This window comes from Mesorhizobium waimense (genome assembly GCF_003601975.1).
Lineage (GTDB): Bacteria > Pseudomonadota > Alphaproteobacteria > Rhizobiales > Rhizobiaceae > Mesorhizobium > Mesorhizobium waimense.
Window position 1 is genome coordinate 1 of the sequence record NZ_QZWZ01000051.1, and the last position, 42,089, is coordinate 42,089.

Below are 42,089 nucleotides of genomic sequence, written 5' to 3' on the forward strand. Positions count from 1 at the left end.
TCTCCGATTGCTGCTGGGCCCGGGTCCGACTCGGGAGCCCGTTTTCATCATATCGGGGAACAACCGCCGCCTATGCGCAAGGGCTACAAAGCGGCACGTGGACGCGGCTCCCGCGATTACCCCATGTAATTACCTACAAACTGCGTCGCAGCGTCATCGTCACCTCCAATCGGGTCGTACAGGACTGGGGGACATATCTGCGAGACAACACCATGAGCACGACGATACTCGATCGGCTGATGCATCATTGCCATCTGCTTGAGTTCGATGGACGCAGCTATCGTCTCAAAGAAGCCGCTGAGGCCCTTGCTCGGGAAACAAAGTCAAACTAACAAATACACCCTCTGTCCTGTCTTGCGGGTGGGGGAGTTTGACTGACCCCCCCCGGGGGAATTTGAAGTGACCCGCGGGGTGTGTTCCGCGACTTCCAGATCCGAACAAGGCCTTGCCCAAGCAGCTGGTAGACTACTGTACCCGAGTGGAAAGGAGGTATGTTCGAAACTCGACAACTCGGTTTTGGTAGCTGAAGAAGTTGAGTAATGCGAGATCAGCGTTCGCCAGCGGCAGACGCTGCATGGTATAGCGACAGCGCCAGCCACCCTTGGCTCGTCCGCGCAAAAAGAAGCCCGCATGGGCAGGACTTTGCCGCAACCCGGCAACTTGCCCGATAAGGCTCGATTTGGCCCGCGAAATCGCCTCTCGCGGGCCTTATGAGATCCCACCAGCCACGAGGCCGGACTTTGCTTCTGCCTAGCCACTCTCGGCGAGAGAAGGAAGGCGAAATTTGACTTCCAGGCTTATCCTTTCGTGTCCAGCCGCGGGCCAACGACCATGATGGCGGGCTCGACGGAAAGCAGCTTCTTCGCCATCGCCTTGACCTTATCGCGGGTCACTTCCTCGATAAGCGCGGAACGGCGCTGGATGTAGTCGATGCCGCGCTTGTCGATCTGCAAGCCGAGGAGCGTTGCGCGGCGACAATTACGGTGTCCGGTTGAGCGACAACTATGATGGCCGGTAGGAGCGCTTGTCAGGTCCGGCTGCGTCGAGGACGAAGTGGCCTTTCTGGGCCGCATGATCGAGCAGGCGGACCACAGCCGCGAGCTGCGAGGTCTTGACCGCCAAACTGTGTGCATGGACTGCAGCACGCCATGGGGCGCGTCGCAGGGCGCCACCGTCTACGCGGACGGGATCGTATGCCATACCACGGCCGGACATGGCGGCTTCAAGCTCTCCGCCGCGCGCAATGCGACGGTCCACCCTATGCTGCGGGCGGAAGACGCCTGTTACGAAGAGGACGCGGAATGGGCGATCGTCGCGCTCACCTTTCCGGACCTGTTCACGACCTACGAGCGCGCAGCCGCCGACAAAGCAGTCCGCGACTCCTGGCCCGATGCCTGGGAAGCGATCTCCGGTCGTTCTCTCGCTCCCGGCGAGTCCCACGAGAAGGATGCCCAAGAGTTCGCGCGGGTGCATGCCGACGACTGGATCGCTCTCACCGCCTCCGTTCAGATCATGCCGGGATGACCGAGGTGATCGCCACCATCGGCGGCAAGCGCGAGGAAGGGGTTGAACAGCGTCGCTTTCTCGTGCCGAGCGACGACTACGCTGTCGGCCGCTTCGGCTTCGTCATCGATGAGACGAAGCATGCCGCCTATGATGGTCCCTCGAGCTTTCCCAGCTGGCGCGGGAGGGTCCCGTAATGTCGGGTCCGCCAGAACAAGCCGCGCAGCTCTTGCGCATGGAAGCGGCGCGGCGGCAGACGCAGCACCAGCTCGATCTGATCGACCGGCAGATCACGCGGCGCATGACAGCGATCATTCCGCTGCTTGGCCGGCGACAGGCCACCCTTCGCCGCGGTAAGGCGCCGGAGCCGGGCGCCTTTCTGGAACGGTATCGCGCGACGCTGGCGGCGCTGACCGCCGAGCGTCAGCCGGAAGTTGACGCGCTCACCCGAAAGCTTGCCCGACAGGACGTTGCCATCGCGGCCGTTCGGGCGCGCCACCTGCTTCCCCTTGATCCGGCAAAAGGTCCAAATGACGCCTCAAGCGAAGGGGAACGCTCATGAGCACGATTGGCGAACTGGCGCGAAGCGCCGGGATCGGCTCGTCGCCCCAAGAGCGCACAGCATTCCGGTTTCGGTTCCACCGTCTGCCAAGGGTCGAATGCCGGAAGGCCGGTGTGACTTTAGCATTGGATTATATGAGAACGTCCAACGGACGTATCAGGAACGAGTATGGCTATCGACCCTCAGGCCAGTTTCGGCCTGATTACACTGATGGCATCAACTATGGCGTCGGCGGCCTGTCCGTCGAGCACGATTTCTAACAGGCCCATTGTTGTGCTGATGGATAGGATGCCGAGCGCGCCTTTCTGATCTTCGACCGTGCTGACATGGATTTCGGTCGGCACGAAAGGGGCAGCCTTCTTCGTCGGGTTCATGGTTGCTCGCGTCACTCGGGCGACCTCGACAATCGCGCAACTCGGTGACAGGTGCAAGCAGCCTTGGGCGGCCACGGGCTTTTGGTACAGCCGCGCTCGATCTCTCATTATGTGCGCCAGTGCGTTCGGCAGGACTGTAGCGATCCTTGGCGCTTTCCGCAGAGTTGCCATAGAGCTTTACCAGCATGGCGTCATCGATCTCGGCACAATACGCGCCCTCGACGGCTTCCAGGTATGTCCTGTGCCTGTCGCTGGTCAGCTGGACGCGGTTGGCGAGCCGTATCCGCAAGACCATGCCCGTGCTCATCTCATGCCGCAAACGGTCTTCTGAGAGTTGGGCGGAGAGCCGGCCCGACCCGTTAGGTCCCATCGAACGAGTGCACGCTTCCGGCAGGCTGAAATTATGCTGCGGCGCTGTTGGTGGCGCCCTGTTCCCTGGCTTCCGTTGTCGGACCAGGCCCTTGGCCGATCTGTCCTTCGGTTTTGCTGCGGTCTGAACCGGCGGCCGTTCGTTTCAAGGCCGCTTCGCGCCGCGGGGCGGCCGGACCGCGCCGTCCTCGGCAAAGCAGGTTTGCGCGCCGCGCGAGGTCAGGAGACCTGCTTGCGCGCATACCGGCTCCGCTCGTCCTGGCGGGCCCGGACCCTGAAACGCCCGTCTTCCGCCGGTTCCTTTCGAGCGCACCGAAGGACAGATCGGCCAAGGGCCGGACCGCTTCGGAGGAAACCACGAAAGGAAGACCCCATGGCCAAGCCCGCAACCCAATCCCGCCAGTCCGCCCGCCTCCAGCGCATCGTCGGCGCCTATGTCGGGTCCGCGCACGGCGCCGGCCAGTTCTACTCCCGCGCCGTCACCGAAGCACGCGATGCCACCGCCAAGGCCGCCAATGACGCGCGCGACGAGGACCTCGACGGTCCGGTCGGTTACGACAGCGCCGCCCAGCGCAAGCGCGAATTCGCAGCCGACATGGGTATCCAGGCCCATTCGCTCCGCATGGCCGCGCAAGGCGCCGTTGCCGCCTACGAGCATGTCGTCGGCGAGGTCTGGAAGCCGTTCGAGCGTCCCGTCGAGAATCCCGGCCAGAACCTCGACCGCAAGGCGGCCGAGCAGCAGATGGCGGCACTCGGTTGAGCCGCCCATCGGGCAAGGCCTAGGCCTTGCCCGTCACACCGTCTTATGGGGCCGGTCCTGCCGCGACCGGCCTTTTCCGTGTCGCGCCGCGCCGAACAAGGGAAGAAGAAAGGAGAACGGAAGGGAGCCGCGCCCATCGCGTCCCGTCCCGGATGGCGGTCCTGCCCGGCCCGGTGGGTCGCGCAACGGCTTCGCCGTCCTCCTCTTCGTTCCGGTCCTGTGGATGCGCGTCCCCCTGATAGCCCAGGCGACGGACGCCCGTGACGGGCCGCGATGGGCGCGGCTCCCAAATGGAGGTTCAGGACATGAAAGCCAGGGCAAACGGATCACGCACCGACATCTATGCGCGGATCACCGACAAGATCGTTGCCGATCTGGAGAAGGGCGTTCGCCCATGGGTCCAGCCATGGAGTAAGCGCAACACCGTCGGTCGGATCACCCGACCGCTGCGCCACAATGGCGAGGGCTACACAGGCGTGAATGTGCTCCTTCTCTGGTCCGAGGGGATCGCACGCGGCTTTTCTTCGCCAATGTGGATGACGTTACGGCAGGCGAACGAACTGGGCGCGCATATTCGCAAGGGTGAGAGTGGCGCGACCATTGTCTATGCAAGCCGCTTCACCAAGACCGAAAAGGACGCCGGGGGCGCCGAAGTCGAGCGCGAGATCCCGTTCCTGAAGGCGTACACCGTCTTCAACTGTGACCAGATCGAGGGTCTGCCTGATCATTGCTGCAGGCATGCGGACCCGGTCCCCAATCCGGTCGAACCGATCGAACACGCCGAGCGGTTCTTCGGTAATACAGGAGCGACGGTGCGCTATGGCGGCGACAAGGCCTATTATTCGCCGGCTAGCGACCATGTGCAGTTACCTTTTCCCGAACAGTTCAAGGACGCCGCGTCGCTAGTCGCTACGAAAGCCCATGAGATTCTGCATTGGACCTCCGCCGCTCCTCGACTGAACCGGGACCTTAGCCGATATCATCACGACAAGACCGACCGGGCGCGAGAAGAACTTCGCCGAAATTGGCGCCAGTTTCATTTGCGCCGATCTGGGCATTGTGCCGGAGATGGAGCCGCGGCCGGACCACGCCAGCTACCTACAGTCCTGGTTGCGCGTCCTTCAGGAAGACCGCCGGGCGATCTTTTCGGCCGCCGCCCATGCGCAGCGGGCGGTCGCCTATCTGCATGGCCTACAGCCGCGGACGGAAACGGAGCGGAAGGCAGCCTGATGCTTCACGCTCCGCTGGTTGCCGGGCGGACCCCGGTTTTCTCCGAACCGCCCTGCGAGCGCGCTTGCTCGGCACCGGCGCGAAATCCGGTCGCCGAACCACGCGGCAGTCGAATCCTGGATCGGCATCTCCACCGCCAAAATGTTGCGGGCAAAACCCACCATGCCCGCAACCTGTTCCTCCTCGCTCCACACCGCAACGAACCGCAAGGTTGGCTCTGGGCCGCTTCGCAGATCCGCTCCCGCCTCAGCCGTATCGTTCTTCTGGCGCTTGCCGACAGGCTTCGCCCAGCCCGGAGCGATCAATGACGCCATGTCCAAGCTTGGTGAACTCCCGAGCCCAGGAGTGGGTGCTGCCGGCAAACACTAAATGCACTTATCCCCACGGCGCGCATCATTAGCATTTGATAATATGAGAACATCCAGCGGACGTTTCCGGAACGGGGAGAGGTTCAGCGGTTCTCGTTCAAATCAAGCTCGGCCCCGATTCGCGGCGCGGTGTTCCTTCGGCGTGCAGCAAGGGTCGACCTGTCGACGGTCGCCGATCGCGGGGCAGCTGGATTGTGGCCGAGTGAAGGTGAGGACATGCACGGCGTATAGAGGACTGGCAATCGTCATTCAATTGCATTACATTTTCTGCAGAAATGGAGGCGCTGATGGCCGCGAACGCCCTTGTCCAGACCCGTATCGATGCCGACGTCCGGGATCGGGCGTCCGCCGTGCTCGAAAGCATGGGGCTGACGGTCTCCGATGCCGTTCGGATCCTGCTCACCCGTACCGCCAATGAGGGCGCGCTGCCGCTCGAACTTGTGACCAGCAGCGAGGCGCATGATGCCTGGTTCAGGGGCAAAGTGCTGGAGGCGCTCACCGATACCAGGCCCGACATGCCGGACGATGAGGTCGAGGCGCATTTCGCGAACCGGCGTGCGGCGGCACGGCGGAGGCGCGGCGACCTGGCATCGTGAAGCTCGTATGGTCTGCCTTGGCGCTTTCCGATCGCGACGGCATATTTACCCACATCGAGGCTGATAATCCGGCGGCCGCCATAACGGTCGATGAACGGATCGAGGCTGCGGCCCGCCGTCTTCGGGATTTCCCGGAAAGCGGCCGTCCGGGCCGGATTGCCGGGACACGCGAACTGGTCGTCACCGGCACGCCCTATGTGGCGGCCTATCTAGTGACGGAGACCACGGTCCGCATTCTGCGTGTCCTGCACGGCGCGCAGCAATGGCCGGGCGCTCCGCCCGAATGCTGATGTTTCATCAGCCCCGCTTTCCAACCTGGTGATCGGCACCCGGCTGTACCCGCAAAAAAGCCCCGCCCCGGCGGCCGGTTTCCATGTGGGGAGACAGTGACACGCCGCAGGCCTGTTCGGCGGAAGTGGCCGTCTCTGTCTCGCCCGGCCTGCAGGAGACGATGCCGGGAAAAGTCGGATCGCCCAGCTTGACCGAGAGCCTTGCCACTTGCGGGAGCGATCACTCAATCGGCTTCGACCAGCGCGCCATCATCAAGGCGAGGCGGACGTGGCGCCGGCAGAGGCGTCGACGCGGTGGCGAGCATCGATGTCGCGGGGCGAGCGGTGCTGATGACGCGGTATCCCTGTTTTCTGTGGGTAATGGCGCCGACGACGCATGATCCAGGTTCCTTCCCGTCTCACACCTGGGCGCACCCACGCAGACCTCGATGGATCTGGTGTGACCGCAGGACGCCTCTCGTCTCGGTCGCCATCCCGCAACGGCTGGCCGCGGCTATTTTCCGCCGGCGGGGCGCAGCCCGCCTTTGCATCGCGAGGCAAAATAGCCGCTTGCGCCCGCCCTCCACTTCGTTGCGGCCTTGTCAGGTGCGGGGTCGACCGCCTCCGGTCCTTACACCGCCATCGAGGTCGCGATAGGCGCGGCCCGAGAAAACCCGAAAGGAACAGATCATGGCAGTCATCGGCGATTTCTCCACCAACGGCAACAACGGGATTGTCGGCAATGTGCGCACCCTCACTGTCAGCATGCGTGCCCGCCTGAACCCCATCGAACGTGTCTCGCGCGACGCCCCCGACTTCCGCATCACCGCCGGCAACGGCGTCGAGGTCGGCGCAGGCTGGAAGGCGGTCTCCGGCGACGGCGAGGAATATATCTCGGTCAAACTGGATGACCCGAGCTTCAATGCCCCGATCACCGCAGCACTTTGGCCGGGCGAGAAGGAAGGAGAATACGCCCTCATCTGGAACCGGCCGAAGCGCGAGGTCTGAAACTCTTCCACGAAGGAGGCCCCGCCGCCGAGGCGGGGCTCATCTCTTGCGCGTGTGGAAGCCGGAAGCAGGCATCGAGCCTGCTTCCGGCTTTTCGGGTGCCATACGCAACGAGGAAATCTGGTCAGATCGTCCAAGGCGTCCGGCGCACCGAAGGCTTGCTCCGGATCGAGATGATCGTGGCACATCGAGGTGGTGAAATACGGTCGCATCCCCTGGCCTGGGCTGCGGCTTTCTTTCTTCTGTCGTCCCATTCTACGGCTGCTCAGCCCGCGTCAAGGACGAGCGTGGGCCCCCGATTTTATCTCCGCTTCGGTTCCCTACGCTCCGACAAAACCGGCACCCCACTCGCCGGCTCCGCCGGTCGCGTTCCGCGATCCCTGACCCGCGCTTCGTGCGCACGTGGCCCGTTGACGTCATCAAAAGGAGACGTTTCGACATGACCACCATCGATCACATCAATGAACTGCGGGCCGAGCTTCGGAGCTGCTGCTTCACCAGGAAGGAACGCATCGCGGCTGAAGCCGAACTGGCGGCCCTGATTGCACAGGAGCAGGCAGACGCCGAGCAGTTCGCGCGTAACATCGAAGCCTTCGCCGCTGACCTCGAATGAGATCGGCGACGAAACGAGGGGGGTAAGCCCTCTCGTTTTATCGCCCGTGGGCTCTCAATGACCACGGAAGCGGGGCGCCCATTTTCGCGCGCTCATTCCATGAAAAAATCACGGCGCGCGCATTGCCGAGGAAAGCCGCGCTCGTATTCTCCATGAGATGCCAGCGGTCGGCGACCTGAACCGCATTCGGTAATGCCTTGGCGGTGGCTTCGCCGTAACCGCCGCCGCGGTCGCGCGAGACGGTTTCGATCTCAGGGTGATCGGCAAGCCAAGCCTCGACGGTGGCAACTTCTCGGTCGGGCAACAACGTCACGATCCGCCGTCGCTCCAGATCGCAGACGATCGTGCCGTAGCGATGGTTACGGCGATAGGCCCAGTCATCGATGCCGACAATCTTGATAGGGGTCTGTTCGTAGACAGGCCGTCGCCGCACCACCCGTAGCAATGTGTCATTGCTGAGCTTTGCAAAACTAACCGTCGGCCGGCCGCCGAGCGCCAGTCCAAGATGATGAACGATACACTCCAATCGCGAGGTCCGGCGCGATCGCTCGGTGACAAGACTGTCGTCAAAGCGCTCGGTGAAGATTCGTCGACGGCACAATGTAGCATCGCAGTCGAAGCGCCGCGCGCCGAGGGGGAGCTCTACCTTCGTCCCACTACAGGGAAGATCGGACACGCGTCGAACATAGCGGCTGTGGACCCGGCTCGACACTCTGCGGCAAAGAGGGCAAGGCCGCGCCGGCGTACCTGACCGCGCGGTAATGACGATCACTTCTTCGTTCTCAGCGATGGCCTCGACGACCAATCCCGCCGGGATCAAGGACGACAAACGCAAATTTCTCACCGTGGTGCTGATTCCCCTCAGAAAACGGCAACCACGCCGCCATCAAATGTGAGTCAGACCCCTATGTCGGCCGATTGACATCGGGTAGGTGGATCGCGGCTGATAGCCGCGCATCCGCTTGGCGCGCAGCAGCTGGAGGAAAAGCTCGACAGCTTCGCCCTCGGTATCGAAAGAGTGCTGTACCGTGCGGCCGGTGGTTCCGATCCGACCCCAACGGCGGACCAGGCAGGTCTGGCCGAACAGGGTCTCCTCGATCGACAGCGCATAGAAGCGCGCCATGTTCCGATCCGCGTCGCGGCGTTCGATACAGAGGCGATAGAGCTGCGCGATCATTGCGGACAGAATCGCGCAGCCGGACGCGCGCGTCCAATGAATGGTTTGAATCAGCGGACGCGGATCGATTCACTCTCGTGATGGATGGAACCGAACATCAGTCGTTCAGCAGCGTCTTTGATGGCCTTCCCCGAAGAGATGTAGCCAATCCTCGTTGGGCCGGAGTCATGGGCGGTCGGTCATAACGAAAATCGACGCGATTGGCGCATCTGGCTACTTTGGCTGCCGAGCAAGGAATTCCGTTATCAGGCCCTGCACCACCTCCTGCATGGTTGTTCTATTGCGCGCGCAATGGACCTGCAGCTCGATCATCTGCGAGACCGGAATGCGTGTGTGCAGCCGGGCTGTCCCGCCGTCTGCCTTTGGCCTTTCGAGCTCCGCCTTCGCCTTTCTGGCAGACTGGGTTCTCGTCTGCTGCTCCAGGTTGTCCGTTTCGCTGATGCTGGATTTCACGATGGCAGCCATGTTGCGCGAGAACGGATCATCCGAACGGGCACGCGGTTTCAAGGCAGGCAGCGGCAATTGGTTTGCGGTCCGATCGCTTTTCTCGTTCATTGCGGGGTGGCTCCGTTCAGTTTGAGGATGATCTCGGCGGTCAGGGCATTCGTCTGGTCGCGAGCGTCCTGCACCGCCTTGTTCACGGGCTGGACTTCGTAAAGCGTCCCGGCGGTTGCGATTGAGGCGAAGGTCGGCCGTTGCGACAAAAACGTCTCAAGCACGCTGGCGTCGGCCTGCCGCAGCAGCTGGATCGCCGTGCGAAAGGCCATCGTGTTGTGCTCGATCCCCGAAACCATGTTGAGCATCACCGCGTAGGGAATTTCGCGATGGCGTCCGCCAAGCGAACGGATGTGCCGGATCAGACCCAGGCATTGCTTGACATCGAAGACGTGCGCTTTCGTCGGGATCAGCACGAAGTCGGCGTTGGCGACGGCCGGTCCGAGGGCGGCCACGGCCGTGCCCTGGACGTCGACCAGCAGCAGGTCCTCGGCGTCGGATTGCGCCAGGCGATCGATCAGTTCGTCGGTCGAGTTGATGGGGATGACGTCGATGTTTGAAAGAGCGTACCCGGCGCGGCGACTGTTTTTGCTCCACTCCAGGGCCGACAGTTGCGGATCGGTGTCGAGCACCGTCACCCGATGACCGGCGGCGGCGAACTCGCCAGCGAGCAGGATGGTGGTCATGGTCTTGCCGACCCCGCCTTTGGGAGAGGCCACTGTGATTTGCACCGCGCGTTGTTCCGGCATTGTTTTTTCCCAATGTTGCGTCACCTTGGCGTCAAGGCGCATAGGCGATTTGGCGCCAAAGTGACTTTCTTGCATTATGCCTATGCGTCGATGCTACAAAGTGCGAAGGCACATAAGTGCCCAGGTGATAACACGAATTTGCGCATTTGGTGCAATGTTCCGGGGTGCATAGTTGGTTATGGACTATCAAAACATCCGATCAGTATAATGTTGCATAGTGAATTGACAAGATACGCAATTTGGGTCCAAATTGGCTGAGCAGGTCGTCGCTTCGCTTCGACCTGGACCGTCTTCGACGTGAGGCCCATCCGCCATAGCGAGGGAATTTTGGACACCAGCGCCGCCCACAAGGACACCCGAAAGCGCTCCCGGATCGATATTGGGCCGGACGCGGGCGCGCTCCTGGATGAGGCCTGCAAGGTGTTCCAGCTTGACCGAGCGGAGACGTTGCGGCGCATTATCCGGGCCAGCCTGGATGTCGGTCCCGCTCTGTCAGCTGAGAATTCACGCACTGTCGCGGCGTTGGCCTCGCAAGTCCGGATGGTCGGCCGAAACCTCAGCCAGCTTCTCCATGCCATTCATTCCGGCCACGCTGCCCCCATGGAGGCGGCGTTGCCGATATGGGAAGCGCTGGATGAGCGGGTGAAAGCTGTCGACGCCGAATTGACGGCGATGACGATCGCGCATGGCCTGAAACTTCGGAAGGCGGCGCATCTGCTGGATGGTGAGGGCGCGTGAACCTCGACCAGTCGTCCATACAGGCCATAGCCGATCGGATTCGCGCGAGCGCGGCTTTTGAAGAAGAGAACCGCAAACGCCGGCATCGGGCCATGTTGTCCTTTGCTGGAAATGACGATGATTGGTTGTTCAAGACGGTTCGCGGCCGGACGGGGGAGGGCGGTCTCGGGGGAAGCCAGACAACGGAACCGGCCGTGCCGCGCACGTCTGCGCGGGAGCTGGAGCCGCCGCGCGGTAAAGCCGGGCGACTAAACCTCGCCCTGCCAACCAAGCGGCGGAAGCTCGCCGGCGGACCTCGGTCGAGGGCTGCTGCCGACAGGCTGGCGGCCGGGTATCAGCCGGCCGTTCTGAAGGTGATTTCCTACGGGCATGGCGTCACTAGGGCAGCCGCGATCGGTCAATATATCCAGAAGGAGGGCGTCGCGCTCGAGACGTATGACGCGCGTATCCTGGCAACGCGGGAAGCCGTCGCCGAGGAAATGAAACAGTGGGGCGAGCGTTTCGACAAGCGGCGGGAGAGCGAGGATGTGGCGACGTTTCGGCTTTCGCTGGCAGGGCAGGAGAATGCCGAGCGCCTTTCACAGGCAGTTCAGGCAGGTTTCGCCGGCCACGGTTTCGCCTATCGTATCGACACACTGCAGGACGGATCGAGCGTCGCGCGCGTCGTCGCGACCATGGCCGGACAGAGCGTCGTGCGGGGTGAGAACGGGGACGACAAGGTGAAGCATCGGTTTCACTTTTCCGATCGACGCCAGCAGGATCGCCAGTTCTCGGCACCAACCCGGGCCATGATCGCCTCGCGGATCTCCGATGCGCTTGGGGTCAAGGAGAATACCGTTTCGGTGAAGCCAATTGGGGAGCCCAGCCACGGCCAAGCCGGTGTCGTGTTCCAGCTCGCGCGCCTTACCCATGACGGAGCGGCGATCGGCGCCGACGGCGCCGCGATCGCGTCTGAGGAGGCGGTTCGGCAGACCGCGCAGTCCTGGGACAAGACCCTGAATTCCTACAAGCCTCGCGACACCATGCACATGATCCTGTCGGCCAAGGCGGGCGAGGACAGGCAAGCCCTGGTGAGGGCCGCACGTGGGTTCCTGCATGAGCAGTTCCCCAATCACAAATTCGCCTTCGGCATGCATGCCGATATGGCGGAGGAGGGCGGCCATATTCATGTCCATGCCATCGTCGCCGTGAAAGGTGAGGACGGTGAGCGATTGCGACCAGGTCCGGCCCAGCTTCGCGAATGGCGCGCGCTCTATGCCCAGCACGCACAAGCGCAGGGCATGAAAATCGTCGCGACTTCCGCAGCCTATCGAGCGTCATCACAAAGCTATGGTCCGCGCGACAAGGCGATTGTGGCCACGGCCGAAAAGCCGCGGCCGGGCAGGGAGGCGCTGGACCGCGCCTATGCCCGTGCAAACCCGCACGTCATCGAGAAAGCCCGCCAGCGGATCAATCACGCAAAGGCCAACCCGGTAAAGATTCCGATTTCGGCGCGCCAGCTGCAGGCCAGCCAGGCAAGCCTTCGGGACTGGCACTCGGTTGCTGCTGCTCAGCCGGATAACGCGATAGCGAGTCAATTCATTGATCGGATGACGCAAGCTTTTCGATCCGGTACTGTTGTCGTCGCTATTCGAGATGGAAAGGGTGTTCAAATGAGTTCAGATGCCACCGCGGACCAGATGCGGGAAAACCTAAAACAGATCAACGAGACCGTTAACAAGACAGCGGCCATGATGAACGGCCAGACGAAATCGGAGTTCTTACGGCGCGCAGCGCCCACCATGGAGCTGCTTGCGATCCGGACGGATCTCAAATCCCTGCAGGAAGGTGGCGTCACCCATGTCAGTGAAGACCAGGCCCATCGGATTGCCGGCGCGCGCGCCGAAGCTTTGATCCACCGCGCCCAGGAGATCGAGGCCGCTGAGCGGCTTGAGGCCGATCGCGCTCGCGAGATCCGTAATCGCGCCATCGAGCAGGAGATTCGTGACGAACGAGCCGGATCGGCTGATCCGACCTCGCTTGAGCAGGCTGCGCAAGACCGCGAAATGGTGCGCAATGCCGAAAGCATCGCTGCGAAGGAAGCCCGCGAGGCACAAGCCGCAAGCGAAGCCGCGCGTTCATTGGCGCAGAATCCTAACGAGCGGCTTGATCCCGAGATCGTCAAAGGCGAACGGCTCGAAGAACTGCAGCGCCTGCAGTCGAGGAGCATCAACACCGCTCCGGTCGAAGGCGAAGAGCCGGATTCACAGAAGCCGCAAAAGCAGTAGTTGCCTCGCCATGCAGCACTGAGTGAGCTCGTTGTTCCCTAAGCCGGGCTCGCTTCGTTCGGCACTCGCTCGCGCCAAAACGCAAAATGTGCTCATTTGACACTTCGTGATTATGCAGCCACTTTTACCCGGATTTCTATTTCCAGGTGTGCGGAGGCGGCGATGTTGACAAGTGCGTCAAGCGAGAATTTGGCGAGCTTACCGCGCAGCAGATCATTGGTGCGAGGGCGCGTCAGACCGAGCCGCTTGGCGGCTTCCTCCTGAGGAATGTCCCAACGCTGGACTGCCTTACGGATTTCGTAGAGCAGCGCCGAGCGCGCCTTGAGATTTGCTGCCTCTTGTTCGGTGTCCGCCAGGGCGTCCCAGACGTTCTCATAGATTTCTACGTTCATCGTTCTGCCTTCCATCGTTTTAGCCGTTGAGCCGCCAGATCGAGGTCTTTCTTGGACGTGGCCTGTGTCTTCTTGTGGAACGCATGAAGCACCAAAACGCGGTCCTCCAGGGTTGCCAGATAGATGACGCGGACCGCTCCCGATGCCTCCCGGACTCTGATTTCCCTGACGCCGGCCCCCACGATCTGCAAAGGCTTCCAGTCGTCGGGATCGTCGCCGCGCTGGACAAGTTCGAGCTGCCAGCCGGCCTCTATCCGCGCATCGTCAGGAAACGCTCGAACATCCGCCCTACTGCTTCCAAGCCATTCAATCACCTTCATCGAGGTGCACTGTATCGGTTTTGATACAGGTTGGCTAGAGTGAAAGTCAATCGCATTTTACGGACCAGCAATCAGCTCACGTCCCACAAAGAACCGGGAGGCGCAACGAAACGGTTCGATGCGCCCGCCATCGGATTAGGGACCCTTCGTCTTGTTCTCACACTCGACATGGGCACCGAAGGCACAAACCGCTCATTTGTATTCAACTGAATTTCACGTCCTAGCGATCGCCGTGACGTCTAATTTGATCCTGCAGCGCCTCAAGAGCGGCTGACGGTACCCCTTCGACATCTCCGCTATCCACTGACGGTGACAGAAAACGAGCGCCCGCCTCCACTTCCTGATCGAGCGATGCGAGCAGCGCGGCGATCGACGTGGACTTGTTTCCCGGCCGGACTTGGAATTGCAAGACATTCGCCTTGCCTTCTGACGCACTCGGGTCGGACGTCTTTGATGCTGCCGGCGCCGATCGCTGGCCAAGGGTGGGAAGCGGCCGCGGCGCATCATCGGCCGTCTGATCGGTCCGCTTCGGCTTCAACTCCGGAACTTCAGCGGCGACCTCGCTCTTTGCTTCAGCCTCACCGCCCGTTGCAAGGCCTGAGCTTGGCAGCACCTGTGGTGCGTCCGCGCTGTCGCTCTTTACTTTCGGCTTTAACGCGACGGGATCAACCCTTTCAGCCGCCGCACAAGTCGAAGGCGGCACCGCATCGGCATGGGCTGTATCGCCTGAAACCGGCGCTTCGACGGTATCGGGTTCCCCCAACTCGAAAGGTGCCGCTGGCGCGGGGTTAGCCGCCGCTTCGACGTCCGCCATCGAGCGCAGCGGAAGATCCTGCCATCGTGAGAGAGGCGGAACCTTCAAGCGCCGGTGCCGAAATTCCCGGTAGGTCGCCTTATAGGGAGCGTCCTTATAATAGGTGATCTTGCGCACCAGGAAACCAGGGGAGCTTGAGACCAGAACCACGGCCTGATTCGCCGGCATTTGCCGCAGCTCCGCCGCCGTCCGGAATGGCCTTTCCTGATAACTTAAACTCTTGTCTCGGCCCCCAAATATGCCTTGACCAGCCCTGATGATCGGTGTGGCCACCTCGATCGTGGTCGGTCCCAGCATTACAGAGACATGTTCCGAGGTCTCCACGTCGTTCATGCGGATGAAAAGCTTCACCTGACACGCGGACACCGTGGTCTGCCGCGTCGCTTTTCCATAGACTTCGTCAAGCTGGGCAAGATCCTGCAGGATCAGGACCATGCGAAAGCCATAGCCCGCGTTGATCGCCAGCTTGGAAACGATAGACTCCATTTTGCCGAGCTGGCGAAACTCGTCGATCATCACCAGGACCTGATAGGGCTCGTCCGGGCCTGGCGAGGAAGCCATCAGCACATCATGGATTTGCTGAACCAGGAGTTTGATGATGGGCCGGAACACGTCGAGCTGCGCCACCGAGCAGCCGATGAAGAGAGCCGTCGGGTCCTTGCGAAACTTCGAGATATCGAAATCGGTCGACGCCGTAGCGGCTGCAACGAGATCGTTGGTCCAGGGGCTGAGAGCCGCCGTCATGTTGAAGTAGGCCGAGTTTCGCGTTTCCTTTTCCAGCGCAATGAACTGGTTGAGCCCGTGCACGACCCACGAAGGCAGATATTTTTCCTCGTCATTGCGGATATTCGTCAGCACCCTGAGAAAATCCACGCCGGTCGAAAGAAGCATCGCGACGGCGCGCAAATGACGCTGCCCCTCATAGCGTGGTGACGTCAGCACATAGCCGATCATGGCCGAAAGCAGCTGCCGGCCGGCGCGCGCCCAGATCTCGGAACTTCCTGTCGCCTCGGGGATGATGAAGGAGGAGACCACCGCGCAGTCCGTCGGCATGCGCGCATCGCGCCGGATGAAATCCAGCGGATTATAGCGATGCGAATCCTGCTCGCCGGGCGAAAAGAAAAATACCTTGTCGCCGAGAGCCTGCCGGTGTGCACCGAACGCCTCGAAGTTCTCCCGCTTCGGATCGAACCACACCGAGGATCCTCGCCACATATAACCGTTCGGAATGACAAAGGAGACGCCCTTGCCGGATCGGGTCGGCCCGACTACCAAGACGTGCGCGGGATCGTCCGAGCGGATCGTCGCCCCACCCATCTTGCCGAGGATCAAGCCTTGCTTTGCCAGCAGGTTTTTCCTTTCGGCATCCATGATCGTGCCGAACCGCGCATCGCCGTAGTGCTTTGGCTTGCGGTTGATAAGGCTTGCAAAGATCAGGCCGACGCCGATCGCCACGACAACCGAGACCGCGATCGCGCCCCGGATGATCGTCTCGCCCTGCGTGGGATGATAGGCTAGGCGCTGGCTGAAATGCTGCCAGGCAACGAACAGGCCGCTTAGGCTGCGTTGCGCGTTCTGGTATTTTAGAAGCCCCCAGCGCGAGGCGCCTTCAGAGGGGAGGGCGGGATTCCACCGCCATGTCGCCACCAGCTCGTAGGCTAGGCTCCAAAGGGCAAAGAAGGCGGCGAGGCCGATGAGGCCGAGGAGAAGCCTATAAGTGAATACGCGAGACATTCTGGGGAACCTTTCTGGCGGCTCTCCATTCGGTCATGCGGTTGAACCAGATCGCCGAAGTTCCGCGCCAGCCGCCCCGGCGCGTTTGTTGGATCACAATCGGCAGGACCGACCGCACGTAATCGATGATCTCTGCCTTGCTCAGCCCGAGCCCAGCCTGCATGACCATCAATGCCAGCTGCTCAAACGCACCGGTCGGGCTGTCCGCATGGATCGTCGTGATCGATCCGGGATGACCTGTGTTGACGGCGCGCAAGAACGAATAGGCTTCCGCTCCCCGGATCTCGCCCAGGAAGATTCGATCCGGCCGCAACCGCATGGCGGCTTGCAGCAGCGTTTCAACGGTCACGTGCGCCAGGCCCTGGTCGCCCTTTGATGCAACGAGGGGCAGATAGTTGGGCTGGTGTGGTTTAACCTCCCGCGTATCCTCAATGGTGAGGATCCGCTCATCCGAAGGCACCTCGTGCAAAATCGCGTTCAAAAACGTCGTTTTGCCCGACGATGTGCCTCCTGAAAGCAAGATCGAATACCGTTCCCGCACGGCCAGGCGGAGGAAATCCTCGATCTTGCCGGCGTCGAGATATTCGCAAAGGGCGCTGTCGGTCTCGGTCAATTCGCCGGGATCCTGGACGGAGATCGTATCGAACGACCCCCGCTTCCGGTAATCATCAAGGCGCATATCCTTCACGACCTGCTTGCGGATCGCGAAGGCGCCTCCTGTCGGCGTCGCCGGTGCAAGCACGCCCTGGAAGCGTTCGCCGCCGGGGAGGGCGGCTGAAAGCAATGGATTTTCCTCGCTGATCGATTGCGAGGATGACGCCGCTATACGTTCCATGAGGTAAGTGATCGCGGCGCGGTCGAGCTCGGGGACGTCGAAGGGCTCCATATGTGTCGAGCCAACAATTTCGACCCACACAAGTCCAGGCCCGTTTGCACAGATTTCGACCACGCGATCGTCGTCGAGCCAGCGCCGCACCGGCGCCAGTGCCTTATTTAGGAAGACGGTTCTTTGCTGCCCGCTCACGTCGTATCTCCGTCAACGCCTCGCGTACCGGGTCCGGATAGAACTCCGAAAAATCGAGGTCCCGGCGGACGAACACCATGATGCGCGACCCCTGATCGACATGGATCGTGGGCGCGATATTGATCGAATTGCGAAGCGCCTCTTCGGCAATGCGGTTGAGGCTTTGCGAGACCTGTTGCGCGCCGATCTGACGGGCGCTCTGCAGGTATTGGTTGGGCTGCGTCTGGTTTGTCACCGTCTGTCCGGTCTGCGGGTCCGTGTAGGTCTGGTTGGTGTTCGACCCATTCTGGTCGTTGCCGAGGTTGGCGATGAATTGCGTCGCACCGCCCACGACACTTAGAAGGATCGCCGAGCCGAACCGCTCGAAATAATGGTTGTCGACCTCGCCCGGCATGCCGCTGCGACCGAGCTCGTCGGTGCCCGTCGAACCGAGCTGCACCGACATGCCGTCCGATCGAAGCAGGCGTGTCCACACTATGAACACCCGCGTTTGGCCGGTTGCGATGCCACTGCGATATTCACCGATAAGGCGGGAGCCAGCGGGGATCAAAACCCTGCGACCGTCGAAGGACCACACATCCTCCGATACGACGGCCCGAACCATACCGGCAAGATCGCTCTGGATGGCGGTCTCGAGTACGCCCTTGATCATCGTTCCTTGGGCGACCAGAGCGTCCGTGCGCGGGTTCATCGTGGCCTTCGATGTATCCGCTCCGCTCTGGCTCGCCCTTGCCAAAAAACGCCGATTGGGGTCCTCCTCGCCCTCGCCTGCGTTTCCGGCCGCCGCTGCATCCGTACCATTGCCGCCCAATGCTGACGCACTGCCAGGCGCATCGCCGCTATCGACGACGAGCTGCTTGGCGCGCAAGCGCTCCCATTTGCGGCGCTCCTCCTCTTCTTGCCTGCGCCGTTCTTCCTCAGCCAGGCGACGGGCCTCGGAATCATCCTGCACCTGTGGTGGAGCCGCAGGCGGCTGCAAGGCTGGTGGAGGGGGAGGCGGAGCCTCGACGGTCGCCGGCGGCTCTTCGGGAGCCGTCGGAATTTTCAGGGTGCCGTTATCAAGCTGGGGGCGCGGCGTATCGAGCCCCGGTGCGGGAAACTGTGTGGTGTGAAACTCCTCGCCATCCGACGCTGTCAACAGCGGCTTGTCTGGCGCACGCGTCGCCGCATAGATCATCCAGCCGGCGAAGACCACCGCACCCAGCGGAACCGCGATCTTGAAGAATGTGCTTGCCCCGAATTTTGGCGCGGCGACCGCCGTGCCTTCCTCAGCGAGCATTCTGTACTCATTGGGAGATGGCATCGGGTCCCCTCACTTTCCGAACAGTCCCACCGCCGACACGCTGCGGTTCGTAAGGTTCAAGCCCGGTCGGTTCGTTCACATTGTTCAGTCTCAGATTGAAGACGCAGGTTGCTTCGGTGCCGTTGCGCAGGGTCCATTGGTAATTGACCTTGTCGACGACGATGTACGGGCCCTCGCGGCGATAATTCACAAGGGTCTCATTGCGCTCGCTATCAACGACATGGATCGCCGGCACTTCCCTTGCTGGATCGAAGCGGAACCAGGTCTTCACGCCGTCGTCGTAGATCACGAGCGGCTTATTTGCCGACGACCCCTTATAGGCATAGGACGAGTTGGCGTTTTCGGCCTTGAAACCCTGCCGGTTCGGCTGCGCCGCCCGAGCCCGGGCTTCGTCCATCAGCGCCGCGTCCGACGCCTCTTCGGGATAGCGAAACTTGATCGCATAGACCTGTTGTGCAACCGGCCGAAACTCGCCGTTGAGGAAGAACACATAGCTGCGCTTGTTCGTCAGGACATTGAGATTCCCACCCGCATTCTTCTCGATCGGCTTCACAAAGAGCACATTGCCCTTCTTGTTGGGTTCGATGCTCCAGGCCGGGACGTCGCCAGCGCCGAGGGTTTCGATTTTCTCGTCATCGCCAAATTCGATCATCGTCGAGGCGCCATAGCTGGCCGGCACCGACACCACATCGTCCTTCTGATACCAGACGAAGCGAATGCGACTGTCACGAGATCCCGCCCGAGGGGTCTGTTCGGCAAGGGCCGGCTGAACCGCGCAAACGCCGAGCCCGATTGCCATCAGGATGCCGGCGACCTTCATTGCGGTGTCTCCGCAGTGGGTGCCGGCGCCGTCTCCTGATCGCGCCGATATTCGAGCACCTGGAAGCCGAGCGGATTTTCAAAGCGGATCTCGTTTTTTGCCGGCACGCCGGTGTAGCGGAACCGGATCAACGACACCCAATGCCGCTGCACGGTGTTCGCTTGGCTCTTTTCCTCCGTCATGAACCTGACCAGGGCGGTCCTTTGGTTGGGAAATGTCACGGACTTCACGGTCACAGCCACGACGGTGTTTCGCCCGTAGAGCACGACGGGGTTCGTCACTTTGTTCGCCGGGCTGAAAAGCTCGACGAGCTCCCTCGAGGCATCGCCGGCGCTCAGCAATTGCGCGAGATCGAAGTTGTCCTTCAGCGCCTTCGGATCGTAGGTCTCGCGAGCCTTCACATAACGGACGATATCGAACATCCCCATCGACTCGTCCTGCTGCAAAGGACCGTCGGCGAGCGGCCGCTTGACCTCGACAAACCCGGTGGATTTGTCGACCACCACCATGTAGGGCTCATAAGTCTTGAGCGGCAGCGCAAGGATCAGCGCACCCACTGCTGCAACGGCAATGACCGAGGCGACGCTTGCCACGCACCACGCCAGAGATCGCGACCAGCGATTGCGTCGCGCGATATCTTTTTCCCAGATTGCCGCATCCACATAGTAGGGCAAGGGAGACTCGGATTCCTGCGCCGGTCGCCCAGCGCTTTCCTTCACATCGCTCATTGGTGCCCCAAACCTATCCGGGATCCGTCAGCTTTCGGGAAAGCCGTGCATATTCCGCTGAATTCTCAAACCTTCTCTGTGCGAGGCTCACGCGCGCCCGCTCGCGACCCGCCAGGCGTTCCTGCCGCGTGCTCCAGCCCAAGCGTCCCATCAGCCTGCGCTGACCGGCTTGGCCCATCGCTGCGAAGGCGCCGCCGTAGAAGCGCCCAAACGAAGGTGTTCCAATACCAATTCCGCCTGCGAGCGAGGCGGCAACGTTGGTGATCTGCGACAGCAGCAGCACACCGACGAGGCAGATCAGGATCAGCGGCGCGGCTTCGGTCAAGGTCGTTGTCGCAGCACCATTCGACCGGTTGACCGCGTCGAAATAGGTCTGGGTGATCGAGATGAAGAAGGCACAGAAGGCGTAGACCAGAATCTGCACACACATGTACTGCACGATCGCGGTTACCCAGCCGGCGAAGAACCGGGTCGTGTAGCCGAACAGCATAAGAATGATGAACACTGGGGCGAGTGCCAGCAAAAGCCAAAGAAAGATCTTCGACAGGATGATGAGGAAGATCGCATAGCCGATGAGCAGCGCGCCGACAACAAGGATGATCGCCGCCAGTACGTAGCCGCCGAAGTTCAACACGCCAAGGCTCTTGATAAAGGCGGCGGTGGAATTGGCGAGCGAATCCCAGATGTTTTGCAGGGCCGTCTGCACGGAGTTGACGGAGTTCAGCCCGGCCGATGTCCCGGTCACATTGGCCGAAACGCTCGTGAGAAGGCTGTTCCCGATCGCGGCAGGTGTCTCATTCGCGAACGAATAGGCATATGTTTGAAAGTCCCCCCAGCTCGTCGCCAGAGCGTAGATGACGAAGGCGCGGAACAGGCGCCAGATCATCTCTTTTCCCGATCCCGTCGAGGTTCCCTGCCAGATGCTGATGGCCCAGACTATCACGTACAGCGTCAGCATCAGGCCGGCGACGCCCCCCTGTCCGCCGCCGGTCAGGGCCGACGCCAGGTTCTGGTAGGCTTGCGATACATAGTTATTGCCGAACTTGTCGACCTGTTGCAGAAGCGTGGTGATATTGAAGTTCATTTTTTCGACGTCCCCCCTGGAAACAGAGATGGATCGCTATTGAGTGCCTTCATCGGACCGCACTCGAATGGCTTCTTCGCTTCTGTTCCTTGTTCGGGCGCCGCGAACGCCATCGGCTGCATCGGTCCCTCGTCGCGCGAGCATGGAGCCTTGAGCGGCTTGTGGCCACATCCGGAGGTCGCGACAGCGCCAATGATGGCGGCCGCTGATAGAAGAAAGCGCACCGTCATTGGCCGGACTTGTATTCGAGCCCCCGCGAGGCCTGCGTGATCAGGTTCATACGATCGATGTTTTCCTGATTGGCGGCCGCCGTAGCGGTATTCACCGCGCCGATCAGTTCGTTCACGGTCAGACCCGTTTGCACCATGATCTGGCTGTTCTGATCGATCGAGCCCTTGATGTCCTGCGCCGTGCCGATCCGTTGAGCGCCCGACTGAAAAGCGCTGGAACGGGTCTTCACCCCATTTTGCGAGGAGTCCACCAGCCCGGTAACAGTGGCCGCGACGTTCACCAGGGCGCTGTAGTTCTTATCCATCTGCGTCGTCTGGCCATTGATCAGGCCCGAAATGGTTTTCACCAGCTGCAAGCCATTGATCATGTTCGAAACGATGCCCTGCGATCCATTGCCGAGGCCGGCGAACGACAACGAGCCGCCCGAGATCACGCTAGCAAGCGAAGGCGCGTCCCCCATGGAGAAGCCGCCATTGCCCAAGGCCATCTGCGCGAGCTGGCCGGCCTGGCTCGACCGGTCGCCCGTGACGGCCTGCAGCGTCTTTTGCGTATAGTTCATGATGTTGCGGTCGGTACTGAGGATCTCGCTCGTGGCCGATGCAATCTGCCGAGCCTGTTCCAGATTAGCCTCGTCGATCGTAGGCACTTGCGCAAAGGCGATACCGCCAAGACCAAGCAAGAGTGCCGCTGTTAACGGAATTCCACGCATAGCGCATTCTCCTATTGAGCCTGATATTGCTTGACGGCCGACAACAGTTCGTCGGTCGTCATTGTGACGGGGGCGCTGTTGGCGTCCCTTTGGATTTGCGAAAGCGCGGGCGAGACGTTTTCAACCGTGTCGGTCGTGCGCGGCGCCGTGCATGCGCCGTCCGTCGACGGGCAGCATGGGTTGCCGGCCGTGCCGCCGCCGCTTGTAGCCCCGGGACAGCTTGTCGAGCCACCCGAGCCAGGCGGCGGGGACGCGGGAGTGGGCACCACCAGGCCGGAGGATCCCCGACTTGTCAGTGTGGCAGTGCCGATGTTCCGCACGTTGAAAGCTTGGGCGAAGAACCCTGTCGCCTGGATCACCTCGTTGAAGGTCAGCCCGCCTTGGGCGCGGATTGCGCTGTTGCTGTCGAAGGCTTCCATGACCGTTTTGTCGGTCCCGATATCCTGACCCATGGTCTCGAAGGACTGCTTATTGGGAGCCACCGTTGAGATGCTGCCATTCATGCCCCCTAGAATCTGACTGGTGATATCCAACTGGCCCCTTTCATCGGCATTGCCGCCGACAGCGCCAGATCCCGACCCGGTCGAGGCGAACGCCGAAGAGCCCTTGATGTCCGGATTGGCCTGTTCCAAGGACGCCTGGCCACTCGCCGGATCGACCGAAGCCTTCGGGCTCTTCACGTTCTGCGCCTTTTTGGGCGTCGTCACCGAGCAATTGACGCCCTGCGTGGCGGACTTCGTGTCCTCCTGGATGAGCTTGATCTGAACCTTGTCGGCCTTGTCCTCGCTCCGCTGCGACAAGATCGGGCTGTCAGAAACCGGCACGGCCGCCATCGCCGTCGATCCCGGGAAAATCGTCACAAGGGCGGCCATCGCGCCCATAATGGTCTTCATTCCGGGTCCCTCCCAAGAAAGATTGGCAACCAAACCTGCGGATCGTCGCCGACGCGCGCGCGCAGCGCGTCGAGCTCCTGAACCGTCTCAATTCGACCGGAGAGGATCTTGATCGCGTCAGGCATCGCGCCCAGATTGAGGCGCGCAATGACGCTGTCCTGATCATGCTTGATCAGGAATTTGCGGGCTTCGGGCGGGGTTTCGCGGATCCATTTGATCTCGCGCTCCGACAGCCCGAACGCCCTGTGCGATTCCTCGTCGGCCTTCGGGTTGGGGAAAAAAATATTGGTCGGCGTCTGTTCGATCAGCGTGTTGGCAATCGACGACTTCACAATATCCGCCGCGGACTGCGTGCCGAAGCCGATGATGCCATTCAGCTTGCGAATGGTTTTCAGCTTGTCCTTGATGAAGTAGCTGAAAATATCATTGTCCAGGAGCTTCCAGCCTTCATCGAGGAAGATCATGACCGGTTGCCCGTCAAGCAGCTCCTCGATGCGATGGAAGATATAGAGCAAGGCCGCGGTGCTGGTCGTTGCGTCGCTCAACACGCTCGTCATGTCGAAGCCGAAAATGGACGACATCGAAAACGAGTCTTCCGCGTTGTTGAACAACCAACCGCGCTGATCCGGCCTCATCCATGGCTGCAAGCGCGAATAGAGATCGTCATCGCCGGCGCGCATCGCACCGCGCAACAGCTCGGCGAACTCCTCCATGGTTCGACCTTCGGGCGGCGCGCTCGCCACTTGGGCGATCGCGTTGCGGATGACTTGCTCCTCGCGCGTCGAGTGGGCGTGTCCGTCGGATCGACGCAGCATGAAGCTGAAAAGCTGGAAGAGGAATTCGCGGTTGCGCGGCGTATCGGGCAGGCGCAACGGATTGAAGCCGGAAGGCTCCCCGGCCTTCAGAACCTCATAGCGGCCGCCAAGCGACCGCACGAAGATATCCAGGCCACGATCCTTGTCGATCATCACCAGCTTGGGGCGCGGCGTAATGCGCTGCGCCTGTGCCGCGAGAAAGCCGAGCAGCACCGTCTTGCCCGAGCCCGAGGGACCGTTCAGGGTGAAGTTGCCGAGGTCTCGAACATGGAAGTTGAAGAAGTAGGCCGTTTGCGACGTCGTCTCCAGGACGCTTATCGGCGTTCCCCAATGGACCCCGCCAGTCCGGCCGCTCGGATAGTTATGGAAGGCCGAGAAGCCCGCCATGTTCTTCGATGAGATCATCGACTTGCGCGCCACATAGGCGAAATTGCCAGGCAGGGTGGCCCAGAACGCAGGTTCACAATTCAGGTCCTCGCGAACCCACAGGGCGGACACCTCCGTCAGCGCCGTGCCGACATCGGTCACGCAGCGCGCCACGTCGTCCATGGTTTTCCCGAGGCACAGCACCGTCAGATGATGCAAGCCATAGAGCGCTTCCGAGGACAGAAGCTCATCGCGCGCTTCACCGAGTTGATCGGCCACGATCGAGCCGGCTTCATCCGACATGTCGATCTTGCGCCCGACCCGCTCCATCTGGGTCAGCGCCTGGGGCTTGTCGATGATGGCGAAGGATTGCGTCACGATGAATTCGTGCGGCACCTTCAGCATGGGGTTGAGCATCCCTGGTCCCGTAATGGAGGGGTACTCGCCGACCGAAATGATGGCGCCGTATCGCGTTTCGCCAGGGAACGCCCCGCGAATTTCCAGCGCATTCGGGCCAAAGAACAGCCGCTTCGTCGCTAGCGCCTCCGCGAGTTTCATGCGCGGCAGTGCCATCGGCCGCGGCGATCCGCCATTGACGAGCTGCACCAGGAATTCCAGCGGCTCGGAATGCCAAACGTCACTGCGCTTGACGACGGTGAGAACCCGCGCGCCATACGCCTGCAGGCTCTCTCGGACGGCTTTCATCACGTCCGTGAGTTCGATCAGCGCCCGCTCCTCGCTCGAAGAGCGACCGTCCGCGGCCCTTCGTCCCAAAAGCTTGCGGATCACGAGATCCGCGGTCCCGACCGTGCCTTGCAGCTCGCGCCGCACGATCGTCAGGTAGATGTCGTTCACAAACGTGCGCTGGGTGCGCAGGGCCGCCGTGTAGCGCTGATCCAGCTCTTGGCAGAACTTATTCTCGAAGCTCGACTCGATCGCCGGCTTCACCTCGCGGCGCAGGATATGCGAGTAGATCGCATAGCGGGAGTTCGCCAACCCCCGAATGAGATCGTTGCGGCCGAGCAGGCGCGAATTGATCTCGGCGATATCGATCGTCTCGAAGCACAGTCCGCTCATGTGAACGAAGGACATCAACATGCCGTCCTGCGTCTTGATCACCTCGTCGGACACATGCCGCGAATAGGGTATGTGGGCCGAAACCGGATTCTCCCGACGAGACACGGCCCCGAAACTCAGTTCATCGTGAAGAGCCCGTGCGATCGCCACGTCACACCCGGTAACTGCGCGCCCCCCAGAAGCTGGCGCTCCGGGGCGGCATCTTTCGTGAACGGATGAACATGATCTCGATGAACATGGGATCGCGCATGATCGCGATCCTGGTAACCGCATAGAGCGGCACGCAGATACAGAGCATGATCAGATTATGGGTTGCAAGGAACACGACAGCGGTCAGCACGCCGATGAACCCCGCTAGCTCGTAGGGGATGCCGAGCACCGTCGGCGCTCGGGTCAAGCCCTTGACCAGCGGAGTGATCAACAGTCTGGGCTCGCCAGGGTCGATCCGGCCGTCTGCCATGCCGATCACCTTCCGACCGCGGATTGAAAGAATTCGACGATCTGGGCCGAGCCGAAGACCAGCACGATACCCAAGACCCAGCTTCCGGCCACAAACCATGAAAGGCGTGCCGCCCAGGCCATGAAGCCCATGAAAATGCAGAACAGAACCGCCAAAGCCGTCGCGATCGGCCCGGTCAAGGTCTGCACCAACGTCTGCAGCGTGCTTTGCACCGGCTGGAGATTTCCGCCCCCAGCCATCGCTTGCGTTGCCAAGAGCATGAGCGGCATCGCCACACCAGTGCCGCGTGCAGCAAACATCTTCCACAAGGTCATCAAAGCTTCTCCTCAGTCAAAGTTTTGCACCATCCCGCCTTGCCAGACCGGCGCCGTCGCTTCGCGAGACTTCATTGTGCTGCCATTGCGGGAATTGGTGCGGGATGTCGGATCATTTCGTTGATCCGGTGCAACGGCCGCAGCCGGTTGAACGCCGGCCAGGTCAAGGCTCACCGCCCCGGCGGGCATCACTGCCTCAGACCCGACCGATGGCCATTGGTAGAAATCGTTGATGACGTTGGCGACGTAGCCAACCGTCTCGGGGTAGGGCGGCACGCCCTTATATTTGAGAACCGCGATCTCGCCGGCATTGTAGGCGGCGAGCATGTATATCGGGTTCGGAAATTTGCGATGCAGATCCCGCAGAAAGCCGATCCCACCTTTCACATTGTCCGCTGGATCGCAGATATTGACACCGTAGCTTACCGCCGTGGACGGCAGAAGCTGCATCAGGCCATAGGCCCCTTTGGGCGATAGCGCGCCGGAATTGAAGCGGCTTTCGGCCCGGGCAACCGCGAGGACGAGGGGCGGGGCAAAGCCTTGCTGGCGCGCGACCGCTTCGACGATCCGCTGTCCTTCTTCCTTCGACAGGGCCGCGACGCCGGGGCATGGGTTGTCAGCCAAGGTCGATGTCACCGTAGCGGCCGCGCGGTCAGCACCTCCCGCCGCACCGATCCGCTGCACGGCCTGGCTTTCAACCTGGTAGGCCGGCATCACCCGGCCATTCACGTCGACGGCAGCATTAACGCTGCGCGTGGCAGGTGCTGTAACTCGGTCCTGGAATTTCTGCGCAGCTTCCTGTGCAGACGCCGCTTGGCACGTCGCCAGGATCGCACCCGCTGCAAGTACCGCTTTGCGGGATCGAATCATTAAAATAATCCTGCGCCGTTGCCGATTCTGTAATGCGGAATTAATACAATGAATCGATGAACTGCAATCGCGAAATTGAGGCAGGCACAATGAAAATGAGCAAGGTTCTTCCCGTTGTGGCGTTTTTGCCGACCTTGGCGGCTCTGTCCCCGGCGCCGGCCCATGCTGATGATTTTGGCTGCAAGGTCTTGCTGTGCATCCTCAACCCGCAGGGTTGGGCGAGCGTCGGGGAATGTGTGCCTCCGGTCGAGCGCGCTTTCCGTATGGTCGCGCATGGGGAGGCCTGGCCCCAGTGCCCCGAGGCCGGCAGTTCCGGTCGTATCGGATATGAGAAATTCAAACCCTGCCCAGACGGCACGATCGCCGTCTCGCCCGAGACGGAATCGAGCGGGAGCGACAACAGCTCTCGCTCACAAACTGTCTACAAGCCCGACAATAACGGCGCTTTGTGTGCTGCGCGGAATGCAACGAATGCCTCTTGGGGCACGAACGCGAGAGGTTCGGGTTACGGTGCGCGTCCAACATCGGCCGTGACGCGGCGCGAGCAGAGGACGGAGCCAAACTATCTCGATCTCACGACGACCGACGGCAAACAACGGTTCTGGTTCAATCTGAGCAGGTATCAATAATGAAACCTGGCTTCGCCGCCGCCGGCATTCTCGCGGCCGTCCTCGCCAGTGTTCCGGCACTGGCCGAGGACAAATCCAACCCCTGGTTTCCGATCCCCGCCACAGCATCGTTCAGCACCGGCGACAGCTGGACCTATGCCGGTGAGACCCACCGTCTCTACGGCGTTCAAGCCTGCCTGCGAGGCACATATTTCACAAATAGGGCAGGGGGGCATGTCGATTGCGGGGAGGCAAGCCTTGCAATGCTCGTCTCGCTCATCCGGGATCTCAAACCTCAATGCTACACGGCCGCCTGGCAGGCCGCGACCAAAACGCGCTTCGTCGTTTGCGTCGCGCAGCCTACTTCAGGATCCGCGGCCGGTTCTCGCATCGATCTCGGCACGGCGCTGATCTCGACCGGCTGGGCGTTCGCGGCTGTCACTCCGAACGGCGCTCCGGTCCATGCTCCCTATATCGTCGCGCAGGAGGTCGCTAAAAAGCAGTACCTTGGCCTGTGGCAGTTTGCCGACGTGCCCGATCCGAATGCCATCATCCTCCGCGATATCCGAAACGCATCTAACCAGGCTGGTCAGTCTTCGAATCCGCCTGCAAATCGATAACCGGTCCCCGGCGCGTTGGATCATACTGTACATTCTGCTGAGGCCATTGGAACTCGGGACGTCGCCTTGCGCAAAGGCGTCTAATCATTTGCGTTACCGTATCAGGCAGATCGCAGACCTGATGAAACAGGCGGACGGTCTGTGCGCGGGATTGAGCGGTTGCTGGCGCGTTGGGACTGTTAGAGTTTGAAGCGGCCAAGGCGCCGATCGTTGAGGCGGTACTGCCAGATGAGGTTCGGATCCTTGGGGTTGACGCCGAATGTCGACCAAGGGGAGCGATCGGGCTTTGCAGCGTCATGTAAAGGAAGATCGTCATCACAGCGCGACAGCTGAAACGAGGAGGGAAGACGATAACGTCCGAGTTTGCGCGTCAGAAACGCGATGACACAGACGGCGGCGAGGGACAGGATCAAGAAAGCAGTGGAAAAGCTGAGCATGCGAAGGCCGGCTTCCTGATCGGGCAGGGCGAAGAAAGCGAGCACGCCGCCGGCGAAAATTGCGAACGCGAACCTCATGAACATGAGAGAGAGCCTCCTATTTCGATGTTGATCATTATAATATCACAGATCGGCCGTCATTATAATGATCAATGGAGATAGGCTGGCCCCTCATGGATCAAGCGTCTTTCGACGGCGGGCGGCATGGTGCCGCTTTCGGCGGTACCGGCTTCAGACTGCGGCGGATTACCCGTCGCCTTTTCAGCTCGAACAGGGATAGAGATTGGATCCTCGCCAACTCCGCGGGGCCAAGCCTTGAGGTCCGTTTTGAGCGTAATCGGCAAATGCGAATCGTGAGCTGCGCAGCCGCCTAATATCGTTACATAGCCGGGAAATCATCCACGCTCTTGAAAACAGCGGCGTCGAGGTTTCGCTTATGGTCGACCTGAACCAGGTCATTCAAAATGGTATGGGGCAACAATTGCAGGGCCTGCCTGCCGCGGGGCCAGAGAACAGGGTTGTCCCGGATGATCATTTAATTATTCATTTTCAACAGGGGCATGCAGATCGAAATGCTATCGTGTTTGGAATGATTTTAGCGGCGGCTAAAAGCTATACGACGTCACTTTACGGGAGTATGGGGACGATGCGCGACACTTTGATAGGCCAATGAATCATCGTTTCGGCTAACAGCCTGAGCACTAGACATTTTACAGAAAATGGCCGTCATATTCCGACCGATAAGCAGGAGTGCAACCGTGCCGATATTTAAAAACAAGACAGAAGACAGCGATGGTTGGCTTTCGATCCTGCTCGCGCTGCGACTTCGCCAAATCGAGAACGAGTACCCGGACTATGCGAGTTTTGCCGACGCTACGGGGCTATCGCGCGGCACGCTCTACCAGTTGCGGACGGGGAAGGGGAACCCGACATTCGTCACCCTGGAGCGGCTGGCACGGCATCTGAAGGTGCCGGTGTGGACGCTCGTTGGTCGGACTGGTGACGACGACAGCGTGAAGCGGGACATCGAGACGTTCGGCTTCAACTTCAACGAGATTGCCCGGCATATCGAGGCCACGCGTGCTGTGAAGCGCTCGATGACGGAGTTCAGTGGTGTACCTTCTTTGAAAGAGGCAGTCAGCCCCGCTGGGGCAACCTCCGAGAAGAAGCGGCTGCCTCCGGCCAAAAAGGGACGCAGGACAAGCCAGTAGCATACAAGAAAAGTAGAATCTGCTAAACTACCAGCGTAGATTCATTTGCTACGATAGGCAGAAAATATATTTTATATTTCTTTGACTCGCATCAGGAAATCCGCCAGCGTCGATGTAATGTTATCATTTTGCTGAAGGGTCCACGATGCAAGCGAATATCTGGCAAGTCGCAGGAGACGACGCGCTTTATAGGGAGGCGGCAGCGTTCGTCGATTGCCACCCGAAACCATGGGTGGAAGAGGTTTCGGAATTTCTGCGGAAGAAAGGCAAGCCCGAGGCAATCACTTTGGTGATCGGACAGTTCATCGTGGCGGCTCTGTTCGAAGGACGATACGCGGATCTGCTGTACTGGTCGCTGGTTGCGGCCGAAGTGAACTGCGTTGTGATGGAGCAATGGCCTGATGATGTGCGCCAGGAGCTGGCGAGCCATCTGAAACGGGGATTTGGAAAGCTCTCGTCGCGAAATCTCTCCCATTGAAGGAGGCGTGCCGACGGCGTGGCCTTCAACGGGAAGATGGGGTTACACCTGACCAGAGGCGACATTGATATCGTTGCCGGTCGGGCCTGGAGCGGCAGAGGCGAGTTTTGTGTCGCCTCCTGTATTGAAATCCCCCGGCCCCAGGCACGCGGCCATGTCACCTTCTTGGCAGCTGGCGTCGGCCATGGAGCGTGCGTTCTTCGCCATATCGCAGATGGTTGTCCCGTTGATATCGGAGAATCCGCTACAGCGGCCTGAGCGAACCATCTGCTGGCAATTGCCAGTCCCCAATTGAATACAGGCCGCAATAAATGAGCCATCGACCTTCTGACCGTCGAAGGTCCCCATCTGGATGAGCTGCTTGACGGGCGCGGAGTTATAGCCGTCGTTTGTAAGCTTGGCCCAGGTGTCGACCTGAAACTGGAGGGATTGGCAGCCAAACTCGGAACGCGACATGCCTGCGTAGTTTTTGATGTTGGTGTTGTTCAGCTGGAAAATGCCGGTGCAGCAAGAGCCATTGTAGACGCCTTTGTTGCCGCCGGATTCGAAGCGACCGAGGCCGCCAAGGCTGCACGATGTGGTTTTCAGCTCGTCGTGCAGGGACGAATTCTTCACGGCATCTGTGATGTACTGTGCGGAGTAGTCGGTGCGCTCGCAATATTGTGCGCCGGCTGCATATGCTGCCGTCACCGAATTGCAGACTAGAAGGCCGGCCGCAAGGACGCTGCTGAGTTTGGAATAGAGACGATACATAGGAATGCGCCTCATGGAAGCTTGGCGCTGGTTGTGCATCGAGACCACTCCTTGCCGCCGACGAAGGAACGAAAATCGATCTCTTTGGCGTTCGCTTTGACGTCGATTTCGGTTCGATCGTTACGATTGGCCTGGGGTCGATCGTCGTCGGACAGATCGACGTAGCAGGCTTCCGCGCGTGCAATGATTTTGCCGCTGTCTGGATCAATGATGCGCGCCTCGCATAGGTCAGGCTCTATGGAAGAGCCGGCGTTGTTTGCGCCAGTCTCGCATTTGCGGGTCGAGGCGATCGAGACGATGAAGGTATGCGATCCGACTTTGATGGGCTTCGACAGGATATCGAGTGGCGGTATCTGCCCGGCCGGAATGGTTCTGTGCAGCTCGTCACGCCAATAGGCGGCTTTCGAGGCGATGATATCGGACCATGCGGTCTGTATGGCCGGCTGCGCGTCTGTGGTCGTGAGCGACTGGTAGCCTAGAGGCTCCCATGCGTGTGCGGAGATGGCAGACATGGGGATAATCGCGAGGGCGGCAAGCGTGGACATGGTAAACCTCCTGACACCGCCGTGGCCGCCGCCAGGAGCCCCGGTCAAGGCCGCGCATCGCAGGTCGTGAGGGAAGCCTTGATCCGCTGTCGCTGTCGATGGCCGGTGGCAGGCTGGTGTACTGAATAAGGTCAGGTTTTCCATGTCGATCATGGTTGCGCTCCTTCCGAGTATCGAGGTTGCCGGAAACACACCGGGCATCGCGACTTCCTCTAGGGTTGCGGGACAGGGACCCGGAATTGGCATTCCGGGGCGATTTCACCTTGGAATACGATGCCGGCGCGAATGCTTTTGGCCTGAACATCATATGCACCCATCGCACCATTCCGAGCGAGGTCGGGGCGGACGTTGTTCGGTTGCGCGCCATATTCGATGAAACAGCCGGAGCCGGCGTCAGCGACCGTTGATCGGCCGTTCTGGTAGATCGCCAAGCGCATGGGACATCGTTTCAGCGTGGCATTGCCGACAGGATCGGCGCGGATCGGCGAGCAGCCGGTGAGCGTGTGCAGGACCGAGAGGACGACGGTTTTGGTCGGGCTGCGAACGACGATGTGACTCTCGGAAGCCGGCGCGTTGGCGACCGCAAAGCGCGTATCGCCTTTGGCCGCGTAGGCGTCGTTGTTCTTCTTCAGTCGGTCGGCCCATAGGGACGCGTAGGGCACAGCTTCCGAGTTCGGGAGTTCGAGATCGGCGTAGGCGACGGCGCGCCAGGCGTTCGGATCATGCGTGAGCGACTGAGCCGAAGCGTCGGGTGCCAATGTAAGGGCAGCCGCGACTGCGATAAATGTCAGGCGTCCATGCATTCCTTACCTCGCTTTTATGCCCTATGATTAAATCAATATCGTGATGATTGTCGAGCGTGATATTTGGATGGGACAAGAAGTCCGGCTATCGGGGCTGGATGAATTGCGAGGCCTGGCGATCGGGCTTGTGGTGCTGTCGCATGTCGGGCCGGTCTTCGGAGAAGGCGGGACGGCCGCGGCTCTGCTGTTTGCGCCGGCATGGAGCGTCGGGGTCGACCTGTTCTTTGTGATTTCCGGCCTGGTGGTGGAACGCTCATTGCGAAGCCTGCGCCTCGAGCGGGGAGCGCTCGAGGCGGCCTTCGCCTTCTATGTCAGGCGTGCTATGCGGATCGTGCCGCTGGCCTGGTGCGTCGGCGCCATCCTCTCGATCGGGTTGATCCTGCCGGGAAGCGGCGTTGAGCCTGCAGACGCGAAGGCGGCATTCGCCTTCATCTCGAATGCGCATTGGGCGCCCTGTTTCGGGGGCGCCACAGGATGCGGGAACGCCTTTGCGTTTGGACCATTCTGGTCGATCGCCGCCGAAATGCAATTTTATCTACTGGCTCCGCTCCTGGTGTTCTTGCTACCGCGGTGGGCGCTCGTCGCGCTAGCCGGACTCGTTCTCGTGGTCGGGGCGTACACGCTGCGGCCATGGGGCGGGACGCTTTGGACATTCCGCATCGATGCAATCGCGGTCGGGCTGGCGATCGGAGCAACCATGGGCACAAGCGCATGGCCATGGCTGGCGGAAAACCTGCTGGCGATCGGTAACATGGAAGCGGCGTTCTGGATGACGGTCGGGGCCTTCATGCTGGCGATCTTGCCGCCGGCGACACATGGCGTGGCGACTGCCGCACTGGCGCTGACGTGCGGGTGGATCGTGACAAGGGCGACCTTGCGGAATGGTTCTGTGAACTGGCCAGGGCGGATTCTGCGCCGCCTAGGAGGCATTTCGTATGCGCTCTATCTGATCCATCTGCCGGTGCTGGCGCTGTTCAACTGGTCCGTTGGCCAATTCCTGGGCGCTCCGGCGACGGCAACGTTCTCGATCGCGATCGCGATCGGGCTGTCTCATGTACTGACAGCGGCGATCGGAGATCCGCTCCGCCAGCTTGGCCGCCAATGGTCAAATCGAACAGTCCGGGAGGTGTCGCCGTGACGGAAGAAAATCGTCAGTGGTCGCTTGGTGGTGAAGATGTCGATCAAATTCCGCGAGGAGCGAGGGCGCTGGCGGAGCAGCTATTGACCGAGACCGACGGCGATGCCGTGGCAGCGCTCGTCGCGGCATGCTGCGTCATTGGAGCCATGCGCTCGGCGGTATCGAGGGGTATGGTGCGCAACGGATCGCCGTCAGGGATCAATATCGCGCAAGTGCTGGACGTGTTCGTACGAAACGAGCCCCCAGCAGAAGAGCAGAGCCTAACCGATAGATGACCTCGACCGTGAAGTAGCTGCGATGTTGGGAGGCTGTGCGGCCTGCCGCTCGCTCCCCCAGAATGCTGAACGCACGATACCAGCAGAATCTTCGTGGGCGACCGTCGGCAATGCCGAGCACTAACACTGATTTCGCCAGGAACGAGATTGAACTATTCTAGAGCCTTGCGAAACACTTTGGCCGAACGACAGATCGATCTCGCATAGCGAGTGCCTTTGAAATAGTCGCTCGCCGGGCCTGTTCTTCCTAAAAGAAAGGTGCGGGAAGGCATGATTTTCGGCCGGAGATGAGCGTGCGGCCTCCGTGCTGAAGGTCGCCATGACTGCTGGCGCGACCACACGCAATACGCTCGAAGTCGCCGAAGACGGCCGTCGCCATCTTTGAACTGGGATCTGCACGAAAGAGGCGTGGTGGTGAATCGGCACGCTGCGTGACGACACATCCGGAGCGTCGTAAAAGCCGCTCGTAGCGTACCTCTCATACGCTGCGGACAATCTTGGCGACGCCGGCGCCTTGCCGTTGGTTTGGCCGTCGGCTTCTGTGCGCGTCTGGCCAGCCGACACGCGGCAGTGTGACGGCCGCCGCTTAGTAGCGGTTGCCGAACCAGCCCTTGCTCTTGGGTGGCGAGGGTTCCTGATAAGCCCACGGGACGGATTTGTAGGACGGCCTCGGGTCTTGGACGCGCCAAGCCTTCTGCCAGTAGTAGAAATTGAGGGGTACTCGGGCGAGCACGCGACCATCGGCAGACAGGAGGTCGGAAGCGCAGGCGACGACGGCGCCCTCGTAGTATTGCACGCGGCCGGTATAGCCGTTGAGCGCTCCGGGCCGGCACGCAAAGACACGAACGCCTGCAGCGATCGTGTCCGGGGCTTCCGCAGGGACGGAGATCGTCTTGATGCCTTCCTCGGTGATGAGCGTGCGCACAGGCACTGAGCTCCAATGCGAGCGGCGCAAGGCGTTATTCGCCTGAGCTTCGGTCGGGTAGCCGGTTCGCTGGGTAATGACCGGCGGGAAGCGGCCCCAGTCGGGCGCATATTCTTGCCGGCTGCGACTGACGCGATCCGGTTTCCAATAGGAGTCCGTAACCGAAACGGGGCCGGCCGAATGTGAAGCATCCGGCACTCGCTCGGCGCAACCGGCGAGCAAGGCCGCGGAGGCGACGAGGTGGAGGATGTGACGAAAAGAACGCATGTCGTGCTCGTGGGTCATGGGTTTGCAGGTGAGGATTTCCGGTGGAGCCAAGGCATCTGGAAGGTGCTGGCCCAAATGCCGCGATGGGTTATGCGAGCCTGATGCTCGATCTGGGCGTAGAGGCGGATGCGACGATCGGGATCGTCGGGGAGGGTGACGCCTATACCGGCTTTCAGCATTTGGCCTGCGACGTCGGCCATTTCGCCGGTCGCGCAACGCGCGACGATGACAGCTGCGTCTTTCCGGACCGGCAAGCAGACAAGCCATTTTTTCAAGGTGGCGGTTACGAGCTATGCCATGGCGACAACGCCACAAGGCCACGCCTGCTTTCCCAGCGTCGCGGTCTGGCCCAGGTCGCAGCCGTCGACGCCGCGATAGGTGCACGAAGCAAAAGTTGATTGCCGGCTCCCCATGGGCCACTCCTCTTCAGATTCATTGAGTCAGTAAACTATCTTGCAAATCGCTGTGCAAGTGTCTCTCACTCATATCCCGCGAGGGGAGGAGGGTGCTCGTATCCGGATCCGCGCCCGATGGGCCGGGTAGGGCCTCGGTATCGAGCTGACGCGGGGCCATCAGGCAATCGATACTCTGAATGCGCGCTATGCCGCGGCGGTCGCAGCGGCATCCGCTGGACGAACTCAGCGGCTTCGTGGGCGGCCTTGCCTGATGTCGCTGCGCGCCTCTCGAAGCCGCTGTTCGAGCGCTAAATAGCGAGCCGTAATCGAGTTCAGCTTTGTGAAAAACTGCCTGCTCTGCGCAGGGTTGCCCGGCGCAGGCGGAGGGAAGAAAGCAAAAAGAGCTTCCCGGTCAGCGTCCAATTGTTCTAGCTCCGAGCAGAGACGGCAAATTTCGTGGTCGTCCGTTGCGGAACGCTGATGTGATGCACGGCGGTTGGCACGTGTGGAGTTAGTCTGCCGAGCCACATCGTTTGACGAAAGTACAATCGCATCCAAGGCGTTTCCTCCACGCCGGGTTGTGGTCATCCAATCTGGAATAATGCGGGTTGCAACCTATGTATACTGGCGGTTTTGCCTGTCACTTTTGACAGGACGTGAGACGCTGGAATCCAGCGAGGAGCAACGTAGTTAGATAGCCGCGCGACTGGCTTGCAGAGGCACGTCGATAGCAAGAAGGCAAGCTGGATATGGCGCAATTTGACTCAAATTTTCACGACATGACGGAGGGTATTCGCGCAGTTGCCTCTCCTGCGGACGCAGCGGACCTTCTGAACACAATTGTCGAGAGTTACGGCCCTTGAGACGGCGGCCTTTCTTACCGTCAGGCCGGTTTACGAGGAACCGAGTAAGCCGTTCTGTGTGACCACCTATTCGCCTGAGTGGGTGAAACGCTACATCGAGAAGGATTTTTTCGACATCGATCCCGTGCTTCGCTACGGGCTGCGTGCTGTGACATTGGTTGATTGGAAGGAGATCGACCTATCGGACAAGGCCGTGCGCACGTTCTTTGGTGAAGCGAGGCAACATGGTGTCGGGAAGCATGGCGTCACGTTCCCGGTTAGGGGTGTCGACGGCGACCGCGGCATTCTGAGCGTGACGAGCAACGAGAACGCAGCGGCGTGGCAGGCGTTCCTCAAATCCGAGGTTCGCGACCTCCAGCATCTCGCCGGCGAATTTCACAATGCTATCGGTCGAATCCAAGGAAGGCGACTCCATCGGACGGTCTGCTCCGATAGAGAGATCGAGTGCCTGAAATGGTACGCGAGGGGAGAGAAGGTCAAACGGACCGCAGAGAAACTGTCGCTATCCCCTCGCACGGTCCGATTTCATCTTGATCTGGCACGGGCCAAGCTGGGTGCCAAAAGCTTGGCCCATGCGGTTGCGATCGCGGCCGAGCGCGGCCTTTTCTTTCAAAGACTGTTCTGATCGGTAGCCAAGCGCTTCGCGGAAGCCGCCGGCAAACTCGTTCCGTTTCGTGAAGCTGGGAATGATAGAATGACTGGATCATGGGAAAGAAGGGAGACGTCGCTCTGGACAACCTGATCAGGAAGGCACCGCAGGGGGAGAATGCTGGCCAAACCAAGTGTCCTATTCGCAAACCACCCGGTACCGCTTGCCGGGCTCGCTGATGTTCTTGCAGACAAGCGGCTTGTGTGGCTCGGAAGAGGAGAGCGGAGGACTTGCGGCCGGCGATGCCCGTCGGTTTGATGTCTTGAGACTAGCCGTACGGCGCGGTTTGAGCCGTTCCGGCTCCTGTGGCGCAACCGGAAACACGCTGGTTTCGATCTGTTGCCGCCGCAGGCGTAGCGGCTCTTTGTCAAAGAATCGCCTGGCATCAAGCGATCTCGGAATAATCACCGTACCATCATCGCTGTGCGCGCAGCCGCTGCCCAACAGTAAGGCCAGCCCCAAGAAAAAAGGCAGTATCCGTCCAAACATAAGCATAATCCTTGGCGGGCATACCCCGGCTTGCGGGTCGCCGACAACCGGCGCAATGGACACGAAGAAAGGGCGGCATCGATGCCGCCCTTTCCGTATCTGAGGGCTGAATGGGTTCGATTAGAAATCCAGGCTGCCCCTCAAACCCGCTTGCGGGTTGAGCATTGTCAGTTGATGGCGTGCTTTATGGAGTTCTCATTGCGAATGATCTTATCCGAAAAGTCTGCAACTTTTCGGGATCATTCGTCAATTAGAAGTCCATGCCACCCATGCCACCCATGCCACCCATGCCGCCCATGCCGCCGCCGCCCATGCCGCCAGGCATGCCGCCGCCAGCCGACTCCTTCTTCGGAGCCTCCGCGATCATGGCTTCGGTGGTGACGAGCAGGCCGGCGACCGAGGCCGCGTCCTGGAGAGCGGTGCGCACGACCTTCATCGGATCGACGATACCCATGGCGATCATGTCGCCGTATTCGCCGGTCTGGGCGTTGTAGCCGAAGGTCGCGTCCTTGTTCTCGAGGATCTTGCCGGCAACGATCGAGGCTTCAGCTCCGGCGTTGGCCGCGATCTGGCGGGCCGGAGCCTGCAGCGCACGGCGCACGATGGCGATGCCAGCGGTCTGGTCGGAGTTGGCGCCGACCGCCTTGATGCTCAGCGAAGCGCGCAGCAGGGCGACGCCGCCGCCAGCAACGATGCCTTCTTCCACGGCCGCGCGGGTCGCGTTGAGGGCGTCATCGACGCGGTCCTTCTTTTCCTTGACTTCGACTTCCGTCGCACCGCCGACGCGGATCACCGCAACGCCGCCCGCGAGCTTCGCGAGACGTTCCTGCAGCTTCTCCTTGTCGTAGTCCGAGGTGGTCTCCTCGATCTGCTGCTTGATCTGGGCGACGCGGCCCTGGATCTCGGCCTTCTTGCCGGCACCGTCGACGATGGTGGTGTTCTCCTTGGAGATCGACACCTTCTTGGCGCGGCCGAGCATGTTGAGGCCGACGTTCTCGAGCTTGATGCCGAGGTCCTCCGAGATGACCTGGCCACCGGTGAGGATGGCGATGTCTTCCAGCATGGCCTTGCGGCGATCACCGAAGCCCGGCGCCTTGACGGCGGCGATCTTCAGGCCGCCACGCAGCTTGTTGACGACCAGCGTGGCCAGGGCCTCGCCTTCGACGTCTTCCGAAATGATGACCAGCGGCTTCGAGGTCTGCACGACGGCTTCGAGAACCGGCAGCATGGCCTGAAGGTTGGACAGCTTCTTCTCGTGCAGCAGGATGTAGGCGTCTTCCAGATCCGCAACCATCTTTTCGGCGTTGGTGACGAAGTAGGGCGAGAGATAGCCGCGGTCGAACTGCATGCCTTCGACGACTTCGAGTTCGGTCTCGGCGGTCTTGGCTTCCTCGACGGTGATGACGCCCTCGTTGCCGACCTTCTGCATCGCTTCGGCGATCATCTTGCCGACCGACTCGTCGCCATTGCCGGCGATGGTGCCGACCTGGGCGACTTCCTCGGAGGTCTTGATCTTCTTGGCGTTCTTGGTGAGGTGGGCGACGACTTCGGTGACGGCGAGATCGATGCCGCGCTTCAGGTCCATCGGGTTCATGCCGGCGGCAACCGCCTTGTGGCCTTCCTGGACGATCGACTGCGCCAGAACGGTCGCGGTCGTGGTGCCGTCGCCGGCGATGTCATTGGTCTTCGAAGCAACTTCGCGGACCATCTGCGCGCCCATGTTTTCGAACTTGTCCTCGAGCTCGATTTCCTTGGCGACGGTGACGCCGTCCTTGGTGATGCGCGGGGCGCCGAACGACTTGTCGATGACGACGTTGCGGCCCTTGGGGCCGAGCGTGACCTTCACCGCGTCGGCGAGGATGTTGACGCCGCGCAGCATGCGCTCACGGGCATCACGGGAGAATTTTACGTCCTTGGCAGCCATGTTTAGCTCCTGGCAGGGGCTCGCAGAGAGCCCGAAGATGAAGATTCAGGTGAAAGAGAGGCCGATATTCAGCCGATGATGCCCATGATGTCGGATTCCTTCATGATCAGAAGGTCTTCGCCATTGAGCTTGACTTCAGTGCCCGACCACTTGCCGAACAGGATGCGGTCGCCGGCCTTGACGTCCAGCGGAACGAGCTTGCCGGCTTCGTCACGAGCGCCGGAGCCGACAGCGATGATCTCGCCTTCCTGCGGCTTTTCCTTTGCCGTGTCGGGGATGATGATCCCGCCGGCGGTCTTGGATTCGGATTCGACCCGGCGAACGACCACGCGGTCATGAAGCGGGCGGAACTTCGACTTTGCCATTTTTTCTTCCTCGATGAGAACGGTGAGAACCGTCCCTCTATCCGGCGAAGCCGGACAAACCAGTACGCCCGGCGGTTCCGGACATTAGTTAGCACTCATCAATGGCGAGTGCTAACACCGCGGGGGATAGGCTCCTGGCATAGGAGAGTCAAGACGCTCTTGAGGCGATTGCAGACAGCCGGTATGATGATTTGGCCGGCTGTCTTATTGCGACCGCAGCGCCCAGCAGTGGCCATCGTTCGGCGAGCCCGTAGCTGCCGGTCAGCTCGAGACCGAGATCACTGAGATCACTGAAAGGTCTTGGCGTCACAGATCGGTCGAAAAACGGCGCTTCTGCGAAGCAGTAAACCGCCCCGGCGGCTTGGCAGCCCCATGACTGAAATGGGGTGCGGGCGGAACGCACTACTCAGCCGCCCGGATCGATGATGCGAAAACAGGCCTAATATTCCGTAAACAGGAAGGCTGGCGACGCACCGATTGCAATTGCGCTGACGTGGGGTAAGCTTGGCCCGTCCTGGATCGTCGATCCCATTGCAGATTCGGGCACTCCCGATCTTGCCGCCTTCGGGCGGCCCTTTTGTTTCAATGACACGGAGCCGTCGGCAGCAGACTGCTGGCGACGGCCGACGGTGTGACACCGACAGCCCTTCCTCGACTCCCGCCGCAATTGACGGCGACATTCCCGATGTCAAAAAAACGCGGATCCCTGCGCCGATGTGCTTGAGGCCCGTGGTGATTGCGCCGACGTCGCGATTGCCTGCAGCGTCAGCGCAACTGAGTGCCTATGGCGAAGGGACCGGCATCCGCGTCACGGTTCCTCCGTCCAACTGCTGGCAATAGATCGCGAACATCTCAGGACAAGATTTCCAACAAGTCCGCCTCAAGCGGCGTCCAGTCGTTCTGTGCCAGCGCGCCACGGCGCTCGAGCGCCGATAAGACGTCGGCAAACTGCTGCTCCAGCGGTACCGCCGAGGACCACCCGTAGGCATTCATAAAGCGGCTCGGGTCGACCGCGCAGTCGATATTGCGGAAAGGAAACCAGGCTCTTGGCCTTCGCTCGCCAGCCGCCGAGCCGACGCAATGCATCTTGACCTCTCGGCCCGCGACGCGCGCCAGAAGTACGGTCAGCCCGGCCGATGTCACCAACTCAGGATCGGCGAGATTGTAGGCAGCGAAAATCGGCCCGAGTGCATCCTTGGTTCTGGACAACCAGGTCGTGATGGCCGCGCCGAGATCGTCTTCATGCAGAAACTGATAAACTGAGCTGCCGGAACCGGGCACCAGAACCGGGCGCCCATGCCGGATGCGTCGGAAAAACCAGCTTTCGCGATCGAGATCGTTGTTGGGGCCGAATATGTAAGGTGGGCGAAATGTCGCGCAAACGGGAAGCGCGCCTCGCGATAGACCTCTTCAACCTCGACCTTGCCGCGCCCGTACTCGGCCCAGGCTGACCCGCCACCGGCCGGGGCGATTTCCCGCGCTGGGGTCGCCGCCCCATCGGAATAAACCGCGGCGCTCGAGATGACTGCCGCCCGCGTGACCCGCCCGGCCAAAGCCGTCACCATGATGCGAGCCTGCTCGCCGGTATAAGCGTTGGTGTCGATGACACAGTCGAACTCCCGGTCGAGTAAGGCGCTCGTGACGGCTTTGGCGTCGTTGCGGTCGGCGATCAGCTGTTCGACTCCGATGAGCGGGCGAGTACGCCGATTGAGCACGCTCACCGCGTGCCCTTCGGCGACCAAGGCACGCACCACCGCGTGTCCGACGAATCCGGATCCCCCAATAACCAGCGTTCTCATGCCTCGTTGCTCCAGGCTCGCAATATCAATCCCCCTTCAGTGTCCGGCGGGTCGGCAGCGTTTCTTAGATCAGGATTGTCGGACACCGGCCGTTCCTGAGCCTGGCTTGGAGTTTGACGCGCCAAATCTCTTCTGTTGGTCGGAACCGCGGGGAAGCCTGGAGACGTAGCGCATTGATGCGGAGGATTTATGAACGGCCATCATGTATCGTGGTTGTCTAATCGCAGATCATTGATCAAGTCTTTTTTGAATAGCCCGAAGACGCCATTGCTGTTTTTTTGGACAGACAGCGAACAGGAGGCGATGTTACGATCGCGCGGCCTGGTCTTCTTCGCGCTGTTGATGATCGTTTGCCGGGAGGCATGGTTGTCTTCGCGGTCGACATCCTGTTCGCCGCATTATGGATATTCGCAAGGCGAGGCCTTCCAATGTAATTAACGCAGTTTGCGTGGACGTTACGCACCTGCAACCCACGATAGCGGAATGGCCCGACCTACGTCCCGGCAGGGACGT

The 42,089-nt window shown here is 60.9% G+C and carries 45 protein-coding genes and 7 pseudogenes; 20 read left to right on the forward strand and 32 right to left on the reverse strand.

The genetic code is table 11. The features are described from left to right. Positions 1–332, forward strand: a 332-nt coding sequence (locus D3227_RS43260) for an ATP-binding protein (RefSeq protein WP_245452017.1), incomplete at its 5' end; no start/stop codon positions are given. A gap of 465 nt (positions 333–797) precedes the next feature. Here D3227_RS43260 and D3227_RS33940 read toward each other — a convergent pair. Beyond that, positions 798–953: a hypothetical protein gene (locus D3227_RS33940; RefSeq protein WP_379016743.1), complete on the reverse strand. Its 156-nt coding sequence runs from the start codon at positions 951–953 to the stop codon at positions 798–800. 82 nt (positions 954–1,035) lie between these two features. On the opposite strand from D3227_RS33940, the pseudogene D3227_RS33945 reads away from it, so the two are divergent. Both D3227_RS33945 and D3227_RS33950 read left to right on the forward strand, forming a co-directional pair. Continuing rightward, positions 1,036–1,700, forward strand: a pseudogene (locus D3227_RS33945) (DUF7007 domain-containing protein); the annotation flags it as partial. 38 nt (positions 1,701–1,738) lie between these two features. Further along, positions 1,739–2,065, forward strand: a complete 327-nt coding sequence (locus D3227_RS33950) for a hypothetical protein (RefSeq protein WP_208646528.1) — start codon at positions 1,739–1,741, stop codon at positions 2,063–2,065. A gap of 182 nt (positions 2,066–2,247) precedes the next feature. On the opposite strand, the gene D3227_RS33960 is transcribed toward D3227_RS33950, so the two are convergent. Together D3227_RS33960 and D3227_RS44520 are read right to left on the reverse strand one after the other, a co-directional pair. After that, entirely contained in the window at positions 2,248–2,439 is a 192-nt protein-coding gene (locus D3227_RS33960) for a hypothetical protein (RefSeq protein ID WP_120018514.1), read from the reverse strand. Positions 2,440–2,539: 100 nt separating this feature from the next. Continuing rightward, positions 2,540–2,719 (reverse strand): annotated as a pseudogene (locus D3227_RS44520) (IS1 family transposase); the annotation flags it as partial. Positions 2,720–3,217: 498 nt separating this feature from the next. On the opposite strand from D3227_RS44520, the pseudogene D3227_RS33970 reads away from it, so the two are divergent. The 6 genes and pseudogenes from D3227_RS33970 to D3227_RS41970 all read left to right on the forward strand — a co-directional run. Then, a pseudogene (locus tag D3227_RS33970) lies at positions 3,218–3,568 on the forward strand (hypothetical protein); the annotation flags it as partial. A gap of 305 nt (positions 3,569–3,873) precedes the next feature. Then, a pseudogene (locus D3227_RS33975) lies at positions 3,874–4,798 on the forward strand (ArdC family protein). Between the two features lie 655 nt (positions 4,799–5,453). Further along, complete coding sequence (locus D3227_RS33980; protein WP_095204709.1) at positions 5,454–5,762, forward strand: type II toxin-antitoxin system RelB/DinJ family antitoxin; 309 nt, start codon at positions 5,454–5,456, stop codon at positions 5,760–5,762. Beyond that, positions 5,759–6,052, forward strand: coding sequence for a type II toxin-antitoxin system RelE/ParE family toxin (locus D3227_RS33985; RefSeq protein ID WP_120018516.1), 294 nt, complete (start codon positions 5,759–5,761; stop codon positions 6,050–6,052). The genes D3227_RS33980 and D3227_RS33985 overlap by 4 nt, the downstream gene beginning before the upstream one ends. 669 nt (positions 6,053–6,721) lie before the next feature. Beyond that, complete coding sequence (locus D3227_RS33990) at positions 6,722–7,039, forward strand: DUF736 domain-containing protein (RefSeq protein ID WP_120018517.1); 318 nt, start codon at positions 6,722–6,724, stop codon at positions 7,037–7,039. A gap of 439 nt (positions 7,040–7,478) precedes the next feature. Then, positions 7,479–7,652: a hypothetical protein gene (locus D3227_RS41970; protein WP_167480975.1), complete on the forward strand. Its 174-nt coding sequence runs from the start codon at positions 7,479–7,481 to the stop codon at positions 7,650–7,652. A 115-nt stretch (positions 7,653–7,767) separates the two neighbouring features. On the opposite strand, the pseudogene D3227_RS33995 reads toward D3227_RS41970, so the two are convergent. From D3227_RS33995 to D3227_RS34010, 4 genes and pseudogenes are all read right to left on the reverse strand, one after another. After that, positions 7,768–8,496, reverse strand: a pseudogene (locus D3227_RS33995) (ISL3 family transposase); the annotation flags it as partial. Positions 8,497–8,538: 42 nt separating this feature from the next. After that, positions 8,539–8,829 carry a WGR domain-containing protein gene (locus tag D3227_RS34000; protein WP_120018519.1) on the reverse strand — a complete coding sequence of 97 codons (291 nt, stop codon included), beginning with the start codon at positions 8,827–8,829 and terminating at the stop codon, positions 8,539–8,541. 213 nt (positions 8,830–9,042) lie between these two features. Further along, positions 9,043–9,384 carry a hypothetical protein gene (locus D3227_RS34005; RefSeq protein ID WP_120018520.1) on the reverse strand — a complete coding sequence of 114 codons (342 nt, stop codon included), beginning with the start codon at positions 9,382–9,384 and terminating at the stop codon, positions 9,043–9,045. Then, positions 9,381–10,073, reverse strand: coding sequence for a ParA family protein (locus tag D3227_RS34010; RefSeq protein WP_120018548.1), 693 nt, complete (start codon positions 10,071–10,073; stop codon positions 9,381–9,383). Before D3227_RS34010 ends, D3227_RS34005 begins: the two co-directional genes overlap by 4 nt. Positions 10,074–10,400: 327 nt before the next feature. Here D3227_RS34010 and D3227_RS34015 point away from each other — a divergent pair, with 327 nt between their 5' ends. After that, positions 10,401–10,811 carry a hypothetical protein gene (locus D3227_RS34015; protein ID WP_245452018.1) on the forward strand — a complete coding sequence of 137 codons (411 nt, stop codon included), beginning with the start codon at positions 10,401–10,403 and terminating at the stop codon, positions 10,809–10,811. Positions 10,812–11,485: 674 nt separating this feature from the next. Continuing rightward, on the forward strand, positions 11,486–13,078 hold the full coding sequence (locus tag D3227_RS34020) for a relaxase/mobilization nuclease domain-containing protein (RefSeq protein WP_245452019.1): 1,593 nt from the start codon (positions 11,486–11,488) through the stop codon (positions 13,076–13,078). A 110-nt stretch (positions 13,079–13,188) separates the two neighbouring features. On the opposite strand, the gene D3227_RS34025 is transcribed toward D3227_RS34020, so the two are convergent. The 15 genes from D3227_RS34025 to D3227_RS34090 form a co-directional block, all read right to left on the reverse strand. Continuing rightward, on the reverse strand, positions 13,189–13,470 hold the full coding sequence (locus D3227_RS34025; RefSeq protein ID WP_120018549.1) for a helix-turn-helix domain-containing protein: 282 nt from the start codon (positions 13,468–13,470) through the stop codon (positions 13,189–13,191). Further along, a complete protein-coding gene (locus tag D3227_RS34030; protein WP_120018522.1) occupies positions 13,467–13,790 on the reverse strand; it encodes a type II toxin-antitoxin system RelE/ParE family toxin in 324 nt (107 codons plus the stop codon). The genes D3227_RS34025 and D3227_RS34030 overlap by 4 nt, the downstream gene beginning before the upstream one ends. A 220-nt stretch (positions 13,791–14,010) precedes the next feature. Continuing rightward, on the reverse strand, positions 14,011–16,059 hold the full coding sequence (locus D3227_RS34035; RefSeq protein ID WP_245452020.1) for a type IV secretory system conjugative DNA transfer family protein: 2,049 nt from the start codon (positions 16,057–16,059) through the stop codon (positions 14,011–14,013). Positions 16,060–16,315: 256 nt separating this feature from the next. After that, complete coding sequence (gene virB11, locus D3227_RS34040) at positions 16,316–17,362, reverse strand: P-type DNA transfer ATPase VirB11 (RefSeq protein ID WP_167480977.1); 1,047 nt, start codon at positions 17,360–17,362, stop codon at positions 16,316–16,318. Further along, positions 17,328–18,557 carry a type IV secretion system protein VirB10 gene (gene virB10, locus D3227_RS34045; RefSeq protein ID WP_245452021.1) on the reverse strand — a complete coding sequence of 410 codons (1,230 nt, stop codon included), beginning with the start codon at positions 18,555–18,557 and terminating at the stop codon, positions 17,328–17,330. The genes virB11 and virB10 overlap by 35 nt, the downstream gene beginning before the upstream one ends. A 91-nt stretch (positions 18,558–18,648) precedes the next feature. Then, positions 18,649–19,485, reverse strand: a complete 837-nt coding sequence (gene virB9, locus D3227_RS34050; RefSeq protein WP_095204882.1) for a P-type conjugative transfer protein VirB9 — start codon at positions 19,483–19,485, stop codon at positions 18,649–18,651. Further along, positions 19,482–20,213: a VirB8 family type IV secretion system protein gene (locus tag D3227_RS34055; RefSeq protein ID WP_120018526.1), complete on the reverse strand. Its 732-nt coding sequence runs from the start codon at positions 20,211–20,213 to the stop codon at positions 19,482–19,484. Before D3227_RS34055 ends, virB9 begins: the two co-directional genes overlap by 4 nt. Before the next feature lie 13 nt (positions 20,214–20,226). Beyond that, positions 20,227–21,297, reverse strand: a complete 1,071-nt coding sequence (locus D3227_RS34060) for a TrbL/VirB6 family protein (protein ID WP_120018527.1) — start codon at positions 21,295–21,297, stop codon at positions 20,227–20,229. Then, positions 21,294–21,527, reverse strand: a complete 234-nt coding sequence (locus tag D3227_RS41330) for a hypothetical protein (RefSeq protein ID WP_147377759.1) — start codon at positions 21,525–21,527, stop codon at positions 21,294–21,296. Before D3227_RS41330 ends, D3227_RS34060 begins: the two co-directional genes overlap by 4 nt. Further along, positions 21,524–22,237, reverse strand: a complete 714-nt coding sequence (locus tag D3227_RS34065) for a type IV secretion system protein (RefSeq protein WP_120018528.1) — start codon at positions 22,235–22,237, stop codon at positions 21,524–21,526. Before D3227_RS34065 ends, D3227_RS41330 begins: the two co-directional genes overlap by 4 nt. Positions 22,238–22,248: 11 nt before the next feature. After that, positions 22,249–23,118, reverse strand: coding sequence for a hypothetical protein (locus D3227_RS34070; RefSeq protein WP_245452022.1), 870 nt, complete (start codon positions 23,116–23,118; stop codon positions 22,249–22,251). Between the two features lie 8 nt (positions 23,119–23,126). After that, positions 23,127–25,493 (reverse strand): VirB4 family type IV secretion/conjugal transfer ATPase, encoded by a 2,367-nt coding sequence (locus tag D3227_RS34075; RefSeq protein ID WP_245452023.1) that lies wholly within the window; start codon positions 25,491–25,493, stop codon positions 23,127–23,129. Positions 25,494–25,539: 46 nt separating this feature from the next. After that, positions 25,540–25,848 (reverse strand): VirB3 family type IV secretion system protein, encoded by a 309-nt coding sequence (locus D3227_RS34080; RefSeq protein ID WP_095204906.1) that lies wholly within the window; start codon positions 25,846–25,848, stop codon positions 25,540–25,542. A 5-nt stretch (positions 25,849–25,853) separates the two neighbouring features. Further along, positions 25,854–26,162, reverse strand: a complete 309-nt coding sequence (locus tag D3227_RS34085; RefSeq protein ID WP_095204888.1) for a TrbC/VirB2 family type IV secretion system protein — start codon at positions 26,160–26,162, stop codon at positions 25,854–25,856. 12 nt (positions 26,163–26,174) lie between these two features. Next, positions 26,175–27,032, reverse strand: coding sequence for a lytic transglycosylase domain-containing protein (locus D3227_RS34090; protein WP_120018531.1), 858 nt, complete (start codon positions 27,030–27,032; stop codon positions 26,175–26,177). A gap of 89 nt (positions 27,033–27,121) precedes the next feature. Between D3227_RS34090 and D3227_RS34095 the strand changes: the two genes are divergently transcribed. Next, on the forward strand, positions 27,122–27,661 hold the full coding sequence (locus D3227_RS34095; RefSeq protein ID WP_147377760.1) for a hypothetical protein: 540 nt from the start codon (positions 27,122–27,124) through the stop codon (positions 27,659–27,661). Then, on the forward strand, positions 27,661–28,260 hold the full coding sequence (locus tag D3227_RS34100) for a thermonuclease family protein (protein ID WP_120018533.1): 600 nt from the start codon (positions 27,661–27,663) through the stop codon (positions 28,258–28,260). Before D3227_RS34095 ends, D3227_RS34100 begins: the two co-directional genes overlap by 1 nt. 179 nt (positions 28,261–28,439) lie before the next feature. On the opposite strand, the gene D3227_RS34105 is transcribed toward D3227_RS34100, so the two are convergent. After that, the gene (locus D3227_RS34105; RefSeq protein WP_120018534.1) at positions 28,440–28,781 is read right to left on the reverse strand and encodes a hypothetical protein; all 342 of its coding nucleotides are present in this window, start codon (positions 28,779–28,781) and stop codon (positions 28,440–28,442) included. 352 nt (positions 28,782–29,133) lie between these two features. Here D3227_RS34105 and D3227_RS41335 point away from each other — a divergent pair, with 352 nt between their 5' ends. The 3 genes from D3227_RS41335 (at position 29,134) to D3227_RS34120 (ending at position 30,386) form a co-directional block, all read left to right on the forward strand. After that, a complete protein-coding gene (locus D3227_RS41335) occupies positions 29,134–29,370 on the forward strand; it encodes a hypothetical protein (protein WP_147377761.1) in 237 nt (78 codons plus the stop codon). A gap of 46 nt (positions 29,371–29,416) precedes the next feature. Continuing rightward, positions 29,417–29,908 (forward strand): helix-turn-helix domain-containing protein, encoded by a 492-nt coding sequence (locus D3227_RS34115; RefSeq protein WP_245452024.1) that lies wholly within the window; start codon positions 29,417–29,419, stop codon positions 29,906–29,908. Between the two features lie 145 nt (positions 29,909–30,053). Continuing rightward, complete coding sequence (locus D3227_RS34120; RefSeq protein ID WP_095204893.1) at positions 30,054–30,386, forward strand: hypothetical protein; 333 nt, start codon at positions 30,054–30,056, stop codon at positions 30,384–30,386. Positions 30,387–30,428: 42 nt separating this feature from the next. Here the strand turns inward: D3227_RS34120 and D3227_RS34125 are convergent, their stop codons facing one another. From D3227_RS34125 to D3227_RS34135, 3 genes are read right to left on the reverse strand one after another with little or no spacing between them, the layout of a single operon-like run. Next, a complete protein-coding gene (locus tag D3227_RS34125) occupies positions 30,429–31,178 on the reverse strand; it encodes a hypothetical protein (protein WP_245452025.1) in 750 nt (249 codons plus the stop codon). Beyond that, positions 31,151–31,837 carry a hypothetical protein gene (locus tag D3227_RS34130; protein ID WP_245452026.1) on the reverse strand — a complete coding sequence of 229 codons (687 nt, stop codon included), beginning with the start codon at positions 31,835–31,837 and terminating at the stop codon, positions 31,151–31,153. The genes D3227_RS34125 and D3227_RS34130 overlap by 28 nt, the downstream gene beginning before the upstream one ends. Positions 31,838–31,896: 59 nt before the next feature. Further along, a complete protein-coding gene (locus D3227_RS34135; protein ID WP_120018538.1) occupies positions 31,897–32,487 on the reverse strand; it encodes a hypothetical protein in 591 nt (196 codons plus the stop codon). A 67-nt stretch (positions 32,488–32,554) separates the two neighbouring features. On the opposite strand from D3227_RS34135, the gene D3227_RS34140 reads away from it, so the two are divergent. After that, entirely contained in the window at positions 32,555–33,625 is a 1,071-nt protein-coding gene (locus D3227_RS34140; RefSeq protein ID WP_120018539.1) for an acyltransferase family protein, read from the forward strand. Further along, positions 33,622–33,900 carry a hypothetical protein gene (locus D3227_RS34145; RefSeq protein WP_120018540.1) on the forward strand — a complete coding sequence of 93 codons (279 nt, stop codon included), beginning with the start codon at positions 33,622–33,624 and terminating at the stop codon, positions 33,898–33,900. The genes D3227_RS34140 and D3227_RS34145 overlap by 4 nt, the downstream gene beginning before the upstream one ends. Positions 33,901–34,486: 586 nt before the next feature. Here the strand turns inward: D3227_RS34145 and D3227_RS34150 are convergent. Beyond that, positions 34,487–35,092 (reverse strand): hypothetical protein, encoded by a 606-nt coding sequence (locus D3227_RS34150; protein WP_245452027.1) that lies wholly within the window; start codon positions 35,090–35,092, stop codon positions 34,487–34,489. Between the two features lie 101 nt (positions 35,093–35,193). Between D3227_RS34150 and D3227_RS34155 the strand changes: the two genes are divergently transcribed. After that, positions 35,194–35,490, forward strand: coding sequence for a hypothetical protein (locus D3227_RS34155; protein ID WP_147377762.1), 297 nt, complete (start codon positions 35,194–35,196; stop codon positions 35,488–35,490). A gap of 837 nt (positions 35,491–36,327) precedes the next feature. Beyond that, positions 36,328–36,975 carry a helix-turn-helix transcriptional regulator gene (locus D3227_RS34160; protein ID WP_120018543.1) on the forward strand — a complete coding sequence of 216 codons (648 nt, stop codon included), beginning with the start codon at positions 36,328–36,330 and terminating at the stop codon, positions 36,973–36,975. Positions 36,976–37,738: 763 nt separating this feature from the next. On the opposite strand, the gene groL is transcribed toward D3227_RS34160, so the two are convergent. The 5 genes and pseudogenes from groL to D3227_RS44530 form a co-directional block, all read right to left on the reverse strand. Beyond that, complete coding sequence (gene groL, locus D3227_RS34170) at positions 37,739–39,412, reverse strand: chaperonin GroEL (protein WP_120018545.1); 1,674 nt, start codon at positions 39,410–39,412, stop codon at positions 37,739–37,741. Between the two features lie 68 nt (positions 39,413–39,480). Then, entirely contained in the window at positions 39,481–39,777 is a 297-nt protein-coding gene (groES, locus tag D3227_RS34175) for a co-chaperone GroES (RefSeq protein ID WP_006203049.1), read from the reverse strand. 852 nt (positions 39,778–40,629) lie between these two features. Then, on the reverse strand, positions 40,630–40,923 hold the full coding sequence (locus D3227_RS41975; RefSeq protein ID WP_167480979.1) for a hypothetical protein: 294 nt from the start codon (positions 40,921–40,923) through the stop codon (positions 40,630–40,632). A 105-nt stretch (positions 40,924–41,028) separates the two neighbouring features. Next, a pseudogene (locus tag D3227_RS44525) lies at positions 41,029–41,133 on the reverse strand (NAD-dependent epimerase/dehydratase family protein); the annotation flags it as partial. A gap of 47 nt (positions 41,134–41,180) precedes the next feature. Then, positions 41,181–41,576, reverse strand: a pseudogene (locus D3227_RS44530) (NAD-dependent epimerase/dehydratase family protein); the annotation flags it as partial. Positions 41,577–42,089: the final 513 nt, after the last annotated feature.

Coding starts and splice junctions, on each gene's coding strand:
- D3227_RS34000 (WP_120018519.1), bottom strand. CDS start 8,829: ATGATCGCGCAGCTCTATCGCCTCTGTATCGAACGCCGCGACGCGGAT.
- D3227_RS34025 (WP_120018549.1), bottom strand. CDS start 13,470: ATGAACGTAGAAATCTATGAGAACGTCTGGGACGCCCTGGCGGACACC.
- D3227_RS34060 (WP_120018527.1), bottom strand. CDS start 21,297: ATGAACTTCAATATCACCACGCTTCTGCAACAGGTCGACAAGTTCGGC.
- D3227_RS34095 (WP_147377760.1), top strand. CDS start 27,122: ATGAAAATGAGCAAGGTTCTTCCCGTTGTGGCGTTTTTGCCGACCTTG.
- D3227_RS41330 (WP_147377759.1), bottom strand. CDS start 21,527: ATGACGGTGCGCTTTCTTCTATCAGCGGCCGCCATCATTGGCGCTGTC.
- groL (WP_120018545.1), bottom strand. CDS start 39,412: ATGGCTGCCAAGGACGTAAAATTCTCCCGTGATGCCCGTGAGCGCATG.
- D3227_RS34155 (WP_147377762.1), top strand. CDS start 35,194: ATGCTCGATCTGGGCGTAGAGGCGGATGCGACGATCGGGATCGTCGGG.
- D3227_RS34125 (WP_245452025.1), bottom strand. CDS start 31,178: ATGCACAACCAGCGCCAAGCTTCCATGAGGCGCATTCCTATGTATCGT.
- D3227_RS34105 (WP_120018534.1), bottom strand. CDS start 28,781: ATGTTCATGAGGTTCGCGTTCGCAATTTTCGCCGGCGGCGTGCTCGCT.
- D3227_RS33980 (WP_095204709.1), top strand. CDS start 5,454: ATGGCCGCGAACGCCCTTGTCCAGACCCGTATCGATGCCGACGTCCGG.
- D3227_RS41335 (WP_147377761.1), top strand. CDS start 29,134: ATGGTCGACCTGAACCAGGTCATTCAAAATGGTATGGGGCAACAATTG.
- D3227_RS34135 (WP_120018538.1), bottom strand. CDS start 32,487: ATGCATGGACGCCTGACATTTATCGCAGTCGCGGCTGCCCTTACATTG.
- D3227_RS34080 (WP_095204906.1), bottom strand. CDS start 25,848: ATGGCAGACGGCCGGATCGACCCTGGCGAGCCCAGACTGTTGATCACT.
- D3227_RS34010 (WP_120018548.1), bottom strand. CDS start 10,073: ATGCCGGAACAACGCGCGGTGCAAATCACAGTGGCCTCTCCCAAAGGC.
- D3227_RS34115 (WP_245452024.1), top strand. CDS start 29,417: ATGGCCGTCATATTCCGACCGATAAGCAGGAGTGCAACCGTGCCGATA.
- D3227_RS33950 (WP_208646528.1), top strand. CDS start 1,739: ATGGAAGCGGCGCGGCGGCAGACGCAGCACCAGCTCGATCTGATCGAC.
- D3227_RS34005 (WP_120018520.1), bottom strand. CDS start 9,384: ATGAACGAGAAAAGCGATCGGACCGCAAACCAATTGCCGCTGCCTGCC.
- D3227_RS34065 (WP_120018528.1), bottom strand. CDS start 22,237: ATGCGTGGAATTCCGTTAACAGCGGCACTCTTGCTTGGTCTTGGCGGT.
- D3227_RS33990 (WP_120018517.1), top strand. CDS start 6,722: ATGGCAGTCATCGGCGATTTCTCCACCAACGGCAACAACGGGATTGTC.
- D3227_RS41970 (WP_167480975.1), top strand. CDS start 7,479: ATGACCACCATCGATCACATCAATGAACTGCGGGCCGAGCTTCGGAGC.
- D3227_RS34090 (WP_120018531.1), bottom strand. CDS start 27,032: ATGATTCGATCCCGCAAAGCGGTACTTGCAGCGGGTGCGATCCTGGCG.
- D3227_RS33960 (WP_120018514.1), bottom strand. CDS start 2,439: ATGAACCCGACGAAGAAGGCTGCCCCTTTCGTGCCGACCGAAATCCAT.
- virB9 (WP_095204882.1), bottom strand. CDS start 19,485: ATGAAGGTCGCCGGCATCCTGATGGCAATCGGGCTCGGCGTTTGCGCG.
- D3227_RS34150 (WP_245452027.1), bottom strand. CDS start 35,092: ATGCGTTCTTTTCGTCACATCCTCCACCTCGTCGCCTCCGCGGCCTTG.
- D3227_RS34020 (WP_245452019.1), top strand. CDS start 11,486: ATGGCCGGACAGAGCGTCGTGCGGGGTGAGAACGGGGACGACAAGGTG.
- D3227_RS34100 (WP_120018533.1), top strand. CDS start 27,661: ATGAAACCTGGCTTCGCCGCCGCCGGCATTCTCGCGGCCGTCCTCGCC.
- D3227_RS34030 (WP_120018522.1), bottom strand. CDS start 13,790: ATGAAGGTGATTGAATGGCTTGGAAGCAGTAGGGCGGATGTTCGAGCG.
- D3227_RS34055 (WP_120018526.1), bottom strand. CDS start 20,213: ATGAGCGATGTGAAGGAAAGCGCTGGGCGACCGGCGCAGGAATCCGAG.
- D3227_RS34070 (WP_245452022.1), bottom strand. CDS start 23,118: ATGGGCGCGATGGCCGCCCTTGTGACGATTTTCCCGGGATCGACGGCG.
- D3227_RS34120 (WP_095204893.1), top strand. CDS start 30,054: ATGCAAGCGAATATCTGGCAAGTCGCAGGAGACGACGCGCTTTATAGG.
- D3227_RS34140 (WP_120018539.1), top strand. CDS start 32,555: ATGGGACAAGAAGTCCGGCTATCGGGGCTGGATGAATTGCGAGGCCTG.
- D3227_RS34085 (WP_095204888.1), bottom strand. CDS start 26,162: ATGACCTTGTGGAAGATGTTTGCTGCACGCGGCACTGGTGTGGCGATG.
- D3227_RS34130 (WP_245452026.1), bottom strand. CDS start 31,837: ATGATCGACATGGAAAACCTGACCTTATTCAGTACACCAGCCTGCCAC.
- groES (WP_006203049.1), bottom strand. CDS start 39,777: ATGGCAAAGTCGAAGTTCCGCCCGCTTCATGACCGCGTGGTCGTTCGC.